57 protein-coding genes, 1 tRNA gene and 1 pseudogene (1 of these 59 running past the window's edge) are annotated in these 54,500 nt (G+C 67.2%); 10 read left to right on the forward strand and 49 right to left on the reverse strand.

What is annotated here, in order from left to right; genetic code table 11:
- Positions 1-1,068: 1,068 nt before the first annotated feature.
- Positions 1,069-1,530, forward strand: a complete 462-nt coding sequence (locus ABQJ56_RS11720; RefSeq protein ID WP_367845201.1) for a hypothetical protein — start codon at positions 1,069-1,071, stop codon at positions 1,528-1,530.
- Positions 1,508-1,969 carry a GNAT family N-acetyltransferase gene (locus ABQJ56_RS11725; RefSeq protein WP_367845202.1) on the forward strand — a complete coding sequence of 154 codons (462 nt, stop codon included), beginning with the start codon at positions 1,508-1,510 and terminating at the stop codon, positions 1,967-1,969. The genes ABQJ56_RS11720 and ABQJ56_RS11725 overlap by 23 nt, the downstream gene beginning before the upstream one ends.
- A 55-nt stretch (positions 1,970-2,024) precedes the next feature.
- Here ABQJ56_RS11725 and tldD read toward each other — a convergent pair whose 3' ends face one another.
- The 3 genes from tldD to rng form a co-directional block, all read right to left on the reverse strand.
- Entirely contained in the window at positions 2,025-3,464 is a 1,440-nt protein-coding gene (gene tldD / locus ABQJ56_RS11730) for a metalloprotease TldD (RefSeq protein ID WP_367845203.1), read from the reverse strand.
- Positions 3,465-3,663: 199 nt separating this feature from the next.
- Positions 3,664-7,620: a YhdP family protein gene (locus ABQJ56_RS11735; RefSeq protein ID WP_367845204.1), complete on the reverse strand. Its 3,957-nt coding sequence runs from the start codon at positions 7,618-7,620 to the stop codon at positions 3,664-3,666.
- A gap of 27 nt (positions 7,621-7,647) precedes the next feature.
- Positions 7,648-9,126, reverse strand: a complete 1,479-nt coding sequence (gene rng, locus ABQJ56_RS11740; RefSeq protein ID WP_367845205.1) for a ribonuclease G — start codon at positions 9,124-9,126, stop codon at positions 7,648-7,650.
- 145 nt (positions 9,127-9,271) lie between these two features.
- On the opposite strand from rng, the gene ABQJ56_RS11745 reads away from it, so the two are divergent.
- From ABQJ56_RS11745 to ABQJ56_RS11760, 4 genes are all read left to right on the forward strand, one after another.
- On the forward strand, positions 9,272-9,937 hold the full coding sequence (locus ABQJ56_RS11745) for a response regulator transcription factor (protein ID WP_367845206.1): 666 nt from the start codon (positions 9,272-9,274) through the stop codon (positions 9,935-9,937).
- Positions 9,938-10,730: 793 nt separating this feature from the next.
- A complete protein-coding gene (locus ABQJ56_RS11750) occupies positions 10,731-12,113 on the forward strand; it encodes a sensor histidine kinase (protein WP_367845207.1) in 1,383 nt (460 codons plus the stop codon).
- Complete coding sequence (locus ABQJ56_RS11755; RefSeq protein WP_367845208.1) at positions 12,110-12,808, forward strand: Dph6-related ATP pyrophosphatase; 699 nt, start codon at positions 12,110-12,112, stop codon at positions 12,806-12,808. Before ABQJ56_RS11750 ends, ABQJ56_RS11755 begins: the two co-directional genes overlap by 4 nt.
- The gene (locus ABQJ56_RS11760; protein ID WP_367845209.1) at positions 12,792-13,310 is read left to right on the forward strand and encodes a mismatch-specific DNA-glycosylase; all 519 of its coding nucleotides are present in this window, start codon (positions 12,792-12,794) and stop codon (positions 13,308-13,310) included. Before ABQJ56_RS11755 ends, ABQJ56_RS11760 begins: the two co-directional genes overlap by 17 nt.
- Positions 13,311-13,406: 96 nt before the next feature.
- Here the strand turns inward: ABQJ56_RS11760 and ABQJ56_RS11765 are convergent, their stop codons facing one another.
- Positions 13,407-14,003, reverse strand: coding sequence for a cupin domain-containing protein (locus ABQJ56_RS11765; RefSeq protein WP_367845210.1), 597 nt, complete (start codon positions 14,001-14,003; stop codon positions 13,407-13,409).
- 221 nt (positions 14,004-14,224) lie between these two features.
- Between ABQJ56_RS11765 and ABQJ56_RS11770 the strand changes: the two genes are divergently transcribed.
- Both ABQJ56_RS11770 and ABQJ56_RS11775 read left to right on the forward strand, forming a co-directional pair.
- The gene (locus ABQJ56_RS11770; protein ID WP_367845211.1) at positions 14,225-14,755 is read left to right on the forward strand and encodes an OsmC family protein; all 531 of its coding nucleotides are present in this window, start codon (positions 14,225-14,227) and stop codon (positions 14,753-14,755) included.
- A gap of 13 nt (positions 14,756-14,768) precedes the next feature.
- Positions 14,769-15,740, forward strand: a complete 972-nt coding sequence (locus ABQJ56_RS11775) for an AraC family transcriptional regulator (protein WP_367845212.1) — start codon at positions 14,769-14,771, stop codon at positions 15,738-15,740.
- Between the two features lie 267 nt (positions 15,741-16,007).
- Here ABQJ56_RS11775 and ABQJ56_RS11780 read toward each other — a convergent pair.
- Together ABQJ56_RS11780 and ABQJ56_RS11785 are read right to left on the reverse strand one after the other, a co-directional pair.
- Positions 16,008-16,631, reverse strand: a pseudogene (locus tag ABQJ56_RS11780) (class I SAM-dependent methyltransferase); the annotation flags it as partial.
- A 31-nt stretch (positions 16,632-16,662) separates the two neighbouring features.
- On the reverse strand, positions 16,663-17,313 hold the full coding sequence (locus ABQJ56_RS11785; protein ID WP_437343426.1) for a c-type cytochrome: 651 nt from the start codon (positions 17,311-17,313) through the stop codon (positions 16,663-16,665).
- A gap of 201 nt (positions 17,314-17,514) precedes the next feature.
- Between ABQJ56_RS11785 and ABQJ56_RS11790 the strand changes: the two genes are divergently transcribed.
- Positions 17,515-19,119 carry an amidase gene (locus ABQJ56_RS11790; RefSeq protein WP_367845214.1) on the forward strand — a complete coding sequence of 535 codons (1,605 nt, stop codon included), beginning with the start codon at positions 17,515-17,517 and terminating at the stop codon, positions 19,117-19,119.
- A gap of 12 nt (positions 19,120-19,131) precedes the next feature.
- Positions 19,132-19,410, forward strand: a complete 279-nt coding sequence (locus ABQJ56_RS11795) for a hypothetical protein (RefSeq protein WP_367845215.1) — start codon at positions 19,132-19,134, stop codon at positions 19,408-19,410.
- Between the two features lie 21 nt (positions 19,411-19,431).
- On the opposite strand, the gene ABQJ56_RS11800 is transcribed toward ABQJ56_RS11795, so the two are convergent.
- From ABQJ56_RS11800 to tuf (ABQJ56_RS12010), 43 genes are all read right to left on the reverse strand, one after another.
- A complete protein-coding gene (locus ABQJ56_RS11800; protein WP_367845216.1) occupies positions 19,432-20,802 on the reverse strand; it encodes a class II 3-deoxy-7-phosphoheptulonate synthase in 1,371 nt (456 codons plus the stop codon).
- Positions 20,799-21,320, reverse strand: coding sequence for a disulfide bond formation protein B (locus tag ABQJ56_RS11805; RefSeq protein ID WP_367845217.1), 522 nt, complete (start codon positions 21,318-21,320; stop codon positions 20,799-20,801). The genes ABQJ56_RS11800 and ABQJ56_RS11805 overlap by 4 nt, the downstream gene beginning before the upstream one ends.
- A 155-nt stretch (positions 21,321-21,475) precedes the next feature.
- Complete coding sequence (gene rplQ, locus ABQJ56_RS11810) at positions 21,476-21,859, reverse strand: 50S ribosomal protein L17 (RefSeq protein ID WP_367845218.1); 384 nt, start codon at positions 21,857-21,859, stop codon at positions 21,476-21,478.
- 233 nt (positions 21,860-22,092) lie between these two features.
- Complete coding sequence (locus ABQJ56_RS11815) at positions 22,093-23,091, reverse strand: DNA-directed RNA polymerase subunit alpha (RefSeq protein WP_192105751.1); 999 nt, start codon at positions 23,089-23,091, stop codon at positions 22,093-22,095.
- Positions 23,092-23,106: 15 nt separating this feature from the next.
- Positions 23,107-23,733 (reverse strand): 30S ribosomal protein S4, encoded by a 627-nt coding sequence (gene rpsD / locus ABQJ56_RS11820; protein WP_367845219.1) that lies wholly within the window; start codon positions 23,731-23,733, stop codon positions 23,107-23,109.
- 11 nt (positions 23,734-23,744) lie between these two features.
- The gene (gene rpsK, locus ABQJ56_RS11825; protein ID WP_007513384.1) at positions 23,745-24,131 is read right to left on the reverse strand and encodes a 30S ribosomal protein S11; all 387 of its coding nucleotides are present in this window, start codon (positions 24,129-24,131) and stop codon (positions 23,745-23,747) included.
- 12 nt (positions 24,132-24,143) lie between these two features.
- A complete protein-coding gene (gene rpsM / locus ABQJ56_RS11830; protein ID WP_192105753.1) occupies positions 24,144-24,500 on the reverse strand; it encodes a 30S ribosomal protein S13 in 357 nt (118 codons plus the stop codon).
- Between the two features lie 137 nt (positions 24,501-24,637).
- Positions 24,638-25,960: a preprotein translocase subunit SecY gene (gene secY, locus ABQJ56_RS11835; protein ID WP_367845220.1), complete on the reverse strand. Its 1,323-nt coding sequence runs from the start codon at positions 25,958-25,960 to the stop codon at positions 24,638-24,640.
- 5 nt (positions 25,961-25,965) lie between these two features.
- Complete coding sequence (rplO, locus tag ABQJ56_RS11840; protein WP_367845221.1) at positions 25,966-26,397, reverse strand: 50S ribosomal protein L15; 432 nt, start codon at positions 26,395-26,397, stop codon at positions 25,966-25,968.
- A 64-nt stretch (positions 26,398-26,461) separates the two neighbouring features.
- Positions 26,462-26,659 (reverse strand): 50S ribosomal protein L30, encoded by a 198-nt coding sequence (gene rpmD, locus ABQJ56_RS11845; RefSeq protein ID WP_192105756.1) that lies wholly within the window; start codon positions 26,657-26,659, stop codon positions 26,462-26,464.
- Positions 26,652-27,161 carry a 30S ribosomal protein S5 gene (gene rpsE, locus ABQJ56_RS11850; RefSeq protein WP_181301007.1) on the reverse strand — a complete coding sequence of 170 codons (510 nt, stop codon included), beginning with the start codon at positions 27,159-27,161 and terminating at the stop codon, positions 26,652-26,654. Before rpsE ends, rpmD begins: the two co-directional genes overlap by 8 nt.
- A 112-nt stretch (positions 27,162-27,273) precedes the next feature.
- Positions 27,274-27,633, reverse strand: a complete 360-nt coding sequence (gene rplR / locus ABQJ56_RS11855) for a 50S ribosomal protein L18 (RefSeq protein WP_367845222.1) — start codon at positions 27,631-27,633, stop codon at positions 27,274-27,276.
- 21 nt (positions 27,634-27,654) lie between these two features.
- Positions 27,655-28,182: a 50S ribosomal protein L6 gene (gene rplF / locus ABQJ56_RS11860; RefSeq protein WP_367845223.1), complete on the reverse strand. Its 528-nt coding sequence runs from the start codon at positions 28,180-28,182 to the stop codon at positions 27,655-27,657.
- Between the two features lie 10 nt (positions 28,183-28,192).
- Positions 28,193-28,588 carry a 30S ribosomal protein S8 gene (gene rpsH / locus ABQJ56_RS11865; RefSeq protein ID WP_367845224.1) on the reverse strand — a complete coding sequence of 132 codons (396 nt, stop codon included), beginning with the start codon at positions 28,586-28,588 and terminating at the stop codon, positions 28,193-28,195.
- Between the two features lie 208 nt (positions 28,589-28,796).
- Positions 28,797-29,102 carry a 30S ribosomal protein S14 gene (gene rpsN / locus ABQJ56_RS11870; RefSeq protein ID WP_367845225.1) on the reverse strand — a complete coding sequence of 102 codons (306 nt, stop codon included), beginning with the start codon at positions 29,100-29,102 and terminating at the stop codon, positions 28,797-28,799.
- Positions 29,103-29,170: 68 nt separating this feature from the next.
- Positions 29,171-29,710 carry a 50S ribosomal protein L5 gene (gene rplE, locus ABQJ56_RS11875; RefSeq protein WP_367845226.1) on the reverse strand — a complete coding sequence of 180 codons (540 nt, stop codon included), beginning with the start codon at positions 29,708-29,710 and terminating at the stop codon, positions 29,171-29,173.
- 11 nt (positions 29,711-29,721) lie between these two features.
- Entirely contained in the window at positions 29,722-30,036 is a 315-nt protein-coding gene (gene rplX / locus ABQJ56_RS11880) for a 50S ribosomal protein L24 (RefSeq protein WP_367845227.1), read from the reverse strand.
- 14 nt (positions 30,037-30,050) lie between these two features.
- A complete protein-coding gene (gene rplN, locus ABQJ56_RS11885; RefSeq protein ID WP_007513359.1) occupies positions 30,051-30,419 on the reverse strand; it encodes a 50S ribosomal protein L14 in 369 nt (122 codons plus the stop codon).
- A 15-nt stretch (positions 30,420-30,434) separates the two neighbouring features.
- Positions 30,435-30,695 (reverse strand): 30S ribosomal protein S17, encoded by a 261-nt coding sequence (rpsQ, locus tag ABQJ56_RS11890; RefSeq protein WP_181300988.1) that lies wholly within the window; start codon positions 30,693-30,695, stop codon positions 30,435-30,437.
- Positions 30,696-30,707: 12 nt separating this feature from the next.
- Complete coding sequence (rpmC, locus tag ABQJ56_RS11895) at positions 30,708-30,893, reverse strand: 50S ribosomal protein L29 (protein WP_367845228.1); 186 nt, start codon at positions 30,891-30,893, stop codon at positions 30,708-30,710.
- A gap of 1 nt (position 30,894) precedes the next feature.
- Entirely contained in the window at positions 30,895-31,308 is a 414-nt protein-coding gene (gene rplP, locus ABQJ56_RS11900; protein ID WP_367845229.1) for a 50S ribosomal protein L16, read from the reverse strand.
- Positions 31,309-31,319: 11 nt separating this feature from the next.
- Positions 31,320-32,081 carry a 30S ribosomal protein S3 gene (rpsC, locus tag ABQJ56_RS11905; protein ID WP_367845230.1) on the reverse strand — a complete coding sequence of 254 codons (762 nt, stop codon included), beginning with the start codon at positions 32,079-32,081 and terminating at the stop codon, positions 31,320-31,322.
- Positions 32,082-32,094: 13 nt separating this feature from the next.
- The gene (gene rplV, locus ABQJ56_RS11910) at positions 32,095-32,430 is read right to left on the reverse strand and encodes a 50S ribosomal protein L22 (protein WP_181300981.1); all 336 of its coding nucleotides are present in this window, start codon (positions 32,428-32,430) and stop codon (positions 32,095-32,097) included.
- Positions 32,430-32,702 carry a 30S ribosomal protein S19 gene (gene rpsS / locus ABQJ56_RS11915; RefSeq protein WP_077481308.1) on the reverse strand — a complete coding sequence of 91 codons (273 nt, stop codon included), beginning with the start codon at positions 32,700-32,702 and terminating at the stop codon, positions 32,430-32,432. The genes rplV and rpsS overlap by 1 nt, the downstream gene beginning before the upstream one ends.
- Positions 32,703-32,714: 12 nt before the next feature.
- A complete protein-coding gene (gene rplB, locus ABQJ56_RS11920; RefSeq protein WP_367845231.1) occupies positions 32,715-33,536 on the reverse strand; it encodes a 50S ribosomal protein L2 in 822 nt (273 codons plus the stop codon).
- 17 nt (positions 33,537-33,553) lie between these two features.
- Positions 33,554-33,847 (reverse strand): 50S ribosomal protein L23, encoded by a 294-nt coding sequence (gene rplW / locus ABQJ56_RS11925; RefSeq protein WP_367845232.1) that lies wholly within the window; start codon positions 33,845-33,847, stop codon positions 33,554-33,556.
- On the reverse strand, positions 33,844-34,461 hold the full coding sequence (gene rplD / locus ABQJ56_RS11930; protein ID WP_367845233.1) for a 50S ribosomal protein L4: 618 nt from the start codon (positions 34,459-34,461) through the stop codon (positions 33,844-33,846). The genes rplW and rplD overlap by 4 nt, the downstream gene beginning before the upstream one ends.
- 11 nt (positions 34,462-34,472) lie before the next feature.
- Positions 34,473-35,114, reverse strand: coding sequence for a 50S ribosomal protein L3 (rplC, locus tag ABQJ56_RS11935; protein WP_367845234.1), 642 nt, complete (start codon positions 35,112-35,114; stop codon positions 34,473-34,475).
- Positions 35,115-35,134: 20 nt separating this feature from the next.
- Positions 35,135-35,446 carry a 30S ribosomal protein S10 gene (gene rpsJ / locus ABQJ56_RS11940; RefSeq protein WP_014402136.1) on the reverse strand — a complete coding sequence of 104 codons (312 nt, stop codon included), beginning with the start codon at positions 35,444-35,446 and terminating at the stop codon, positions 35,135-35,137.
- A gap of 441 nt (positions 35,447-35,887) precedes the next feature.
- A complete protein-coding gene (gene tuf, locus ABQJ56_RS11945; protein WP_367845235.1) occupies positions 35,888-37,078 on the reverse strand; it encodes an elongation factor Tu in 1,191 nt (396 codons plus the stop codon).
- 222 nt (positions 37,079-37,300) lie between these two features.
- Complete coding sequence (fusA, locus tag ABQJ56_RS11950; RefSeq protein ID WP_367845236.1) at positions 37,301-39,430, reverse strand: elongation factor G; 2,130 nt, start codon at positions 39,428-39,430, stop codon at positions 37,301-37,303.
- 135 nt (positions 39,431-39,565) lie between these two features.
- Positions 39,566-40,033 carry a 30S ribosomal protein S7 gene (rpsG, locus tag ABQJ56_RS11955; protein WP_367845237.1) on the reverse strand — a complete coding sequence of 156 codons (468 nt, stop codon included), beginning with the start codon at positions 40,031-40,033 and terminating at the stop codon, positions 39,566-39,568.
- Between the two features lie 15 nt (positions 40,034-40,048).
- Positions 40,049-40,423: a 30S ribosomal protein S12 gene (gene rpsL, locus ABQJ56_RS11960; protein ID WP_077481292.1), complete on the reverse strand. Its 375-nt coding sequence runs from the start codon at positions 40,421-40,423 to the stop codon at positions 40,049-40,051.
- Positions 40,424-40,601: 178 nt separating this feature from the next.
- On the reverse strand, positions 40,602-44,816 hold the full coding sequence (gene rpoC / locus ABQJ56_RS11965; RefSeq protein ID WP_367845238.1) for a DNA-directed RNA polymerase subunit beta': 4,215 nt from the start codon (positions 44,814-44,816) through the stop codon (positions 40,602-40,604).
- A 125-nt stretch (positions 44,817-44,941) separates the two neighbouring features.
- Positions 44,942-49,102 (reverse strand): DNA-directed RNA polymerase subunit beta, encoded by a 4,161-nt coding sequence (gene rpoB, locus ABQJ56_RS11970; protein WP_367845239.1) that lies wholly within the window; start codon positions 49,100-49,102, stop codon positions 44,942-44,944.
- Positions 49,103-49,452: 350 nt separating this feature from the next.
- Positions 49,453-49,824, reverse strand: coding sequence for a 50S ribosomal protein L7/L12 (rplL, locus tag ABQJ56_RS11975; RefSeq protein ID WP_367845240.1), 372 nt, complete (start codon positions 49,822-49,824; stop codon positions 49,453-49,455).
- Between the two features lie 46 nt (positions 49,825-49,870).
- Positions 49,871-50,395: a 50S ribosomal protein L10 gene (gene rplJ, locus ABQJ56_RS11980; protein ID WP_367845241.1), complete on the reverse strand. Its 525-nt coding sequence runs from the start codon at positions 50,393-50,395 to the stop codon at positions 49,871-49,873.
- Positions 50,396-50,734: 339 nt separating this feature from the next.
- Positions 50,735-51,442 (reverse strand): 50S ribosomal protein L1, encoded by a 708-nt coding sequence (gene rplA / locus ABQJ56_RS11985; protein WP_367845242.1) that lies wholly within the window; start codon positions 51,440-51,442, stop codon positions 50,735-50,737.
- Between the two features lie 3 nt (positions 51,443-51,445).
- Entirely contained in the window at positions 51,446-51,874 is a 429-nt protein-coding gene (gene rplK, locus ABQJ56_RS11990; protein ID WP_192105778.1) for a 50S ribosomal protein L11, read from the reverse strand.
- A gap of 370 nt (positions 51,875-52,244) precedes the next feature.
- Positions 52,245-52,805 carry a transcription termination/antitermination protein NusG gene (gene nusG, locus ABQJ56_RS11995; protein ID WP_367845243.1) on the reverse strand — a complete coding sequence of 187 codons (561 nt, stop codon included), beginning with the start codon at positions 52,803-52,805 and terminating at the stop codon, positions 52,245-52,247.
- Between the two features lie 10 nt (positions 52,806-52,815).
- A complete protein-coding gene (secE, locus tag ABQJ56_RS12000) occupies positions 52,816-53,205 on the reverse strand; it encodes a preprotein translocase subunit SecE (RefSeq protein WP_367845244.1) in 390 nt (129 codons plus the stop codon).
- 80 nt (positions 53,206-53,285) lie between these two features.
- Positions 53,286-53,361, reverse strand: a tRNA-Trp gene (locus ABQJ56_RS12005).
- A gap of 130 nt (positions 53,362-53,491) precedes the next feature.
- A protein-coding gene (gene tuf / locus ABQJ56_RS12010; RefSeq protein ID WP_367845235.1) for an elongation factor Tu crosses the window boundary here: on the reverse strand, positions 53,492-54,500 show its 3' portion. 182 nt of this gene lie beyond the right edge of the window; only the last 1,009 of its 1,191 coding nucleotides appear in the window; the start codon falls outside the window, past its right edge; its stop codon occupies positions 53,492-53,494.

Below are 54,500 nucleotides of genomic sequence, written 5' to 3' on the forward strand. Positions count from 1 at the left end.
GCCCAACGGGTCGCGCACTCACCGCTCAACGGCCTCGTTTTACGAGTGATCCAACTATTTTTCCGTCCGAACGTGGATTCAAGAGCGAACGTATGGACGTCCGTTTCATGTTGAATAGATCAGAGCATCCCTAAAGACAGTGGCGTAATTTATGCGGAGTCAGCCAGATTCGACGATTCCATGGCCGATTGCGGCAAGCCAGGGCTTTTCCAAATAGTTGGCCGCAAAGCAAATTTCAACGTGTTTGTAAAGCATGCTGGAAACAGCACACAGGTTAGTGTCAATACTGATTTTTCAGAGACACGGCGTTTTGAAAATAATGTGACAACCGTTCAGTGCAATTCCTACGGCACACTGGAAAATCTAGTGCTCAATTCCGTGTCCTCTGTAGGCGGCGCCTAACCACTCGTCCAAGCGGACGGCCCGTTCGGGCCGCCGCTTAACTCCAGCGCTATACCGCTGAGGCACCATGCACATCGATCTGATGCGTAAAAAGGAGAGCGCTTTCCCTCCCGTGGAAGCCCCTCTCGCGGTGCACTCGGCCCGCATATGGCATTGCAAGTACAAGTCGCTTGCCTTGTTGAGCACATTCGCGAATCTCGAGACACTTGTCGTCGCGACTTGGCCGGATGCCTCGTTCGATGCTCTGGCAGGTCTCAATCACCTTCGATATCTAAGCATCCTTCACTTTCCACATGCGTCTGACCTATCTCCACTAGGCGAGCTTCGTGGTTTAGCAACCCTACGGCTTTCTTCGTTGCCGAGCCGGGATGCTTCGGGGAAAACGCTCAATGTTCTATCGCTCGCCCCTATCGCAAAACTACCCAATTTGCAGCATCTTGAGTTGTTCGGTGTTTGCCCGCCTGACCGGCGCTTGCCGGTTGAGGTAGCCTCCAAAAATCTTAGCTCCGCGCGATTCTCAAAATATCCTCAGTCGGAGGTTCAGCGATTCCATGAAAGCACTGGCGCAACAAATGCCTATGCTCCCGAGCCGCCTTACGAGGCGGCATAGCTATTCGTCCAAGCGGACGCGCGTTCCGCGCGCCGCATAACTCCAGCGTCAAGGTGATGGAAAAATCGGCACTCATCGCAGCTCTCAGACGAAGGAGATTGCTTCTCCTCAAGGCGTACATCGTCCATGTGGGCTGCTTCATGTCCACCTGCGCGTTCGCGGCGACGGATTCGGTCCATGCCACGGTCGCTACCAGCCTGTGGCTGGTGTTGGTCACGATCCCGCCGGTGTTGCTTTATACGGCGCTGGTCGACAGATCGTGCCGTCGCCTTGATCCGGCGGCGCCTACCGTGGGGTGGCTGAAAATCACGCTGTTCACGGTCTTCCTTACGCCGATCGAATCCAGCTTGGTCCTTCCTGCAAAGAACCTGTGGGTTTCCGGCCGCATTCTTCGATCTTGCGAGTCGCCCCCGGCATCTCGTTCCAATGGACGCGCTGCGCGCACTGCCAGATTCGGGCGCCAGGCGCCACGCGCCACGGTCAACGGCACACGTCATGCACATCGAAACCCGGATTGACGATCTGTCCTCGCCTGCGATACAGGCCCTGGTCGCGGAGCATCTCGCCGGCATGCACAGCCATTCGCCGCCGGGCCATGTCCATGCGCTCGCGCTCGACAGCCTGCGGCAGCCCGGCGTCGCGTTCTGGTCTGCCTGGTGCGGCCAGGACCTCTGCGGTTGCGGTGCGCTGAAAGAGCTCGACAGCCCAAGCGGCGAGATCAAGTCGATGCGGACGCGGCCTGCCTTTCTCCGCAAAGGCGTCGGCCAGGCGATCCTCGATGAAATCCTGCGCACGGCGCGCGACAGAAAGTACGGGCGCCTGTACCTTGAAACCGGAACAGGCCCGGCATTCACGGCCGCCCACTCGCTGTACCTGCGCAACGGGTTCGACTGGTGCGGCCCGTTCGGCAACTACGCGGCCACCGACTTCAACGTCTTCATGGAAAAGGTCCTGTAGGGGCGCCGCCGCCCCACTCTTTCCGGCAGGCGCCCGGCGCGCTGCTGAATCCGGGCTACGCCGCGGTCCCGCCCACCGTCATCGCGTCGATCTTCAGCGTGGGCTGGCCCACGCCCACCGGCACGCTCTGGCCGTCCTTGCCGCACACGCCCACGCCCTCGTCCAGCTTCATGTCGTTGCCGATCATGGAGACGCGGGTGAGCACGTCGGGGCCGCTGCCGATCAGGGTGGCGCCCTTCACCGGGGCGGTGATCCTGCCGTCCTCGATCAGGTAGGCCTCGCTGGCGGAGAACACGAACTTGCCGTTGGTGATGTCCACCTGGCCGCCGCCGAAGTTCGGCGCGTACAGGCCCTTCTTCACCGAGCGGATGATTTCGTCGGGATCGTGGCTGCCGCTGCGCATGTAGGTGTTGGTCATGCGCGGCATCGGCAGCGCGGTGAAGGATTCGCGGCGGCCGTTGCCGGTGGGCGCCATGCCCATCAGGCGCGCGTTGAGCTTGTCCTGCATGTAGCCCTTGAGGATGCCGTCCTCGATCAGCACGGTGCAGTTGGTCGGCGTGCCCTCGTCGTCCACGCTGAGCGAGCCGCGGCGGCCGGGCAGCGTGCCGTCGTCGACCACGGTGACGCCGGGCGCGGCCACGCGCTGGCCCAGCCGGCCGGCGAAGGCGGAGCTGCCCTTGCGGTTGAAGTCGCCTTCCAGGCCGTGGCCGATGGCCTCGTGCAGCAGCACGCCGGGCCAGCCGGGGCCGAGCACCACGGCCATCTGGCCGGCGGGCGCATCGACGGAATCGAGGTTCACCAGCGCCTGGCGCACCGCCTCGTCGGCGAAGGCCAGCGCGCGGCCGTTCTCGATCAGTTCGCGGTAGCCGTAGCGGCCGCCGCCGCCGGCGTAGCCCTGCTCGCGGCGGCCGTTGGCCTCGGCGATCACCTGCACGTTGAGGCGCACCAGCGGACGCACGTCGGCGGCCAGCGTGCCGTCGGAGGCGGCGATCAGCACGGTGTCGATGGTGGCGGCCATGCTGACGATGACCTGGGTGATGCGCGGGTCGCGCGCGCGCGCATAGGCGTCCACCTCGCGCAGCAGGGCGATCTTGTCGGGGTTGGGCAGGCTCTCCACCGGGTCGATCGCGGGATACAGCTGCCGCGCGTTGCCCAGCGCCAGCGGCTGGCCGGCGCCGCGGCCGTCCTGGGCGATCGCGCGCGCGGCCTTCGAGGCTTCCAGCAGCTGCGGCAGCACGATCTCGTCGGAGTAGGCGAAGCCGGTCTTCTCGCCGGAGATCGCGCGCACGCCCACGCCCTGCTCGATGGAATGGCTGCCGTCCTTGACGATGCCCTCCTCCAGCGTCCACGACTCGCTGCGCGAATGCTGGAAGTACAGGTCGGCGGCGTCGATGGACGGCCCCATCAGCTGCGTGAACACGCGCTCGAGGTCGCCGGTGGCGAGTCCGCCGGGGGTCAGCAGCCGGCTCTGGGCCTGGGCGATCAGGGAATCCATGGGTCTTCGGTCGATGGCGATGGGAAGGGAGAGAATGGGGGCGCGGCGCGGGAAATCAAAGCCGCGGCGCTTGCACTGCTCCCCGCGTCCACGTGTGGGACAGAGGGCGGACGAGAGGATTCGGGCTTGCCGAGATGCGGATTCGAGCAAAAGCGCCCTCTCCCCGCCCCCTCTCCCGCAAGCGGGCGCGGGGCTTTGATCACGGCGACGATGACGACGCGGCAGGCAGCGACAGCGCATTGTCGCGCAGCGGTATCGTGATGGCCGGGCTGGACGACGGCGCGGCGGGCAGCAGCGGCGGCCGGGTGGCGGCGGGAGCGACGGGCACTTCGTGCTTCTCCACCAGGGTCATCACCGGTTTGTCCCAGCTGCCGGTGACGTGGTAGCGCGCGCCGACGGTCCTGTTGAGGCCGTGGCCCAGCAGGCCCTGCACGGCGAGGCCGGCGGCGGCGCCGACCGGGCCACCCACCACGGCGCCGATCACCGGCAGGCTGTTGCCGATGTGCGGCACCACCTGCACGTACTGGTCGTAGTCCTTGGCGCGCAGGCCGGTGCGGCCGGTGATGCCGATCTGGGCGGCCGGGCCCTTGATGACGAGGTTGTTCGTGGTGGCGCTGCCGTCGGCGAGGCGGAAATCGCCGTTGATCGAATCGAAACCCAGGCCCTTGCCGAACACGTCGCCGAAATCCAGGGTCAGCCGGCGCGGCAGTTCGGCCAGCGAGACCAGGCCGAACAGCCGCCCCACGCCCGGCGTCATTTCGGGGATGCGGCCGTCGTTGACGTGGATGCCCAGCGTGCCGGTGGCATTGGCGAGGCTGAAGGCGGATGGCGCCCCGGGCCAGCTGGCATCGAGCTGGTCCTGCGTCTTGCCGCCGTTGACCAGGCCGGTGTAGCCGAACGCGGTGAGCATCTTGCCGAGGTCGTCGGCGGCGAAGTTGATGCGCATGTGGGTGTGGCTGTCGGCGGGCGTGCCGTTCCAGTCGCCGCTGCCGGTGACCTGCACGCTGGGCGACAGCGCGCGCAGCTGGTCGATGTGCATGCCCTGCGCGGTGGGCCAGGTCTCCAGCCGCGCCTCGCCCAGCTTCGCGTCGCCGAAGCTCAGCTCGCCCACCCACAGGTGGAACGGCGGCAGCGAAGCGGGGTTGATGCCGGTGTTGGCGGGGTTTTCCTCCGGCTGGCTGGCGGCGGCCTTGCCGCCGGGCGCAGGCGGATTGCCCGGCCAGTGCAGGTGGGTGAGGCGCACGGTGATGCCGCGCTTGTCCAGCTCCCCGGTGGGCACGCTGAAGCGCCCCGCCATCGCCGGGCCGTTCACGTCCACCTGCAGGTTGTCGACCGCGGGCGTGGCCTGCAGGGTCATCGCGCCCAGCGGGCGGCCGAACCACTCGGCGTGATCGGTGCCCACGTCCACGCTTTCCAGCGTGGGGCCGCCACTCGTGTTGCTTGCATCGCTTGCATCGCTTGCATTGCCCGCGGCGCCGTGGCTGCCCGCGGTGAGCGCGATCGCCTGCTGCACCCAGCCGGTGACGTCCAGCTTCGCCGCATGGCCGCGGATGCGCAGCCCCTGCGCGGGCAGCTCGGCGGGCATCTGCGTGCCGAACGCCAGCGTGCCGGCCAGCGGCTTGCTGCCGTCGGCCAGGCGCAGGTGGCCGCGCGCCTGCTCGCCCAGCGCGAGCTGGAGGTCGGCGCCCCGCAGCGGCAGGGTCAGCGCGAGGTGCAGCGGCAGCGCCTCGTCGGCGGACTTCTTCAGCGGCACCGGCACGTCCAGCGCCATGCCGGCCAGGGTGGAATCCACGGTCAGGGTCTGCACCAGGGCGCCGCCGTTCGCCGGCTCGGTGAGGCTGAAGCCGATGTCGAAGGGGCTGCGCCCGCTGCCCAGCGGAGCCAGCCAGTCCAGCGAGGGATAGCCCTCGGTGAGGTCGGCCAGGCTGTAGTTGCCGCTGAGCTTCGCCGCCAGCACGGTGTTCGGGTCGCCGGTGGCGCCGGCGATCGCCAGATCCAGGGTGGCGGGCTGGCCGTGGAAGCTGCCGCTCAAGGGGCCGGCGTGGAAGTCGTGGCCGTTGAACGTGGCCGGGCCGCTGAGCCTGGCGAGCTGCAGGCTCCAGTCCGCATTGCTCGCGTCCACGTCCTTGAGCTGCGCGTTGCCCGCCAGCAGGAAGTTTTGCGGTGCGCCCAGCGGCAGCGAGAGGTGAAAGCTGAAGTCGCTGCTGCCGCCCAGCTTCAGATGGGCGAGCAGGTCGGCCTGCCTGCTGGCGACGGGACTCTTGACCATGAAGCTGTTCAAGTCGGCGCCGTTGCCGTGGCCGTCCACATTGAGGTCCAGCGTGCCGTCCGCGAACTCGGGGATCAGCGCCACCGCCTGGTCGATCTTCACGCCCAGCGAAGATCCACCGTCGGCCTGCACCAGCATGCCGCTGTCGATGAAGCTGGCGATGGCGTGGATGCCGGTGGCCTCGGGCCAGTCCGGCGCGTAGCGGAAGCCGAGGTCGCTGATCTCGGCGCGCGCCTCGAAGCGCCCCTCGTTGTGGTGGAACGGCCAGTCCTTGAGGTCGCCGCGCACCACCACGTCGCCGTGGTCGATGCGGCCGCCGACCAGCGCCCGGTCCAGCCATTGCACGGTGGCCGGCGGCATCGCGCTGATCGGCCAGAACAGCCTGGCGGCGGTGACGTCGGCGTGGTCCACGCTGGCATACAGGTCCAGGAACGGCGGGCCGCCGGCATCGTGCAGGGCTATCTCGCCGCGCAGCTGGCCGCCGTAGCCCTGGCCCTCGAAGTCCAGCGCGTCGATGCCCAGGTGCCAGTCGTCGCCCGCGTGCCAGAACGCCAGCGTGCCGGCCAGCTTCGACATCACGAACGGCTGGCGGAAGGCGTGCGGCGCGCGCACCGTGGCGGCCTGCGCGGGCAGTTCCAGCGACACCGCCTCGCCATCGCCGCGCAGGGTGCCGGCGAGGCCGTCCACGCCGGGCAGCTTGCCGGCCGGGTCGATGCCCAGCCCGCTGAACGTGGCGGCCAGCCGCTGCACGCCGCCGGCCCGGGTCCAGGCCAGCGCCACGCTGTCCAGCTTGCCGTGCGGGTGTCCCGCGCCCAGCCAGGTCGCCAGCGCGGGCGGCAGCCTGGGCGCCAGGCCCAGCCACGGCAGCAGCGGCGCCACTTGCAGGTCGCGCGCCGCCGCCTGCACGGACAGCTGCGGCGTGCCGGGCTGGTGCAGCCACACCGCGAGCGCGCCCTGGTCGTCGCCGGCCCAGCGCAGCTCGTAACCGTCGGCGCTGCGGCTGAGTTCGGCTTCGCCATGCAGCGCGGGCACGTCGACCGTGCCGTTCGCGCCGGCGACGCGCAAGCCGTCGAGGTCGAAGCGGGCGAGGCTGCGCACCACCCGGCCCTGCTTCCAGTCCAGCCACGCGGCCACGTTGCCGCGGCCGCCCTGCACCGCGTAACCGCCCAGGTCCACCCCGGCCAGCAGCGCCGCCAGGTCGAGCTGCTGGCCGGACAGCCACAGCCGCCCGCTGCTGCCGTCGTCGCGGAAACGTCCCGCGCCGCGCAGCACGCCCGGCGCGTCCGCGCGGCGCAGCAGCGCGCCCACGCGGATATGGCTGCCCTGCCGGCTCAGCCGCAGCTGGTCGGCGATCAGGCTGTAATGCTTGCCGGTGGCCTCGTCGGCGATGTTCAGCCGCAGGTTGTCCAGCCACAGCGCCACCGACAGGTGGGCGAAGCCCGGCTGCTGCTCGGAGCCGCCGCCGGTGCCGAGGCCGTTGACGTGCCAGCGGCCGTCCGCGTCGCGGCCGAGGTCCAGTTGCAGGCCGCGCGTGCGCAGGTTCACCAGGTGCCGCGAAGGCAACCAGCCGCCGAAATCCAGCCGCAGTTCGGACTCGGGGATCTCGATCGGCGCGCCCTTGCCGCCCGGCGGCACGCCCACGGTGACGTCGTGCAGCACGAACAGCGGGCCGGCGCCGGTCCACCGGCCTTCGAGCGAGGCGAAGCTCACCGGGCGCTGCAGCTTCGCGGACAGCTCGCGCGCCACCCATTCGGGATGCCGCGCCAGCAGCGGCAGCAGCAGCTGCGCCAGCGCCATCAGCACCGCCAGCGCGATCACCGCGATGCCGGCGATCCACCCCAGCGCGCGGGCACCGAGATGCAGCCGTCGCTGCCACCAGGCGTTCATTGTCGTGTGGCCGCGGTGCGAGCCGACTTACAGCAGAACCACATCAAACTGTTCCTGCGAATAATGTTCCTCGGCCTGGAAGCGTATGCTCTTGGAGATGAACTCCTCCAGTTCGGCCACCGCGGTGGACTCTTCCTCGAGGATGCGGCCGACCACGGCGGGGCTGGCCATCACCAGCAGCTTCTCGGCGTTGAACTGGCGCACCGCGCGGGTGATCTCGCGGAAGATCTCGTAGGTCACCGTCTCGGCGGTCTTCAGCGCGCCGCGCCCGCTGCAGGCCGGGCAGGGTTCGCACAGCTGGCGCTCCAGGCTCTCGGTGGTGCGCTTGCGGGTCATCTCGACCAGGCCCAGCGAGGACATCGGGTACACCGTGGTCTTGGCGTGGTCGCGCGCCAGTCCCTTGGCCAGCATGCGCAGCACCTGGCGCTTGTGCTCCTCGTCGACCATGTCGATGAAGTCGATGATGATGATGCCGCCGAGGTTGCGCAGCCTGAGCTGGCGCGCCGCCGCCTGCGCCGCCTCCAGGTTGGTGCGGTAGACGGTTTCCTCCAGGTTGCGCGTGCCGAGGTAGGCGCCGGTGTTGACGTCGATCGTGGTCATCGCCTCGGTCTGGTCCACCACCAGGTAGCCGCCCGACTTCAGCGGCACTTCCTTCTTCAGCGCGTGCTGGATCTCGTCCTCCACGCTGTACAGGTCGAAGATCGGCCGCTCGCCGTCGTAGTGCTCCACCCGGTCGTCCAGGCTGGGCATGAACTTGTGCACGAACTTCACCACCTTCTCGAAGGTCTCGCGCGAGTCCACGCGCACCTTCTCGATGTCGTCGGTGAGCATGTCGCGCAGGCTGCGCAGCGGCAGCGAGAGCTCCTCGTACACGCGCTCGCCGACGCGGACCTTGGCGATGTTCTCCTGCACCACGCGCCAGACCTTGCCGAGGTAGGTCACGTCGAAGGCCAGCGATTCCGCGCTCTGCCCTTCCGCGTTGGTGCGCACGATGTAGCCCAGCGGGTTCTCGCCGACCAGGCTGACCATCACCTCGCGCAGGCGGGTGCGCTCGGCCTCGTCCTCGATGCGCGCGGAAATGCCCATGGTGTGCGCATACGGCAGCAGCACCAGGTAGCGCGAGGGAATCGACAGGTGCGCCGACAGGCGCGCGCCCTTGCTGCCGATGGGATCCTTCACCACCTGCACCACGATCTCCTGGCCCTCGTGCACCAGTTCGCTGATCGACGGCGTATGGCCGTTGCCGTGGCCGTTGCCCTCGGTGCCTTCCGGCAGCGCCGGGCGCACGATGTCCGAGGCGTGCAGGAAGGCCGCGCGATCCAGCCCGATCTCCACGAACGCGGCCTGCATGCCCGGCATCACCCGCTGCACCCGGCCCTTGTAGATGTTGCCCACGTAGCCGCGCTTCGACGCCCGCTCGACATGCACTTCCTGCAGCATGCCGTTCTCGACCACGCCCACCCGTGTCTCGCGCGGGGTCACGTTGATCAGGATTTCTTCACTCACGGCCAACTCCCCGAATAGGCAGTCTTTATAGCGGTTGCCCGCGCCGACTGTCGATGCGCGGCGCACGGTGCGAAAAACCGAATGTTTTGCTAAGCCTGAACGGCGACAATGGAACCCCTGCCCCGGCCTGGACCATGGACCCGGCATGAAATTGCTGCTGGTGGAAGATTCCGAACGCCTGCGCCAGACCCTGCGCCACGGCCTCATGGGCGCCGGCTTCACCGTGGATGCGGCCGGCGACGGCGTGGAAGCCTGCGGCTTCCTCGCCGGCTACGACTACGAGCTGGTGGTGCTGGACCTGATGCTGCCGCGGCTGGACGGCATCGGCGTGCTGCGCAGCCTGCCGGCCGGCGGGCGCCGGCCGCGCGTGCTGGTGCTGTCCGCCCGCGACCAGGTGCCCGACCGCATCGAGGCGCTGAACACCGGCGCCGACGACTACCTGGTCAAGCCCTTCTCCTTCGACGAACTGGTGGCCCGCCTGCACGCGCTGGCGCGGCGCCCGCAGCAGGCCCAGCCCACCGTGCTCAGCCATGGCGCGCTGTCCTGGGACCCGCGCTCGCACAGCGTGAGCGTCGGCGGCCAGCCGCTGGCGCTGACCCCGCGCGAGTTCGCCGTGCTGGGCCTGCTGCTGCGCCACCGCGGCCGCGCCTTCAGCCGCCAGGAAATCCTCGAACGCACCGCCGGCAGCGACAGCGAGGCCTCCGACCGCAGCGTCGAGGTGCTGGTGTTCGGGCTGCGCCGCAAGCTGGATGCCGCCGGCATGCCAAGCCTGATCGAGACGCGGCGCGGGGCGGGGTATCTGATCCCGTGAGGTCTTTTCCTCTCTCGCTGCCGCAAGTGACAGGGCGGTTTCGAGCCGCTGCCGCGGCCCGAGCTACTTTCTCTTTGCGTGCTCAAAGAGAAAGTAGCCAAAGAGAAAGAGCACCCCGATGGCGCGCCCTCCGGGCATCCTGCCCTGCGGGTGCGCGGGCGGGTTCCGGGGTTTTTCGACGGGACTCCTGTCCCGGCGAAAAACTGGCCCGCCTCCCTGCGGGCCATCCTGCGGATTTTCCTCCACCCCCCCGCCACGCCATAGGGGCCCCGGGTAAAGCAGCGCGCTCCTGCGCGCAGAGGCAACCGCCCCCCACCCCGACCCTCCCCTGCAGGCAAGGGAGGGGGACCGGCTTTGCTTTTGCTGCGGCTTCTGGCGCGCACTACGCGCGCCCGCTTTTCATAGGGCCCCTCGGCGACGGTGAGGCGTGGACGGAAAGGCCGCGCAGCGGGCGAGTCCACGGATGGACTCGCCTTTTCGACCGGACAGGAGTCCGGCCGAAAAGCCCGGCCACGACTCACGGACTTGCCGGGCAGGAGGCCCGGCAAGCATCGCCGCGGGGTGTCGTTTTCTCTTGGCCACCGGCCGGTGGCCGAAACCGCTTTGCCACTTGCGTAAACACACAAGCAAAAGCCCCTCTCCCTTCCCTCTCCTTGCTCCTCCCCGCGGGGAGAACACACGGATGTGTTCGGCGCTGGAGAGTAAGGAATGCCGGCGCCATCCATGGCACCCCCCTGCGTACCCGCAAGCGGGCGAAGGGAGATGGGCAAGCGCCCACAGAGCGAAGCCGAGCATGAGGCCCACCTCCCTCTCCGCCCGCGTCACCCTGCTGCTGGCCATCGTCTGCCTGCTGGTGCTGGGTGGCGGCGCGAAACTGATGGACTGGCGCATCGACCATGAGCTGGCCAGCCACTTCCACCGCGGCCTGCTCAGCCAGGCCCGCGCACTGGGCGACATGGCCGCACTGGAACAGGAAGTGCCCGCCGGCCACGCCATCAGCAGACTCCCGGGCGGCGACAGCTGGTACGAATTGCGCTGCGATGGCGCCGCGCCGCAACGCAGCGATCCGCCGCCACCCGCCGCGCCGCAGGGCTGGCCCGATGACCCGGGGCCGCAGCCGCGTTTCGCCCGGCTCGGCCACCACGAACGCCATCTGGACTCGGTGCGGCTGAGTTTCCCCCGCCCTGCCGGTGAAGACGGTGCCCGCACCACCGGCCTCTGCCGGCTGCTGTTCGTGCAGGACCGCCGTTCGCTCGACCAGCTGATGCTGGCGATCGACTGGATCCTCGCCCTGGGTCCCCTGCTGGCCGCCGCCATCGCGCTGATCGCGGTGCCGCTGGTGGTGCGGCGCGGGCTGCGCCCGATCGCCGCCCTGGTGGAGCGCATGCGTGGCATCGGCCCCAACGCACCGGGCCAGCGGCTGGCCGCGATCCGCCTGAAGGAGCTCGACCCGCTGGTGGCGCGCTTCAACGACGTGCTGGCCCGCATGGACGACGGCCTCGCACGCGAGCGCCAGTTCGCCAGCGGGCTTGCCCACGAAACACGCACCCGCCTCGCCGAACTGCGCGCGCTGGCCGAGGTGGAGGCACGCTACCCCAGCGGCCGCAGCACGCCCGAACTGCTCGCCGAGATCGGCAGCATCGGCGCCGAGCTGGAAGCCACCGTCACCGCCCTGCTGCTGCTCACCCGCCTGCAGTCCGGACTGGAACGACCGCAATGGCAGACACTGCCGCTGGCCTCGTGGCTGGAGCGCCAGCTGCAACGCCAGCACACCACGGCGGCGGCGCGTGGCCTCACGCTGGCGAGCGAGGGCACGCCGCCGGCAGGACTGCACACCGATCCCGCGCTGCTGGAGGTGATCGTGGGCAACCTGCTGGGCAACGCCTGCGCCTACGCGCCCGCGGGCGACACCGTGCGGCTGAGCGTCGATGCGCACGGCCTCGTCATCGACAATGCCGCGCCGGAACTCACCGAAGCCGATCTCGCCAGCTTCGGCCAGCGCTTCTGGCGCAAGCAACTGCCGCACGCCAGCCACGCCGGGCTGGGCCTGGCGCTCACCGCCGCCGCCGCGCAGGCGCTGGGCCTGGCGCTGGACTTCCGGCTCGATCCGCAGCAGCGTCTGCATGCCACGCTGGACTGGCACACCGTCATCGCCGAGGAATGCCGCACGCCATGAGCGACACGCCCACACCCATCCTGCTCGCCTGGAGCGGCGGCAAGGACTGCCTGATGGCGCTGCAGCGCCTGCGCGCCGATCCGCGCTGGCAGGTGGCGGGCCTGCTCACCACGATCAACCGCAACTACCAGCGCATCGCCATGCACGGCGTGCGGCAGGACGTGCTGGAAGCGCAGGTGGCCGCGCTCGGCCTGCCGCTGGTCGAGGTGCTGCTGGACTGGCCCGGCAGCAACGAAGCCTACGAGGCCGCGCACGCACGGGCGCTGGTCGAGGCACGCAGGCGCTGGCCCGGCATCCGCCATTGCGCGTTCGGCGACCTGTTCCTCGAAGACGTGCGCGACTACCGCGTGCGCCAGCTCGGCCGCGACAACTGGCGTGCGGTGTTCCCGCTGTGGGGCGAGGACACCGCGGCGCTGTCGCGCCGCTTCGTGGCCGAAGGCCATCGCGCCATGCTGTGCTGCGTGGACATCCAGCAGCTCGATGCGGGTTTCTGCGGTCGCGCCTACGATGCGGCCCTGCTCGACGCGCTGCCGGCCGGCGTCGACCCTTGCGGCGAGCGCGGCGAATTCCACACCCTGAGCTTCGGCGGCCCGCTGTTCAAGCAGGCGATCAGGCTCAAGCGCGGCGAATCGGTGCTGCGCGACGGCCGCTTCCAGTTCACCGATTTCCTGCTCGACGATGCCACGCAGGCCTGAGCCGCACATCCTGCCCGACGTGCTGCAACCGGGCCTGGCCCTGGTGTTCTGCGGCACCGCGGCGGGCAAGCGCTCCGCCGCCGAGCACGCCTACTACGCCCATCCCGGCAACCTGTTCTGGCGCGCGCTGTTCGAGGCCGGCTTCACGCCGCGCCTGCTCGCGCCGGCCGAGTTCCCGCTGCTGCCGCAATTCGGCATCGGCCTCACCGACCTCGCCAAGCGCCACAGCGGCAACGACGACGAACTGCCGCGCGACGCATTCGACGTACCCGCACTGCGCGCGAAAATCGCGCAGGTCTCGCCGCGCCTGCTCGCCTTCACCAGCAAGAACGCGGCACGCGCGGCGCTGGGGCGCGCCGCTGCCTACGGACTGCAGGACGAGTGCATCGGCAGCACGCGGGTATTCGTGCTGCCTTCGCCATCGGGGCAGGCGCGGGGGCATTGGGATGTGGGGCCGTGGCGCGAACTGGGCGCGCTCTTTTCCCTCTCCCCGCCGGGGTGAAGCCGGGAGGGTTGGGGCGTCGCGTCCTCCGCCAGTGGAAGCGCCTGCCGCCATCCGGCGCGCACGACCGAAGTCGCGCGCTTTCCATCTGGACGGCTATTTCTTCTGCTGCGGATCGTCCGCCGGATGGACGTAGGTGAGCTGGAACGGCCCCATCAGGCTCACCTGCACCACGGCCCCGCTCTTGGTCCAGGCGTAGTGGTGCATGCGGGCGAGCGCGACGGCGTAGCCGCCGGGCTTCAGCGTCTTCGACTTCGCGGGGTCGAGCTTGTCGCCCATGCCGATGGCGAAGCTGCCGGAGATCACCGTGACGTGCTCGTCGGTCGGATGCCAGTGCGGCGGTATCCGGTAACCGGCCGGCATCTGCAGGCGCAGGATCACCATGCCCGTGCCGGCGGGATCACCGGCGAGCACGGCCAGTCGCGCGCCGGCGGGCAGCACCGGCGGCACCGCGCCCCACTTGATTTCCCCTGGCTGCAACGGCCCAGGCATGTCGGCCGCGCGCAACGCCAGGGGTCCTGCCAGGGCCAGCAGCACGAACAGGGGCGCGACCGTCGCGCCGCGGCCTTTCATCCTGGCAACACGGGAGCGGAGGGCAACGAAAAGCCCCTTGCTCCGTTCCGGATGGCCGGCTCTCCCGCCTCCCTCCGGCGCACCCGACCGCGGGCTGGTTCTGGCATGGATGATCGACATGGCGGCTCTCCTTCGGCTCCGGTTTGCGGCAGGCGCCGACGGGCAGCGCTGCCCGCCTGGGCCTTCGCCTGCCAGCCCGCGCTAGTAGTACGCTGGGCCCCCGCTGGTGTCCTGTCCGCGCGTCGGCGTTTTCTGCCCGAGCGTCCGGCTGGCCGATGCCCGGCCACGGCAGCGCGCAGCGAGACACTCGCGTCCACGAGGCCGCCGGGGAGGATGCCTCCATGACCATGCAAGACATCGCAAGCGCCATGCAACGCATGGAGCAGGCCCTGCGGCGCCGCCCCGGGATGGGCTTGCACGATGACGCGCCCGCCGTGGCGCGCTGGGACGGCGGCACCCGCGTCGTGTCCAGCCACGCGAACGGCACCCGGGTCTCGACGGACATGCCCATCGAACTCGGCGGCGGCGGCGACGGTGTCACGCCGGGCTGGCTGTTCCGTGCCGGCGTCGCCGCATGCCTGACCACGCGCATCGCGATGGGCGCCGCCGCGGCAGGCATCGAGCTGGGCGCGCTGGAGGTGCGGGCCGGCAGCCGTTCGGACCTGCGCGGCCTGCTCGACCTGCCCGACGCCGAGGGCATGCCGGTGTTCGCCGGGCCGTGCGAGGTGCAGTTGCACGTGCGCATCGCCGCGGCCGGGGTTGCGCCGCGCCTGCGCGCCCTGGTCGAGGACAGCCACCGCTGCTCGCCGATACCGAATGCGCTGGAGCACGCCGTGGCGGTGGACCTGCACATCGACACCGACAGCCACTGATGCGCCGCGGATCATGGATGCCTTGTCGGAAATCCTGCGTGTCGTGCACCTGACCGGTGCCATCTTCATCCACGCCAGGTTCACCGCGCCGTGGTGCTACCAGTCCCCCTGCGCGGATTCGGTGGCGACCCTGCTGGAACCCGGCGCCGAGCGCGTGGTGATCTTCCACCTGATCACCGAGGGTCAATGCGTCGTCGAACTGGACGCCCAGCCGCCGATGCGCCTGGACGCCGGCGACGCCATCGTGTTTCCGCATGGCGACGCCCACCGGATGGGCTCCGAACCCGGCCTGACGCCGGCATCGGGCGCGCGGCTGGATGCCGTGCTGCTGCGTCGGCCGCGACAGCTGAACTACGGCGGCGGCGGCCCGGCGACGCGCATCGTCTGCGGCTACCTGGCCTGCGACGCCCGCCTCGCCCGCATGCTGCTGGCGGGACTGCCGCCGCTGCTGCGGGTCAACGTGCGCGGATCGAACGCCGGCGCCTGGCTGGAAACCTCGGTGCGCTACGCGCTGGCGGAGGCACGCTCGCCCCGCCCCGGCGGGGCCGGCGTGCTGGCCAAGCTCGCCGAACTGTTGTTCATCGAGGTGCTGCGCCTGTACATGAGCGAACAGAGCGCCGGCCGCACCGGCTGGCTGGCGGGCGCGAGCGACCGCATCGTCGGCCCCGCCCTGAGCGCGCTGCACAGCCGCCCGGCCCACGCCTGGACACTGGAAGCCCTGGCGCGCGAGGTGGGCACGTCGCGGTCGGTGCTCGCCGAGCGCTTCCATCACCTGGCCGGGAGCACGCCGATGCAGTACCTGACGCAATGGCGCATGCTGCTCGCGGCGAACCTCCTGTGCCGCAGCAGCGCCACGCTCGCGCGCATCGCCGAGGACGTGGGCTACCGCACCGACACGGCTTTCAGCCGGGCATTCCGCCGCGAATTCGGTTCGCCCCCCGCCGCCTGGCGCCGGAACCACGTCGCGCGCGAACTCGTGCGCTGAGCAAGCCCGCCGCCGGGTGCCTGCCCGATCCGCCGGCGCGTGGCGATGGCGGCTCACGTCCGGCGGGCTCGCCATGCCGGTGCGATTGCTCCGGGGGCGGCGGATGCAGTCGATGTCGCCGGGGCAGCGCCCGCGCCCCGATGCGGCGGCCTCGAAGATCACCGAGCACGGCACGCCCGTCGCCGGATGAGGGGGTTCGTGCGTCGCCCGCAGGCGGAACCCTTCTTCCTCCAGCAGCTCGCGCCAGCCGGCCAGCGTGCGGAAATACCACGGCGCGGCGCGGCCGAAGGCCTCGCCGCAACCCGCCCACGAACCGGGCCGCCAGCCTTCGCGCCCGGCATCGCCTGCCGCATGGCCGGGGTGCAGGGTCTGGATCAGCAACACGCCATCCGGCGGCAGCAGCGAACCGAGGCGGCGGATCACGCCACGCGTCGCCTCGTCGCCGAGCAGCGAGAAGTTGCACACGGCCAGCTCGACGGACGGCGCCGGCGCGCCGACGGCGAATGCCTCGTAGGACAGGCACTCGAACGATCCGCCGCCGGCCAGCCGCGCCGCCGCCACCAGCTCGGGCACCGCGTCGATGCCGTGCACGCGCATGCCCAGCGGCGCCAGCGCACGCGCGAGCCAACCCTCGCCGCAGCCGACGTCGAGCACCGTCGCCGGCTGCAGCCGGCGGATCGCCGCGACGATGGCGTGGTCGGTGACCAGGCGGCGACTCTCGATCGACCCGCTGCGCACGGCCGCGATCCACGGCGCGGCATTCTCGTGCCACGCGCCCAGAATGGCTTCGTCGCAGAACCCGTTCACCGGTGCATGGCCGGCGGTTCGCCTTGCGGATGACGGCGGCAGGTGAGTCCCCTTCGACCGTCGCCTGCCGATGCCCGGGCCCATCGCGCCGCGACACCACCGGATCGCCACGCGCTCATGTGCCGGCGTCGCTGCCCGCCAGCACGCCGCAGTGCAGTGGCGGCCGCACGCTGCCGGCCGCCTGCGCGTGCATGTCGGCCGGCGGTTCGCGACTGGCCAGCCACGCCGCCACCGCGGTGATGTCGGCCTCGGCCAACCGGCCGGCCACTTCCGCCATGCAATCCGGCGCCACCGTGGCGCGGGTATGCGTGCGCCAGGCGCCGAGCTGGGCGCTGATGTAGTCGTACGGCAGCCCGACCAGGCCGGGGATGTCGGGCTGCACGCCGGTGAGCTGGCCGCCGTGGCAGCTCTCGCAGGCGGGAATGCCGCGCGCGCGGTCGCCCGCGCTCACCAGCTGTGCGCCGCGCTGCAGCGTCGCGGCGGATACCGCCGGCAGTGGCGAGCGCGCATAGGGCACCTGCTGTGCCGAGAAGTATCCGGCGATCGCGCGCAGGTAGGCCGGATCGAGCCCGCGCACGGTGTATTCCATCGGCGCGTACTTGCGCAGGCCGTTCTGGAAATCCTGCAGCTGGCGCACCAGATAGCCGGCCGGTTTGCCGGCGAGGCGCGGAAAGAAGCCGCTGCCGGGCGAGCCCTCGCCGTGCTCGCCATGGCAGGCGGCGCAGGCGGCGATGCGCTGCTGCAAGGTGTCGGGCACCGGCGGCATGGCCGCCGTGGCGGCGGATGCCGGTGCCAGGAGCAGCGGAAAAAACAGCAGGGACAGATGGCAGGCGATACGACGGGCGGCGACACGCGGCCGGGCATGCTGGCGTGGGTTCATGTCCCGAGTATAGGCAGATTCGTACCGGCTTCGAGGCAGTTATGCTCGGCGCCTGCGGCCACCGCGTCGCGCCTGCCGGGGGATGCCATGACGTATCGACTGTTGGCCCGTTCGCTGCTCGCCGCCGCCCTGCTCGCCAGCGCACCGCTGGCCGCGCAGGAGCAGGACGCCGCCTATGCTTCCATCGCCCGGCTGCAGCAGCGCATGGATGCCGGCACGCTCACCAGCCACGCGCTCACGCAGCAATTCATCGAGCGCATCCGGCGCATCGACCAGGGCGGTCCCACGCTGCGCGCGGTGCTGCAGACCGATCCCGACGCGCTGCAGGCCGCCCGCGGACTCGATGCGGAACGCGGCAAGACGCACGGCCCGCTGTACGGCATCCCGGTATTGCTGAAGGACAACATCGACACCGGCGACCGCGAGCGGACCACGGCCGGCTCGCTGGCGCTGGCGGGCGCACCGGCGCCGCGCGACGCCACCGTGGCGGCGAAGCTGCGCGCGGCCGGCGCGGTGATCCTCGGCAAGACCAATCTCAGCGAATGGGCCAACTTCCGCTCCAACCATGCCAGCAGCGGCTGGAGCGGCGTGGGTGGGCAGACCCGGAATCCCTACGCGCTGGATCGCAACCCCTGCGGCTCCAGCGCGGGCTCCGCCGCCGCGGTGGCGGCCGGGCTCGCCACGGTGGCGATCGGCACCGAGACCGACGGCTCGATCATCTGTCCCGCCTCGATGAACGGCCTCGTCGGCATCAAGCCCACGCTGGGCCTGGTGAGCCGGGCCGGCATCGTGCCGATCAGCCACGACCAGGACACCGCCGGGCCGATGGCGCGCGACGTGGCCGACGCCGCCGCGCTGCTCTCGGTGATCGCCGGCAGCGATCCGCGCGACCCGGCCACCGCGGATGCCAACAGGCACGCCACCGACTACACGAAGTTCCTCGACCCGAACGGCCTGCGCGGCAAGCGCATCGGCGTGGTGCGCCAGCTCGCCGGCATCGAACCGAACGCCGACCGCGTGCTCGACGCCGCAATCGCCGCGATGAAGGCGCAGGGCGCGATCATCGTCGACCCGGTGCAACTGCCGCACATCAACGAACTCGGCGATGCCGAGAACACCGTGCTGCAATACGACTTCAAGCACGACATCAACGCCTACCTCGCCACCCGCACCGGGCTGAAGGTGCACACGCTGGCCGACCTGATCGCGTTCGACAAGGCGCACGCCGCCGAAGAGATGCCATGGTTCGGGCAGGAGCTGTTCGAGCAGGCCGAGGCGAAGGGAGCGCCCACCGATGCGGCCTACCGCGAGGCGCCGGCCAAGGCGAAACGGCTGGCCGGCCCGGAAGGCATCGATGCGGCGCTGCAATCGCAGCACCTCGATGCCTTGCTGGCGCCATCATGGGGACCGGCCTTCATGACCGACCCGGTGCTGGGCGACCACATCGTCAGCGGCGACCCCACCATCGGCGGTCCTTCGCAACCGGCCGCGGTGGCCGGCTACCCCTCGATCACCGTGCCCGCCGGCTGGGCGCACGGCCTGCCGGTGGGCATCGTGCTGTTCGGCGCGAAGTGGAGCGAGCCCACGCTGATCGCGATCGCCTACGGCTTCGAGCAGCACACCCATGCATGGCAGCCGCCGCGGTTCCTCGACACGGTGGGCGGCAAGGCGGTGGCCGCGTCGAAGCCGTAGACGGAGCATCGCATGGAGCGCCGGCCCCACATCCACTGCCCGCTGTGCGCATGGGAGCCGCGCCCCGACAGCCGGTGGCGCTGCACGCCGGGCGAGCCCGGCTCCGGCTGCGGCGCGGTGTGGAACACGTTCTGGACGGCGGGCTGCTGCCCCGGCTGCGGCCACCACTGGGCGATGACGCAGTGCCTGTCCTGCAGACGTGCTTCGCCGCACGAGGCGTGGTACCACTTCCCGCCCCCCGAGGGCGGCGAGGCGCGCGAAACGAAGGAAGCGCTGGAAACGGCGGGCTGAGCCCGCCACCCCGGGGCACGCTCAGTCCGCGTGCCCACCCGCCGACTTGCGCACGATCAGCATCGCCAGCTCCAGCGACTGCTCGTAGTTGAGGCGCGGATCGACCATCGACTTGTAGGCGCGCTCGAGGTCGACCTCGGACAGGCCGCGCGCGCCGCCGGTGCATTCGGTGACGTCTTCGCCGGTGAGTTCCAGGTGCACGCCGCCCAGGCGGGTGCCGGCGGCGGCGTGGATGTCGAACGCCTGGTCCAGCTCGCCGCGGATGTTGTCGAAGCGGCGCGTCTTGTAGCCGTTGGCGGTGCTCTCGGTGTTGCCGTGCATCGGGTCGGCCACCCACAGCACGCGCCGGCCCTCGCGCTTCACCGCCGCCAGCAGTGGCGGCAGCGCCGCACCGATCTTCGCGTTGCCCATGCGGTGCACCAGGGTGAGCCGGCCCGGCTCGTCCTGCGGATTCAGCGCGTCGACCAGCGGCAGCAACTGCTCCGGCGTCACCGAGGGGCCGATCTTCACCGCGATCGGGTTGCGGATGCCGCGGAAGTATTCCACGTGCGCGCCGTCCAGCGCCGCGGTGCGCATGCCGATCCACGGGAAATGCGTGGACAGGTTGAACCATCCCGGATGCCGCGGCACCTGGCGCGTCAGCGCCTGCTCGTAATGCAGCAGCAGCGCCTCGTGCGAGGTGAAGAAATCCACCTTGGTGAAGCCGGCGATCGGCCCAGCCAGGGTCTCCATGAAGCGCAGCGAATCGCCGATGCCGGCCACCATGCGACGGTACTCGGCGGCCAGCGGCGAATGCTCGACCCAGGCCAGGTCCCAGTATTCCGGGTGATGCAGGTCGGCGAAGCCGCCATCGATCAGCGCGCGCACGAAGTTCATCGTCAGCGCGGAATGCGCATGGGCGCGGATCAGCCGCTGCGGATCGGCGCGGCGCGCCGCGGCGGTGAACTCCGGGCCGTTGACCACGTCGCCGCGGAAACTGGGCAGCGTCACGCCGTCGCGCGTCTCGGTGTCGGCCGAACGCGGCTTGGCGTACTGGCCCGCGAAACGCCCCACGCGCAATACCGGCTGCTTCAGGCCGTGCACCAGCACCAGGCTCATCTGCAGCAGCACCTTGAGCCGGTTCGAGATGATCGGGCTGCTGCAGTCGGCGAAGCTCTCGGCGCAGTCGCCGCCCTGCAGCAGGAAACGCCTGCCTTCCTGCGCCTCGGCCAGCGCCTGCTTCAGCGCCAGCACCTCCCACGAAGTCACCAGCGGCGGCAGCTCGGCCAGTTGCGTGGTGGCCTGCGCCAACTCGGCGGCGTCCTCGTACTGCGGCTGCTGCAACGCCTCGTGCTGCTGCCACGAGGACGGCGCCCAGCCCGCGGCGAACACGGCTGGCGTGCTGCCGCTCATCGCCGCGTCCTCGCCGGGCGGCGCAGGCCGGCCAGCACCGACCAGATACCCAGCAGCGCGAACCAGATCAACGACCACCACGGCATCGACAGGCCCAGGATCGGCTGCACCGCGGCGCATTCGCCGGAACCGCTGAGCACCTTCAGCAACACGCGGACAAGGCCGCCGTTGCTGGCGCGGGTTTCCAGCAGATAACCCAGCGGCGCGCCGCAGCTCGGCACCTGGCCGGGCGGCAGCGACTGGATCCACAGGTGGCGCGCGGCGATGCCGATGCCGACCAGCGCGACCAGCACCAGCAGGCCCACGTACGCCCAGCGCGCGCCGCCACGCGGCGCGTGCAGGCCGCCGATCAGGAACACCACGCCCAGTGCGATGAACGCCACGCGCTGCAGGATGCACAGCGGGCACGGGTCCATCTGCAGCACGTACTGCGCATACAGCGCAAAGCCGATCAGGCCCGCGCAGACGAGGAAGCCAGCCAGCAGGCTGATGCGAAACGACCAACGCAAGGGATTCATGGGCGACATGGCGTGGAGCGGGAGCACGACATTACCCGCTTGCCGGCGGGCTGTCAGCATCGGTTCGGGCGGCCGCTTGCCGCACAAGCGAAAACCCCGGCAGGTCGCCCGGCCGGGGTTTCGTTTGGACGTCTGAATGTCCGGCGCGGCGGCGCTTACTCGGCGTCGACGGCCTCGCCCTGCGGGCGACCGACCAGCTCGACATACGCCATCGGAGCGTTGTCGCCGTCGCGGAAGCCGCACTTCAGGATGCGCAGGTAGCCGCCGGGACGCTCGCGGTAGCGCGGGCCCAGCTCGACGAACAGCTTGCCCACCGCTTCCTTGTCGCGCAGGCGCGCGAAGGCGAGGCGGCGGTTGGCGACGCCGTCGGTCTTGGCCAGCGTGATCAGCGGCTCGGCGACGCGGCGCAGTTCCTTGGCCTTCGGCAGGGTGGTGCGGATCAGCTCGTGCTTGAACAGCGACGAAGCCATGTTCTTGAACATCGCTTCGCGGTGGGCGCTGGTGCGGTTGAGCTTGCGACCGGATTTCATGTGGCGCATGGCGAATACTCTCTGTAGGTCTGTTGTTATGAAGCGCTGGCACCTGTGTCCAGCACCCCGCGGTTACCCGCTTTTATGGCCTCGGTGAACCGGAGGCTCTTTATTGAAGCCCTCATCGGAGCAAGAGCTCTTGTGAGGAGTGCGGCCATGGATGGCCGCTTTTGGCGCTTGGCCAGAGCGCTGAACACGCCCTGGCCAAGATTTAGCTACAACAGTGATCAGGGACGATCACATCAACCCAGCTGCATGCCGTGCGAGAGCCCGGCCGGCGGCCAGTTCTCCAGCTTCATGCCCAGAGCCAGACCGCGCGAGCCAAGGACGTCCTTGATCTCGGTCAGCGACTTCTTGCCCAGGTTCGGCGTCTTCAGCAGCTCGACCTCGGTCTTCTGCACCAGGTCGCCGATGTAGTAGATGCTCTCGGCCTTCAGGCAGTTCGCCGAACGCACGGTGAGCTCCAGATCGTCGATCGGGCGCAGCAGCAGCGGGTCGAAACCGCTCTTCTCGGCCTTGTCGGTGGCGCTCTCGCGACGCGAGAAGTCACCGAACACCGACAGCTGGTCGTTGATGATCTCGGCCGCCTTGCGCACCGCGTCCTCGGCACCGATGGTGCCGTTGGTCTCGATGTCAAGCACCAGCTTGTCGAGGTTGGTGCGCTGCTCAACGCGGGCGGCGTCCACTTCGTAAGCCACGCGCAGCACCGGCGCAAACGAGGCGTCGAGCTGCAGGCGACCGATCGGGCGCGCCTCGTCGTCCGGATGGACGCGGGCGCTGGCCGGCTGGTAACCCACGCCGCGACGCACCTTCAGGCGCATGTTGAGCGCGATGTCCTTGGTCAGGTGGCAGATCACGTGCTCGGGGTTGATGATCTCCACCGAGTGGTCGACGACGATGTCGCCGGCCGTGACCACGCCCTTGCCCTTCTTGGACAGGGTGAGGGTGACCTCGTCGCCGGTATGCTGGCGAATCGCCACGTCCTTGAGGTTCAGCAGGACTTCGATCACGTCCTCCTGCAGGCCCTCAAGCGTGGTGTATTCATGCAGCACGCCGTCGATCTCGACCTCGACGATGGCACTGCCGGGGATCGAGGAGAGCAGGACGCGACGGAGCGCGTTGCCCAGGGTATGACCGAAGCCACGCTCGAGCGGCTCGACCACCACCTTTGCGCGATTGGCTCCGAGCTGTTCGACGCTGAGGCCGCGTGGCCGCAGCACGCTAGTTGACGAAACTGCCATGCAGAGCTCCGGTGATTACTTCGAGTAAAGCTCGACGATCAACGCCTCGTTGATGTCGGACGGCAGGTCGCCGCGATCCGGCACCGCCTTGAACGTGCCTTCGAATTTCTTGCTGTCGACCTCGACCCAGCCCGGACGCAGGTCCATGGTGTCGAACACGGTCGCCGCTTCCTGCACGCGCAGCTGGCTGCGGGCGCGCTCGGTCAGCGCGATCGCGTCGCCCGGCTTCACCTGGTAGGACGGGATGTTGACCTTCTTGCCGTTGACCAGGATCGCCTTGTGCGCGACCAGCTGGCGGGCCTGCGCGCGGGTGACCGCGAAGCCCATGCGGTAGACGACGTTGTCCAGGCGGCTCTCGAGCAGGCGCAGCAGGTTCTCGCCGGTGTTGCCCTTGAGGGTCGAGGCCTTGGTGTAGTAGTTGCCGAACTGGCGCTCGAGCACACCGTAGATGCGCTTGACCTTCTGCTTCTCGCGCAGCTGGACGGCGTAGTCGGACATGCGCATGCGCTTGTTGGCGCCGTGCTGGCCGGGCTTGTTCTCCAGCTTGCACTTGGAGTCGATCGCGCGGGCCGGGCTCTTCAGACTGAGATCAGCGCCTTCGCGGCGGGCGAGCTTGCAGGTAGCTCCACGATAACGTGCCATGGTTGTGCTCCTTAGACTCGACGCTTCTTGGGGGGACGGCAGCCGTTGTGCGGAATCGGCGTGACGTCGATGATGTTGAGCACCTTGTAACCCAAGGCGTTCAGCGAACGCACGGCCGACTCGCGACCCGGGCCCGGGCCCTTGATGCGCACTTCCACGGTCTTCACGCCGTAGTCGCCGGCGGCACGGCCAGCCTTCTCGGCGGCCACCTGGGCGGCGAACGGGGTCGACTTGCGCGAGCCGCGGAAACCCGCGCCGCCGGCAGTCGCCCACGACAGGGCGTTGCCCTGGCGATCGGTGATGGTGACGATGGTGTTGTTGAAGGAGGCCTGCACGTGGGCCACGGCATCCGTGACAACGCGCTTGATCTTCTTCTTGGTCTTGACAGGCTTGGCCATATGCTCGATCCGTTACTTCTTGATGGCGCGACGCGGGCCCTTGCGGGTGCGTGCGTTGGTACGCGTGCGCTGGCCGCGCACCGGCAGGCCACGACGATGGCGCAGGCCGCGGTAGCAGCCCAGATCCATCAGGCGCTTGATGGCCATGCCCACTTCGCGGCGCAGATCGCCTTCCACGACGTACTTGGCGATTTCCGCGCGAAGCTTTTCCACTTCGCCTTCGCTGAGCGACTTGATCTGGGTGGTGGGAACCACGCCAGCGTCCACGCAGACCTTCTTGGCCCGGCTGCGGCCAATGCCGTAAATGCTCTGCAGACCAACCCAGACATGCTTCTGGACCGGCAAATTGACACCTGCGATGCGCGCCATGATGTGCTTTCTCCGAGTGCTTTCGTGCGCGGTAAACGCGCAATTCTATCTTGAATCAACTTGTCAGGAAAGCCCTGCGGTGCCCAACACCGCCCGGCCCTCCGGGGTTTCGACCTGTCCCGCGCGTCCAGCAGCCACTAGTTGCGGCGGAGATTGGCCTTCTTGAGCAAACTTTCGTACTGGTGGCTGACCAGGTGCGCCTGGATCTGCGCCGTGAAGTCCATCACCACCACCACCACGATCAGCAGCGAGGTGCCGCCGAAGTAGAACGGCACATGCCAGAACTTCTGCATGAACGACGGCACCAGGCAGACCAGCACCAGGTACAGCGCGCCCACGCCGGTCAGGCGCGTCATCACCGCATCGATGTAGCTGGCCGTGGCGCGACCCGGGCGGATGCCCGGAATCAGCGCGCCGGAGCGCTTCAGGTTGTCCGCCGTCTCGTCCGCGTTGAACACGATCGCGGTGTAGAAGAACGCGAAGCCGATCACCAGCACCGAATACACGATGTCGTACAGCGGCTCGCCCGGGTTCAGCGCCTGGGTCAGGTCCTGCAGCCAGCGCGCCTGGTGGCCGGTGCCGAACCAGCTCACCGCGGTGGCCGGGAACATCAGCAGGCTGGACGCGAAGATCGGCGGGATCACGCCCGACATGTTGATCTTCAACGGCAGGTTCGAGCTCTGGTTCTGGTAGGCCCGCTGGCCGCCGGAACGCCGTGCGTAGTTCACCGTGATCCGCCGCTGCGCGCGCTCCATGAACACGCAGAACGCGGTCACGCCCAGCACGATCGCGAACACCACCAGCAGCATCAGCACCGACAGCTCGCCGTTGCTGGACATGCCCAGGGTGTGCACCACCGCGCCCGGCAGGCCGGCCACGATGCCGGCGAAGATCAGCAGCGAAATGCCGTTGCCGATGCCGCGCTCGGTCATCTGCTCGCCCAGCCACATCAGGAACATGGTGCCGGCGGTCAGGCCCACCACCGAGGCCAGCACGAAGCCGAAGCCCGGGGTGTACACCACCGGCGCACCGCCGGCCGCGACCTGCTTCTGCAGCGCCACCGCGATGCCGAAGGACTGGAACAGCGCCAGGCCCACGGTGCCGATGCGGGTGTACATCGTCATCTTGCGCTTGCCGGACTCGCCTTCCTTGCGCAACGCCTGCAGGCTCGGCACCACCGAACCCATCATCTGGATCACGATGGACGCCGAGATGTACGGGATCACGCCCAGCGCGAACACCGAGAAGCGCGCCAGCGCACCGCCCGAGAACATGTTGAACATGTCCATCAGGCCGTTGCCGTTGACCAGGTTGGTCATCGCGTCGGGGTTCACACCCGGCACGGGAATGAACGAACCGAGACGGAACACCACCAGCGCGCCGATCACGAAAAAGATGCGCTGACGCAGTTCGGTCAGTTTGCCGAGCTTGCCGAGTGCGTTGCCCTTGGCTTGAGCCACCGTGATTACTCCACGCTGCCGCCGGCCGCCTCGATGGCTGCCTTGGCGCCAGCCGTGGCCAGCAGACCCGACAGCTTCACCGCACGACCGATTTCACCCTTCAGCACCACCTTGACCTTCTTGGCGCGACTGTCGATCAGGCCGGCCTTGTGCAGCTCGACCACGTCGATCACGTCGGCCTTGAGGCTGGCCAGCTGGTACAGGAACACCTGCTGGCTCTCGGCCTTCAGCTTGGAGCGGAAGCCGACCTTGGGCAGGCGGCGCTGCAGCGGCATCTGGCCGCCTTCGAAGCCGTACTTGTGGGTGCCGCCGGCGCGGGCGTGCTGACCCTTGTGGCCGCGACCAGCCGTCTTGCCGAGGCCCGAGCCGATGCCGCGACCCACGCGCAGGCGCGTCTTGCGCGAACCGGCGGCGGGCTTGATGTCGTTGAGACGCATGTTGGTCATCCTCTAATCAGGCATCCTGCCCGAGAACCCGGCCACCCATGGCCGGACTGTTCAATTAATCTTCGACCTGCACCAGGTAGTAGACCGTGTTGATCAGGCCACGCACCTGCGGGCTGTCCTTCAGCTCACGGACGTCGTTGGTCTTGTTCAGGCCCAGCGCCTTGACGCTGAGACGATGCCGCGCCTGCACGCCGCGCAGGCCCTTCACCAGGCGCACGCGCACGGTGCCGGCGGTTTCGTTCTTCTTAGCCATTGCCCAGCACCTCTTCCACGGTCTTGCCACGCTTGGCGGCGATCTGCTTCGGCGAAGCCACCGCCTGCAGGCCCTTGATGGTGGCGCGCACCAGGTTGATCGGGTTGCGCGAGCCGACGGCCTTGGCCAGCACGTTCTTCACGCCCACCACTTCCAGCACGGCACGCATGGCGCCGCCGGCGATCACGCCGGTACCTTCGGAGGCCGGCTGCATGTAGACGCGGGCCGCGCCGTGGTTGGCCTTGATGGCATACCACAGGGTGCCGTTGTTCAGGTCGATGTTCACCATGTTGCGGCGGGCACGCTCCATCGCCTTGGAGATGGCGACCGGCACTTCACGCGCCTTGCCATAGCCGAAGCCGACCTTGCCTTCGCCATCGCCGACCACGGTCAGCGCGGTGAAGCTCATCTGGCGGCCACCCTTGACGGTCTTGGCCACGCGGTTGACGGCAATCAGCTTCTCGAGCAGGCCGTCGGAATTTTCGCGATCGTTCGAAGACATTTCTCGATTCCGTGTGCCCGGACCATCCGGGACTTTTGCTTGCGGCTGGGCCGCTTGTTGTTGTGTGTCGCTGGTGCGCGGGGCGGAATTCAGGGAATCCCGACCCCAGTGTTCAGAACTTCAGGCCGGCTTCGCGGGCCGCGTCGGCCAGCGCCTTGATGCGGCCGTGGTAGCGGAAGCCGGAGCGATCGAACGCCACCGACTCCACGCCGGCGGCCAACGCGCGCTCGGCCACGGCCTTGCCCACCGCCGCCGCCGCGGCCAGGTTCTTGGTGCCCTTCAGGCCCTCGGCCACCGACTTCTGCACGGTGGAGGCAGCCGCCACCACCTTGTCGCCGGAGGCGTCGAACACCTGGGCGTAGAGATGCTGGCCGGTGCGGTGCACCGACAAGCGGGCCACGGCCAGCTTGCGGATGTGCGCGCGCGTGGACTTGGCACGGCGCAGGCGGGATTCGTTCTTGTTCATCGTCATGTTCCTTGAAAGCGGATCGGCTTACGCCTTCTTTGCTTCCTTCAGGGTGATCTTCTCGCCGGCATAGCGCACGCCCTTGCCCTTGTAGGGCTCCGGGGCACGGAAGGCGCGGATCTTGGCGGCCACCTGGCCAACCACCTGCTTGTCGGCACCCTTGATCAGGATTTCCGTCTGCGTGGGGGTTTCCAGGGTGATGCCGACCGGAGCCTCGAACACCACCGGGTGCGAGAAGCCCAGGCTGAGGTTCAGCGACTTGCCGGCCATGGACGCGCGGTAACCCACGCCGACCAGCTCCAGCTTGCGCTCGTAGCCCTCGGACACGCCCTTGACCATGTTCGCCAGCAGCGCACGCGCGGTGCCGCCGAACTTGTCGTCCGCGCCCTCGGCCAACTGGATGTTGACGGCATCGCCGTCCACCTTCAGCGACACGCCGGGCAACGCATGGATGGACAGCGTGCCCTTCGGGCCCTTCACGGAGACGCCGTCGGCAGCAGCCTTCAGCTCCACGCCCTTCGGCAGGTTGATCGTCTTCTTGGCAACACGTGACATCGTCGGCTCCTTAGGCGACCTGGCCGATGACTTCGCCGCCCAGGCCCTTGGAACGAGCCTGCGCGTCGGTCAGCAGACCGGCGGACGTCGAGATGATCGAGATGCCCAGACCGCCGAGCACCTTCGGCAACTCGTCCTTGCCGCGGTAGATGCGCAGGCCGGAGCGGCTGACGCGGGAAATGGACTCGATGGCCGGACGGCCCTCGAAATACTTCAGCTTGATCTCGAGCACCGGCTTGCCCTCCTCCTGGGAGGTCTGCGCGTCGAGAATGTAGCCTTCGTTCTTGAGAAGGCCGGCGATCGCCACCTTCAGCTTCGACGACGGCATGCGTACCGTCGGCTTGCCCATCAGCTGGGCGTTGCGGACACGCGTGAACATGTCGGCGATGGGATCAGTCATGCTCATGAAAACATCCTTCAGAGTGCACCGATATCCGATAAAACCGGAAATCTTCTAGATTGTGATGCTGACAAGGCGCCAGCCTGCGTTGCGCAGACCGACGACTATAGCAGCTTTGCCGGTGTTTGGCGAATATCGTTGCGAAATCGCAACAATGACGGCACGGAGTGCCGCCGGACGACCGGCCCGCTAACGGACCGGGTCGGTAGATCGGTTACCAGCTGGCCTTGCGCAGGCCGGGCACGTCGCCACGCATGGTGGCTTCGCGCAGCTTGTTGCGGCCGAGGTTGAACTTGGCGTACACGGCGCGCGGACGGCCGGTCAGCGCGCAGCGGGTGCGCTGGCGGCTCGGGCTGGCGTCGCGCGGCAGCTTCTGCAGCTTGCCCTGCGCTTCCATCTTCTCCTCGTAGGAGGCGGTGGCGCTCAGCACGATCGCCTTCAGTTCGGCGCGCTTGGCGGCGTACTTCTTGACGAGCTTGGTCCGCTTGATGTCGCGGTTGACCATCGAGGTCTTTGCCATGGATAAATGCTCTCTTTTGAAGAGTCCGGCCACGGATGGCCGGTTTTCTCTCGATCACGGACGATCGTTTAGTTCCTGAACGGGAAGCTGAAGGCTTCCAGCAGCGCCTTGGCCTCGGCATCGGTCTTCGCGGTCGTGGTGATCGCGATGTCCATGCCGCGCATCGCATCGACGGCGTCGAAGTCGATTTCCGGGAAGATGATCTGTTCCTTCACGCCGAAGTTGAAGTTGCCACGGCCGTCGAAGGCGCGGCCCGACACGCCGCGGAAGTCGCGGGTACGGGGCAGCGAAATGTTGATCAGGCGATCCAGGAACTCGAACATCTGGGCGCGGCGCAGGGTGACCTTGCAGCCGATCGGCCAGCCGTCGCGGATCTTGAACGAGGCCACGGAAACGCGCGCCTTGGTCGTGATCGGCTTCTGGCCCGAGATCTTCGCCATGTCGGCCACGGCGTTCTCGAGGATCTTCTTGTTGCCCGCGGCTTCGCCCACGCCCATGTTCAGCGTGATCTTGGTGATGCGGGGAACCTGCATCACGTTCTGGTAGCCGAACTGCTTGGTCAGCTTCGGCACTACCTGCTCTTTGTAAAACGTCTCAAGGCGCGTCATGTCAGTATTCCTTACGCGTCCACGACCTCGCCATTCGAACGGAACACGCGGACCTTGCGCCCATCAGCGAGCGTCTTGGTGCCAACGCGTTCACCCTTGTTCGTGGCGGGGTTGAACAGCTGCACATTGGAGAGATGGATCGAGGCCTCACGCTCGACGATGCCGCCGGCCTGGTTGGCCTGCGGGTTCGGCTTGGTGTGGCGCTTGACCAGGTTCACGTTGGAGACGAACACGCGTTCGCCATCCACGCGCAGCACTTCGCCGCGCTGGCCCTTGTTCTTGCCGGTGATCACGAGGACCTGATCACCCTTGCGGATACGGTTCATGTTCTGGACTCCGCTCAGAGCACTTCGGGCGCGAGCGAGACGATCTTCATGAACTTCTCGCTGCGCAGCTCGCGGGTGACCGGCCCGAAGATACGGGTGCCGATCGGCTCGAGCTTGTTGTTGAGGAGCACCGCTGCGTTGCCGTCGAAACGGATCAGCGAGCCATCGGGACGGCGCACGCCCTTGGCGGTGCGAACCACCACGGCGTTGTACACCTCGCCCTTCTTCACCTTGCCGCGGGGGATGGCATCCTTCACGGTGACCTTGATCACGTCACCGATCGCGGCGTACCGGCGCTTGGAGCCGCCGAGCACCTTGATGCACATCAGTTCCTTGGCACCGCTGTTGTCCGCTGCGGAGAGCGTGCTTTGCATCTGGATCATGTCTGCACCCTCCTCTTAGACGGCTGCGCGGGTGACGATTTCGACCACGCGGTGATGCTTGGTCTTGGACAGCGGACGGCACTCGGCGATGCGCACCAGGTCACCCTCGTTCGCGCCGAGGTCGTCCTGCGCGTGCAACTTGGTCGACCGGCGCACGATCTTGCCCAGCAGGCCGTGCTGCACCTGGCGCTCGATCAGGACGGTGACCGTCTTGTCCATCTTGTTGCTGATGACGCGGCCCTCGAGGGTGCGCGCCTGCTTCTGGTTGTCGCTCATCTCGGCGCTCCCTTACTTCTTCGCGCCGAGCACGAACTTCGTGCGGGCGATGTCACGCCGGACGCGGCGCAGCTGATGCGGCTGGCTGAGCTGGCCGGCACCCTTCTGCATGCGCAGGTTGAACTGTTCCTTGCGCAGGTCCAGCAGGTGCTGATTGAGCTCTTCGGCCGACTTGGTGGTCAGATCTTTGATGGCCATGTCACATCACCGCCCGGGTCACGAACTGGGTCTGCACCGAGAGCTTGGCGGCGGCCAGGCGGAACGCCTCGCGCGCCGAAGTCTCGTCGATGCCCTCGATTTCATAGAGCATGCGGCCGGGCTGGATCGGGGCGACCCAGAACTCCACGCCGCCCTTGCCGGCGCCCATACGCACTTCGATCGGCTTCTTGGTGATCGGCTTGTCCGGGAACACGCGGATCCACAGCTTGCCGCCACGCTTCACGAAGCGGGTGATGCAACGGCGACCGGCCTCGATCTGGCGCGCGGTGAGCGCACCGTGGGTGGTCGCCTTGAGGCCGAACTCGCCGAAACTGACGAGGTTGGCGCATTGTGCCAGACCGTCGTTGCGGCCCTTGAACTGCTTGCGGTATTTGGTTCGCTTGGGTTGCAGCATGGCAACTCTCCTTACTTCGCCGCGCGCTCGCGACGGCCTTCGCCGTCACGACGCGGTTCGCGGTCGCGGTCACGCCGGCCTTCGCCGCCCTCGCGGCGCGACGGCGCCGGGGACTCGTCCTTCGGCTCCTGGCCGATCTGGGTCACGTCGAAGATCTCGCCCTTGTAGACCCACACCTTGATGCCGATGATGCCGTAGGTGGTGTTCGCCTCGGCGAAGCCGTAGTCGATGTCGGCACGCAGGGTGTGCAGCGGCACGCGGCCTTCGCGGGCCCACTCGGAACGGGCGATCTCGGCGCCGTTCAGACGGCCGGACACGTTGATCTTGATGCCCAGCGCACCCAGGCGCATCGCATTGCCCACCGAGCGCTTCATCGCGCGGCGGAACATGATGCGGCGCTCCAGCTGCTGCGCGATCGACTCGGCCACCAGCTGGGCGTCCAGCTCGGGCTTGCGCACTTCATTGACGTTGATGTGCGTCGGGACGCCCATCAGGTCGCTGACTTCCTTGCGCAGCTTCTCGATGTCCTCGCCCTTCTTGCCGATCACCACGCCCGGACGGGCGGTGTGGATCGTCACGCGCGCGGTCTTGGCCGGGCGCTCGATCTGGATCTTCGAGATGCCGGCGGCAGCCAGCTTCTTCTTCAGCATCTCGCGGACCTTGATGTCCGCCACGAGATACTTCGCGTAGTCGCCCTTGTTGGCGTACCACTTGGCGTTCCAGTCCTTGGCGATGCCGAGGCGGATGCCGGTGGGATGAACTTTGTGACCCATCGTCTTCTTCCTCTTACTCGCCAACGACCACGGTGATGTGGCTGGTGCGCTTCAGGATGCGGGAACCGCGGCCTTTGGCTCGGGCATACATGCGCTTCATCGCCGGACCTTCGTCCACGAAGATGCGCGAGACCTTCAGCTCGTCGACGTCGGCGCCGAGATTGTTCTCGGCGTTGGCGACGGCCGACAGCAGCACCTTGCGGACAAGGTGCGCAGCCTTCTTGTTGGTGAACTGGAGCACGTCGCTGGCCCGGCCCACGGGCATGCCGCGGACCAGGTCTGCCACCAGGCGTGCCTTCTGCGCCGAGATGCGGGCGCTGCGCAGGATCGCTTTGGCTTCGGTGCTCATCACTTGCCCTTCTTGTCGCCGACGTGGCCCTTGAAGGTACGCGTCACCGCGAACTCACCGAGCTTGTGCCCGACCATGTTCTCGTTGACGAGCACCGGCACGTGCTGGCGGCCGTTGTGGATGGCGATGGTCAGGCCCACCATTTCGGGCAGGATCATCGAGCGGCGCGACCAGGTCTTGATCGGACGCTTGTTGTTGGCGGAAACCGCGGCTTCCACCTTCTTGGCGAGGTGAAGGTCGACGAACGGACCTTTCTTCAGAGAGCGTGGCATGTCGGGTTCCTGTTACTTGCGGCGACGCACGATGAACTGCTGCGTGCGCTTGTTGTTGCGGGTCTTGTAACCCTTGGTCGGCGTGCCCCACGGGCTGACCGGATGACGGCCGCCGGAGGTACGGCCTTCACCACCGCCGTGCGGATGGTCGACCGGGTTCATCACCACGCCGCGCACGGTCGGGCGGATGCCGAGCCAGCGCTTGGCGCCGGCCTTGCCCAGCTTCTTCAGGCTGTGCTCGCCGTTGCCGACCTCACCGATGGTGGCGCGGCACTCGACCGGCACGCGGCGCATTTCGCCGGAGCGCAGGCGCAGCGTGGCGTAACCGGACTCGCGGGCCACCAGCTGCACCGAGGCGCCGGCACTGCGGGCGATCTGCGCGCCCTTGCCGGGCTTCATCTCGATGCAGTGGATGGTGGAACCCACCGGGATGCTGCGCAGCTGCAGGCAGTTGCCGGCCTTGATCGGCGCGTCGTGGCCGGACAGCAGACGGTCGCCCACCTGCACGCCCTTCGGCGCGATGATGTAGCGGCGCTCGCCGTCGGCGTAGCACAGCAGCGCGATGTGCGCGGTGCGGTTCGGATCGTATTCGATGCGCTCGACCTTGGCGGCAATGCCTTCCTTGTCGCGCTTGAAATCGATGATGCGGTAAGCCTGCTTGTGACCGCCGCCGCGATGACGCGTGGTGATGCGACCGAAATGGTTGCGACCACCCGTCTTCGACTGGCTTTCGGTCAGCGGCGCGTAGGGCGCGCCCTTGTGCAGCCCCTCGGTGCGGACGCTGACGGCGTCACGACGACCCGGCGAGGTTGGCTTGTGATTGATTAGTGCCATCTCGAGGAACTCCTGGCTCAGGCCTTGGCTGAAACGTCGATGGTCTGGCCATCGGCGAGGCGCACGTAGGCCTTGCGCTTGCCCTGGCGGCTGCCAGCGCGGAAACGGAAGGACTTGGCCTTGCCCTTGCTGTTGACGAGGTTCACCTGCTCGACCTTGACGTCGAACATCTTCTCCACCGCCTCGCGGACATCGGCCTTGGTCGCCGCAGGGGCGACCACGAATACGTACTGGTTGTGCTCGCTGACGCGAGCCGACTTCTCGGAGATGTGCGGCGCGCGCAGCGTGTCGAGAATGCGTTCGTTGCTCATGCCAGCCACTCCTCGATCTTCTTCACGGCGTCGACCGTCATCACCACGTGGTCGGAACCGACCAGGCTGACCGGATTCAGCGCCATCACGTCCAGGACGTGCAGGTAGGGGATGTTGCGCGAAGCCAGGTACAGCGCCTCGTTGGCATCCTCGGAAACCAGCAGCACGCGGCCGGAAACCTCGAGCTCCTTGAGCTTGGCGACCATCGCCTTGGTCCTGGGCTGGTCGACGCCGAAGCCTTCGACCACCTTCAGGCGACCCTGGCGGGTCAGCTCGGCAAGGATCGAGCGGATCGCGACGCGGTAGGCCTTGCGGTTGACCTTCTGCTCGTAGCTGCGCGGCTTCGCGGCAAAGGTCACGCCGCCGCCCACGAAGATCGGGGCACGGTAGTCGCCGTGACGGGCGCCGCCGCCCTTCTGCTTCTTGAACTTCTTGGTGGTACCCGACAGCTCGCCACGCGACAGCTGCGCCTTGGTACCGGCGCGACCGCCGGCCTGGTACGCAACCACCACCTGGTGAACCAGGGCCTGCTTGAACTCGCCGCCGAACACCTCGTCCGACACGCTGAGCGCGGCATTGTTAGGCGATGTTGCGCCAATGACATTCAGTTCCATGCCGTCTCTCCTCAACCCTTGGTGGTCGGACGGATGACGACGTCGCCACCGGTCGCACCGGGGACAGCGCCCTTCACCGCGATCAGGTGACGCTCGGCGTCGACCTTGACCACTTCCAGACCCTGCTGCGTGCGGTTCACCGCACCCATGTGGCCCGACATCTTCTTGCCCGGGAACACGCGGCCCGGCGTCTGGCGCTGGCCGATCGAACCCGGCGCGCGGTGCGACAGCGAGTTGCCGTGCGTCGCATCGCCCATCTTGAAGTGGTGGCGCTTGATGGTGCCCTGGAAGCCCTTGCCCTTGGAGACACCGGCGACGTCGACGATCTGGCCGACCGTAAACAGCTCGTCAGCCTTGATCTCCGCGCCCACGCTGTACTTGCCGAGGTCGTCGGCGGACACGCGGAACTCCCACAGCCCACGACCCGGCTCAACCTTGGCCTTGGCGTAATGGCCCTTCAGCGGCGCCGTCAGCAGGCTGGCGCGCTTCACGCCCGCCGCGACCTGCACCGCGCTGTAGCCATCGTTGTCTTCCGTCTTCAGCTGGGTGACGCGGTTCGGGGTCGCTTCAATCAGCGTCACCGGAATCGAGCGCCCGTCTTCAGTGAAGAGCCGGCTCATGCCGCACTTGCGGCCTACCAGTCCGATACTCATGTTCGTATCCTGTCTGTCGCTCAACCGAGCTTGATCTGAACATCGACGCCAGCGGCGAGATCAAGCTTCATGAGCGCGTCCACGGTCTTGTCGTTGGGGTCGACGATGTCGAGCACGCGCTTGTGGGTACGGGTCTCGTACTGGTCGCGTGCATCCTTGTCGACGTGCGGCGACACCAGAATGGTGTAACGCTCGATCTTGGTCGGGAGCGGGATGGGGCCGAGCACCGTGGCGCCCGTGCGCTTGGCCGTCTCGACGATCTCGCTGGCCGAACGGTCGATCAGACGATGATCGAACGCCTTGAGCCGGATGCGAATCTTCTGGTTCGCCATAAACCGTGTCCTGTTATCAAAAGAACTTGAATGTGCAACGAGGCGGCTTCTCACCGCATCGCACTGCTCTCTGGAACCACCGGGGCCGTGCCAGGCACAACCCCGACCTGCAAAACGCCAAGCGAGCACGTGATGGCTCGCCTGGCGCAAATCCTGCTGCGCAGTTGGCGTGATGGCGGGATCAACCCGGAACCACACCGAACGCGATGACCGTCCACGGTCTGCGAACTCGAAGCACTTCCTGCGCCTCATTTCGCGGTGAGCCAGTCGAAATTCATCCGCCTGGCAAGTGAGCTGCGAAGTATAACGGCAAACTTGGATTTAGTGAAGGGGGTCGAGATCGACCCGACGCGCCCTTCTTTCCCCGGCGCAGGCCGACCCATCGGGCCGGATCAACGACGGAAGTCATCCCGGCAGCACAGGCTGCCGGGATGACGGTGCTTACTTGATGACCTTGGCGACGACGCCGGCGCCGACGGTGCGGCCACCCTCGCGGATCGCGAAGCGCAGGCCCTCGTCCATCGCGATCGGGTGGATCAGGCTCACCACCATCTTCACGTTGTCGCCCGGCATCACCATCTCCACGCCTTCCGGCAGCTGCACCGCGCCGGTCACGTCCGTGGTGCGGAAGTAGAACTGCGGGCGGTAGCCCTTGAAGAACGGGGTGTGACGGCCACCCTCTTCCTTCGACAGCACATACACCTCCGCCTCGAAGTCCGTGTGCGGCGTGATCGAGCCCGGCTTCGCCAGCACCTGGCCACGCTCCACGTCGTCGCGCTTCAGACCGCGCAGCAGCAGGCCCACGTTGTCGCCCGCCTGGCCCTGGTCCAGCAGCTTGCGGAACATTTCCACGCCCGTCACCGTGGTCTTCTGCGTCGGGCGGATGCCCACCACCTCGATTTCCTCGCCGACCTTGATGATCCCGCGCTCCACGCGACCGGTCACCACCGTGCCGCGGCCCGAGATCGAGAACACGTCCTCGACCGGCATCAGGAACGGACGGTCGATCTCGCGCACCGGCTCCGGAATGTAGCTGTCCAGCGCGTCCACCAGCTTGATGATCGCCGGCACGCCGATTTCGCTCTGGTCACCTTCCAGCGCCTTCAGCGCCGAACCGTGGATGATCGGCGTGTCGTCGCCCGGGAAGTCGTACTTCGACAGCAGCTCGCGCACTTCCATCTCGACCAGCTCCAGCAGCTCGGCGTCGTCCACCATGTCCGCCTTGTTCAGGAACACGATGATGTACGGCACGCCCACCTGCCGCGACAGCAGAATGTGCTCGCGCGTCTGCGGCATCGGGCCGTCCGCCGCCGAGCACACCAGGATCGCGCCGTCCATCTGCGCCGCACCCGTGATCATGTTCTTCACGTAGTCCGCATGGCCCGGGCAGTCCACGTGCGCGTAGTGGCGCTTCGGCGACTCGTATTCCACGTGCGCCGTCGAGATCGTGATCCCGCGCGCCTTCTCTTCCGGCGCCGCGTCGATCGCGTCGTAGGCCTTGAATTCGCCGCCGAAACGCTCCGCACCAACCTTCGTCAGCGCCGCCGTCAGCGTCGTCTTCCCGTGGTCCACGTGACCGATCGTACCCACGTTCACGTGGGGCTTGGTGCGCTCGAACTTGCCCTTTGCCATGACTTGAGACCTCTAGATAGAACTTTTCGTCAGTGCGGCGATTGCCGCGTCGTTTGATCTACGCGACCCATGGGCCGCACTGTTTGCTTCTGGAACACAAAAGCGAAAAACCGCTGTACTTGTTTGCTTGTGGCCGGGGCGGCCACAAGCCGCTCTTCTTGAAAAGTGCGGCCATGGATGGCCGCCCGTGTGATTTTCGCGGTCAAGGATGACCGCAAAAAATCAAGCCTTCTTGACCACCTGCTCGGCGATGTTGTTCGGCGCCTCGGCGTAGTGGTCGAACTCCATCGTGAAGGTGGCGCGACCCTGGGTCAGCGAGCGGATGGTCGTGGCGTAACCGAACATTTCGCCCAGCGGCACGAACGCGTCGATGGTCTTGCCCGACGGCGTGTCTTCCTGGCCGCGCAGGATGCCGCGGCGACGGCTCATGTCGCCCATCACGTCACCGACGTAATCCTCCGGCGTCACCACCTCGACCTTCATGATCGGCTCGAGCAGCACCGGCGAGGCCTTCGCGAAGCCCTGCTTGAACGCCATCGAGGCGGCCAGCTTGAACGCCATTTCGGACGAGTCGACGTCGTGGTAGGAGCCGAACACCAGCTTCACCTTGACGCCCACCACCGGGAAGCCCGCCAGCGGACCACTGGTGATGGTCTCGCGCAGGCCCTTCTCGACCGAGGGGATGAACTCCTTCGGAATCACGCCGCCGGTGATGTCGTTGATGAACAGGAAGTCATCCTTGATCGCCGCGGACAGCTTCTCGTCGGCGCGGTCGGCGTCGCTGATCGGCGACATCTCGATCACCACGTGGCCGTACTGGCCCTTGCCGCCGGACTGCTTGGCGTGCTTGTAATCGGACTTCACGTCGCTGGAACGGATCGTCTCGCGATACGCCACCTGCGGCTTGCCGACGTTGGCCTCGACGTTGAACTCGCGCTTCATGCGGTCGACGATGATGTCGAGATGCAGCTCGCCCATGCCCGAGATGATGGTCTGACCCGATTCCTCGTCGGTGCGCACGCGGAAGGACGGATCCTCGGCGGCCAGGCGGCCCAGCGCGATACCCATCTTCTCCTGGTCCGACTTGGTCTTCGGCTCCACCGCCATCGAGATCACCGGCTCCGGGAACGTCATGCGCTCCAGGGTGATCACGTGATCCTGCGCGCACAGCGTGTCGCCGGTCGTCACGTCCTTCAGGCCGACCGCGGCGGCGATGTCGCCAGCGCGGACTTCCTTCAGTTCGTGACGATCGTTCGCGTGCATCTGCAGGATGCGGCCGATGCGCTCCTTCTTCGACTTCACCGGGTTGTAGACGGCATCGCCGGCATTCAGCACGCCCGAGTAGACGCGGAAGAAGGTCAGCGAACCGACGAACGGATCGGTCATGATCTTGAATGCGAGCGCGGAGAACGGTGCGGCGTCGTCCGCCTTGCGGGTCGCCTCGTGCTCGTTCTCGTCCACGCCGGTCACCGGCGGGCGGTCGACCGGCGACGGCAGCAGGTGCACCACCGCGTCGAGCATCGCCTGCACGCCCTTGTTCTTGAAGGCGGTGCCGCAATAGACCGGGATGATTTCGCTGGCCAGCGTGCGCGAGCGCAGGCCGCCGATGATCTCGGCCTCGGAGAGGTCGCCCCCTTCCAGGTACTTGTTCATCAGCTCTTCGCTGGCTTCAGCCGCGGATTCGACCATGAAGCTGCGTGCCTCGGCGGCCTTGTCCGCGAGGTTCGCAGGGATGTCCTGGTACTCGAACTTCATGCCCTGGGACGCCATGTCCCAGATGATCGCCTTCATCTTGAGCAGGTCGACCACGCCCTCGAAGTCGTCCTCGGCGCCGATCGGCACCACCATCGGCACCGGGTGCGCGCCCAGGCGCGACTTCAGCTGGCCGACCACCTTGTCGAAGTTCGCACCGGTGCGGTCCATCTTGTTGACGAACGCAAGGCGCGGCACCTTGTACTTGTTGGCCTGGCGCCACACGGTCTCGGACTGCGGCTGCACGCCGCCGACCGCGCACAGCACGAACACCGCGCCGTCGAGCACGCGCAGCGAACGCTCCACCTCGATGGTGAAGTCGACGTGCCCGGGGGTGTCGATGATGTTGAAGCGGTGCTGCTCCATCGAACCGTCCATGCCCTTCCAGAACGCCGTAGTGGCGGCGGAAGTGATGGTGATGCCGCGCTCCTGCTCCTGCTCCATCCAGTCCATCGTGGCCGCACCGTCGTGCACCTCGCCGATCTTGTGCGAGACGCCGGTGTAGAACAGGATGCGCTCCGTGGTCGTGGTCTTGCCGGCATCGATGTGGGCCATGATGCCGAAGTTGCGGTAGCGCTCGATGGGAGTGGTGCGTGCCATAGTCGTATCCGACGGAGATCCATCCCCGAATGGGCAATGGCGGCCATCCGGGCCGCTCTGGTCATGAAAAAATCCGGCAAGAATGCCGGCTGGCTCGGTGCCGCCCATCATGGGCGGCACGACACTTGCCGCTGATTACCAGCGGTAGTGCGAGAAGGCCTTGTTGGCTTCCGCCATGCGATGGGTTTCCTCGCGCTTCTTGGCGGCACCACCACGACTTTCGGAAGCTTCCTGCAGCTCGGCAGCCAGCTTGCGCGGCATCGAGGTTTCGCCACGCTTGCGCGCAGCCTCGATCACCCAGCGCATCGCCAGCGCCATGCGGCGGCCCGGACGCACTTCCACCGGCACCTGGTAGGTGGCGCCACCAACGCGGCGGGACTTCACCTCGACGGCCGGCGCGACATTGCTCAGCGCCTTTTCGACCAGAGCCACCGGCTCGGCGTGCTTCTCGCCCAGATGATCCAGCGCACCATAGACGATGCTCTCGGCCACCGACTTCTTGCCGCTCTTCATCACCATGTTGATGAAGCGGGCAATCAGCTGGCTGCCGTGCTTCGGGTCGGGCAGCACCACACGGGCGGGATGGGAACCTTTACGCGACATAGTTAATTCCTAAGCTCAGGCCTTCGGGCGCTTGGCGCCGTACTTCGAACGCGACTGACGACGCTTGGTGACGCCGGCGCAGTCGAGGCTGCCGCGCACCGTGTGGTAACGCACGCCGGGGAGATCCTTGACGCGGCCGCCACGAATGAGCACCACCGAGTGCTCCTGCAGGTTGTGGCCTTCGCCACCGATGTAGCTGATCACCTCGTAGCCGTTGGTCAGGCGCACCTTGGCAACCTTGCGCAACGCCGAGTTCGGCTTCTTCGGGGTGGTCGTGTACACGCGCGTGCAGACGCCGCGACGCTGCGGGCTGTTCTGCAGGGCAGGCGAATCGCTCTTGTAGCTCTTCGGGCTGCGGGATTTGCGCACCAACTGGTTGATAGTCGCCATGCGTAGCCTATTCTGAAAACATAAAGGCAGCCCGAACAAGCTCGGTCTGCCAAGAAGCGGGAATATAACACGGACGGCCTGTCACAGACAAGCCAGCGTCCCGCCTTCCATGACCCGAACACGAGGTGCATCCGTGCACCTCATTTCGTATGTCTAGCGAGCAAGGCCCTGAACGGGCTTACTCGACACCACTTTCACTGCCGGCCGGCGCCTCGGCAAACGAGACGGCGGAAGCGGTACCGGAGAGCGTTTCCAGATCCGAGGCGGTCAAGCCGCCCTGGCTGCGGCGCGAGGCGTGGTACGCCAGGCCGGTACCCGCGGGAATCAGACGGCCGACGATAACATTTTCCTTCAGGCCCCGCAAGGTATCACGCGTGCCACGAACCGCAGCTTCCGTCAACACCCGGGTGGTTTCCTGGAAGGAAGCCGCCGAGATGAAGGACTCCGTGGCCAGCGAGGCCTTGGTGATGCCCAGCAGCACCGACTGGTACTCGGCCGGGCGCTCGCCCTTGGCTTCCGCGCGCTCGTTCTCCGCGTTGATGCGCACGCGCTCCACCTGCTCGCCGCGCAGATAGTGGCTGTCGCCCGGCTCGGTGATCTCGACCTTGCGCAGCATCTGGCGAATGATCGCCTCGATGTGCTTGTCGTTGATCTTCACGCCCTGCAGACGGTAGACGTCCTGGATCTCCTTGACCAGGTAGCCAGCCAGCGGCTCCACGCCCAGCAGGCGCAGGATGTCGTGCGGGCTGGGCTCGCCGTCCACCACGGTCTCGCCCTTCTCCACGTGCTCGCCCTCGAACACGATGACCTGGCGCCACTTGGGAATCAGTTCCTCGTGCTCGTTGCCGTCCACGTCCTTGATGATCAGGCGCTGCTTGCCCTTGGTGTCCTTGCCGAAGCTGACCACGCCCGAACGCTCGGCCAGCACCGCCGGCTCCTTCGGCTTGCGCGCCTCGAACAGGTCGGCCACGCGGGGCAGACCACCGGTGATGTCGCGGGTCTTGGAGGTTTCCTGCGGGATACGGGCCACCACGTCGCCCACGCCCACCTCGGCGCCATTCTGGATCGACACGATCGCGCCGGCCGGCAGGAAGTACTGCGCGGCGATGTCGGTGCCCGGCAGCTTGAGCTCGCGGCCCTTGCTGTCCTCCAGGCGCACGATCGGGCGCAGGTCCTTGGCCTGGGTGCCGCGACGCTTCGGATCGGTCACCACCGCCGACTCCAGGCCGGTCAGTTCGTCGGTCTGGCTCTGCACGGTGACGCCATCGATGAAGTCGATGAAACGCACCACGCCGGCCACCTCGGTGACGATCGGATGGGTGTGCGGGTCCCAGTTCGCCACGGTCTGGCCGGGCTTGACCGGGGCGCCGTCCTTGACCGCGATGGTGGCGCCGTACGGCACCTTGTAACGCTCGCGCTCGCGGCCACTGGAGTCGATCACGCTCAGTTCGCCCGAGCGCGACACGGCCACCAGGTGGCCCTGCTTGTGCTGCACCGACTTCAGGTTGTTGTACTTCAGCGAACCGGTGGTCTTCACCGTCACGTTGTCCACGGCGGCGGCACGCGAAGCCGCGCCACCGATGTGGAAGGTACGCATGGTCAGCTGGGTGCCGGGCTCGCCGATCGACTGCGCGGCAACCACGCCCACGGCCTCGCCCATGTTGACCAGGTGGCCACGCGCCAGGTCGCGGCCGTAGCACAGCTTGCACACGCCGTGGCTGGCCTCGCAGGTGATCGGCGAACGCACCTTGATGACCTGCACGCCGGCCTTGTCGAGCTTCTCGACCAGCGCTTCGTTCAGCAGGGTGTCGCGGGTGACGATCGGCTGGTCGTCGTCGCCGGGCGCGTAGACGTCCTCGACCACCACGCGGCCGAGCACGCGCTCGCGCAACGGCTCGACCACGTCGCCGCCTTCCACGATCGGCTGCATGATCAGGCCTTCCTCGGTGCCGCAGTCGTCCATGGTGACCACCACGTCCTGCGCCACGTCCACCAGGCGGCGGGTGAGGTAACCGGAGTTCGCCGTCTTCAGCGCCGTATCCGCCAGGCCCTTGCGGGCGCCGTGGGTGGAGTTGAAGTACTGCAGCACGTTCAGGCCTTCGCGGAAGTTGGCCTTGATCGGGGTCTCGATGATCGAGCCGTCCGGGCGCGCCATCAGGCCGCGCATGCCGGCCAGCTGGCGGATCTGCGCCACCGAACCACGCGCGCCGGAGTCGGCCATGATGTACAGCGAGTTCATCGACTTCTGGGCGACCTGCTTGCCCTCGCTGTCGGTCACCGTCTCGGTGCCGATGCCGTCGATCATCGCCTTGGCGACCTGCTCGTTGGTGCGCGACCAGATGTCGACCACCTTGTTGTAGCGCTCGCCGGCGGTGACCAGGCCCGACTGGTACTGCTGCTGGATCTCGACGACTTCCTTCTCGGCCTCTTCCAGGATCGCCTTCTTCTCGGCCGGGATCTTCATGTCGTCGATGCCGATGGAGATGCCGGCGCGCGTGGCGAAGCGGTAGCCGGTGTACATCAGCTGGTCGGCGAAGACCACCGTCTCCTTCAGGCCCAGGCGGCGGTAGCTGGCGTTGATCAGGCGCGAGATCGCCTTCTTGGTCAGCTCGGTGTTGGCCAACGCGAACGGCAGGCCCTCCGGCAGGATCTCGGCCAGCAGCGCGCGACCCACCGTGGTCTCGACCAGCGCCAGCTCGCTGCGGCGTTCGCCGTCTTCGCCCAGGTGCACCTGCTTCAGGCGCACCTTGACCTTGGCGTGCAGTTCGACCGCGCGGTTGTCATAGGCGCGACGCACTTCGCTGATGCCGGAGAACACCATGCCGGTGCCCTTCGCGTTCACCAGTTCGCGGGTCATGTAGTACAGGCCCAGCACCACGTCCTGGGTCGGCACGATGATCGGCTCGCCGTTGGCGGGCGACAGGATGTTGTTGGTGGACATCATCAGGGCGCGCGCCTCCAGCTGCGCCTCGATCGACAGCGGCACGTGCACCGCCATCTGGTCGCCGTCGAAGTCCGCGTTGAACGCGGTACAGACCAGCGGATGCAGCTGGATCGCCTTGCCCTCGATCAGCTTCGGCTCGAACGCCTGGATGCCGAGGCGGTGCAGGGTCGGCGCGCGGTTCAGCAGCACCGGATGCTCGCGGATCACCTCTTCCAGGATGTCCCAGACCTGGCCTTCCTCGCGCTCGACCAGCTTCTTGGCGGCCTTGATCGTGGTGGCCTCGCCGCGGGCCTGCAGCTTGGCGAAGATGAAGGGCTTGAACAGTTCCAGCGCCATCTTCTTCGGCAGGCCGCACTGGTGCAGGCGCAGGGTCGGGCCCACGGTGATCACCGAGCGGCCGGAGTAGTCCACGCGCTTGCCGAGCAGGTTCTGGCGGAAGCGGCCCTGCTTGCCCTTGATCATGTCGGCGAGCGACTTCAGCGCGCGCTTGTTGGTGCCGGTGATGGCGCGGCCGCGGCGGCCGTTGTCGAGCAGCGCGTCCACCGACTCCTGCAGCATGCGCTTCTCGTTGCGCACGATGATGTCGGGCGCGTTGAGTTCGAGCAGGCGCTTCAGGCGGTTGTTGCGGTTGATGACGCGGCGGTACAGGTCGTTGAGGTCGGAGGTCGCGAAGCGGCCACCGTCCAGCGGCACCAGCGGACGCAGGTCCGGCGGCAGCACCGGCAGCACGGTCAGCACCATCCACTCCGGCTTGTTGCCGGATTCCAGGAAGGCCTCGATCAGCTTCACGCGCTTGGTGAGGCGCTTCAGCTTGGTCTCGGAATTGGTGGAGGCGATTTCTTCCTTCAGGCGAATGACTTCGCCCGGAAGATCCAGCGACTTCAGCAGCTCGTAGACCGCCTCGGCGCCCATGCGCGCGTCGAATTCGTCGCCGTGCTCCTCGACGGCCTCCAGGTACTGGTCCTCGCTGAGCAGCTGGCCGCGCTCCAGCGCGGTCAGGCCCGGATCGATCACCACGAAGGCCTCGAAGTACAGGATGCGCTCGATGTCGCGCAGGGTCATGTCCAGCATCAGGCCGATGCGCGACGGCAGCGACTTGAGGAACCAGATGTGCGCGGTCGGCGAAGCCAGCTCGATGTGGCCCATGCGCTCGCGGCGCACCTTGGCCAGCGTCACTTCGGTGCCGCACTTCTCGCACACCACGCCGCGATGCTTCATGCGCTTGTACTTGCCGCACAGGCACTCGTAGTCCTTCACCGGGCCGAAGATGGCGGCGCAGAACAGGCCGTCACGCTCGGGCTTGAACGTGCGGTAGTTGATCGTCTCCGGCTTCTTCACTTCGCCGTACGACCACGAGCGGATCAGCTCCGGCGAGGCCAGCGCGATCTTGATCGCGTCGAAGTCGCGGGTTTCGCGCTGCTGGTTGAAGAGGTTGAGCAGGTCTTTCATTTGAGTCTCCGATCGGAGCAAATTCTTGGACGGGGCCAGAAGGTCAGGCGTGCAGGTTCAGGGATGCGGAAGCCGGGATCCAGTGGCAACGGCGGTTGCCCGTTGCGGATGCCGGCCTCCTTGCCTCACTTGACCTCTTCCAGATCGATGTCGATGCCGAGCGAGCGGATTTCCTTCACCAGCACGTTGAAGGATTCCGGCATGCCTGCCGCCATCTCGTGGTTGCCGTCGACGATGTTCTTGTACATCTGGTTGCGGCCCTGCACGTCGTCGGACTTCACCGTCAGCATTTCCTGCAGGGTGTAGGCCGCGCCGTAGGCTTCCAGCGCCCAGACTTCCATTTCGCCGAAGCGCTGGCCGCCGAACTGCGCCTTGCCGCCCAGCGGCTGCTGGGTGACCAGCGAGTACGGGCCGGTGGAACGCGCATGCATCTTGTCGTCGACCAGGTGGTTGAGCTTCAGGTAGTGCATGTAGCCCACGGTCACCGGGCGGTCGAATGCCTCGCCGGTGCGGCCGTCGAACAGCACGGTCTGGCCCGACTCGGGCAGATCCGCCAGCTTCAGCATCGCCTTGATCTCGGTCTCCTCGGCACCGTCGAACACCGGCGTGGCCATCGGCACGCCCTGTTGCAGGTTGCTCGCCAGGGCCAGGATTTCCTCGTCGGTCAGCGACTTGAGGTCGACGTGCTGCACCGCGCCGGAGACATGGTGGTTGTAGATCTGGTCGAGGAACTCGCGGATCTGCTTGACCTTGGCCTGCGCCTCCAGCATCTGCTGGATCTTCTTGCCCAGGCCCTTCGCGGCCCAGCCGAGGTGCACCTCGAGGATCTGGCCGATGTTCATACGCGAAGGCACGCCCAGCGGGTTCAGGCAGATGTCCATCGAGGTGCCGTCGGCCATGTGCGGCATGTCCTCCACCGGCACCACGTTCGACACCACGCCCTTGTTGCCGTGACGGCCGGCCATCTTGTCGCCCGGCTGGATGCGGCGCTTCACGGCCAGGAACACCTTGACCATCTTCAGCACGCCCGGCGCGAGGTCGTCGCCCTGGGTGATCTTGCCCTGCTTCTCCTTGAAGCGCTTGTCGAACTCCTCCTTGTGGCGCTTGACCTGCTCGGCCGCACGCTCGAGGAATTCGGTGACCGCCTCGTCCTTGACGTTGATCTTGAACCAGTCGTCCTTCTTCAGGCCGTCCAGGTAGGCGTCGGTGATCTCGGCGCCGCGCTTCAGGCCGCCCGGGCCGCTCATCGCGCTCTGCCCGACCAGCTGGATGCGCATGCGGTTGTAGATCGCGCCTTCGAGGATGCGGAACTGGTCGTCGAAGTCCTTGCGGATGCGCTTGATCTCGGTTTCCTCGATCTGCTTGGCGCGCTTGTCCTTCTCGATGCCGTCGCGGGTGAACACCTGCACGTCGATCACCGTGCCGTCCATGCCGGGCGGCACGCGCAGCGAGCTGTCCTTCACGTCGCTCGCCTTCTCGCCGAAGATCGCGCGCAGCAGCTTCTCTTCCGGCGTCAGCTGGCTCTCGCCCTTCGGCGTGACCTTGCCGACCAGGATGTCGCCGGCCTTCACCTCGGCACCGATGTAGACGATGCCGCTCTCGTCGAGGCGGGCCAGCGCCTGCTCGCCCACGTTCGGGATGTCGGCGGTGATTTCCTCGGCGCCCAGCTTGGTGTCGCGCGCGACGCAGGCCAGTTCCTCGATGTGGATCGAGGTGTAGCGGTCCTCCTGCACGACGCGCTCGGAGAGCAGGATCGAGTCCTCGAAGTTGTAGCCGTTCCACGGCATGAAGGCGATCAGCATGTTCTGGCCGAGCGCGAGCTCGCCCAGGTCGGTCGACGAACCGTCGGCCAGGGTGTCGCCCTTCGCCACCACGTCACCCACGTTCACCAGCGGGCGCTGGTTGAGGTTGGTGTTCTGGTTGGAGCGGGTGTACTTGGTCAGCGTGTAGATGTCGACGCCGGCGTCGTTCTCGCCAACCTCGGCCTCGTTCACGCGCACCACGATGCGGCCGGCGTCGACCTGGTCGATCACGCCGCCACGCCTGGCGCTGACGGTGACGCCGGAGTCGCGCGCCACGGCGCGCTCGATGCCGGTGCCCACCAGCGGGGTCTGCGAACGCAGGGTCGGCACGGCCTGGCGCTGCATGTTCGCGCCCATCAGCGCGCGGTTCGCGTCATCGTGCTCCAGGAACGGCACCAGCGCGGCCGCCACCGACACGGTCTGCATCGGCGAAACGTCCATGTAGTCGACTTCGGCCGCCGGACGCAGCTCGGACTCGCCGCGGAAACGGCAGGAGACGAACTCCTCGACGAAGGCGCCATGCTTGTCCAGCGGCGAGTTCGCCTGGGCGATCACGTGGTCGCCTTCCTCGATCGCCGACAGGTAGTCCACCGTATTGGTGACCTTGCCGTGCGCGACCTTGCGGTACGGCGTCTCCAGGAAGCCGTACTGGTTGGTGCGCGCGTACACGGCCAGCGAGTTGATCAGGCCGATGTTCGGGCCTTCCGGCGTCTCGATGGTGCAGACGCGGCCGTAGTGGGTCGGGTGCACGTCGCGCACCTCGAAGCCGGCGCGCTCGCGCGTCAGGCCGCCCGGGCCCAGCGCCGAGACGCGGCGCTTGTGCGTCACTTCCGACAGCGGGTTGTTCTGGTCCATGAACTGCGAAAGCTGCGAGGAGCCGAAGAACTCCTTCACCGCCGCCGCCACCGGCTTGGCGTTGATCAGGTCCTGCGGGGTGAGGCCGTCGGCCTCGGCCAGCGACAGGCGCTCGCGCACCGCGCGCTCCACGCGCACCAGGCCGATGCGGAAGGTGTTCTCGGTCATCTCGCCGACCGAGCGCACGCGACGGTTGCCGAGGTGGTCGATGTCGTCCACGGTGCCGTGGCCGTTCTTGATGTCGATCAGCACCTTCAGCACGTCGAGGATGTCGGAGCTCTCGCCCTGCGCCTTGACCAGGCGCTGGGACTCCTCTTCCTTGCGCTCGCTGAAATACTTGTGGTCGTACAGCACGCCCGGACCGAGGATGTCCTTGCGGCCCACGCGGCGGTTGAACTTCATGCGACCCACGGCCGAAAGGTCGTAGCGGTCGAAGGTGAAGAACAGGTTGAAGAACAGGTTCTGCGCGGCATCCTTCGTCGGCGGCTCGCCCGGACGCATCATGCGGTAGATCTCCACCAGCGCCTCCAGCGGGGTGCGGGTGTTGTCGATGCGCAGGGTATGCGAGATGTAGGCGCCGCGGTCGAGGTCGTTGACGTACAGCGTCGGCACGACGTCGATGCCGGCCTTGCGGAAGTTCTCCAGCTGCTCGGCGGTGATCTCGTCATTGGCCGAGGCCAGCAGCTCGCCGGTCTTCGGGTCGACGATGTCGATCGCCAGGATGCGGCCGACCGGGTAGTCGTCCGGCACTTCCAGCGCGGTGATGTTCTCGGCCGCGAGCTGGCGCACGTGGCGCGCGGTGATGCGCTTGCCGGCTTCCACCAGCACCTTGCCGCCGATCGCGAGGTCGAAGCTCAGGGTCTCGCCGCGCAGGCGCTCGGCGACCAGCTCCAGCGTGGTGCCGCCCTTGGCGCCCAGGTGGAACACGTTGTGCTCGAAGAAGATATTGAGCATCTCCTCGTTGCTGTAGCCCAGCGCGCGCAGCAGCACGGTCACCGGCAGCTTGCGGCGACGGTCGATGCGGGTGAACAGCGCGTCCTTCGGGTCGAACTCGAAGTCCAGCCAGGAGCCGCGGTAGGGGATCACGCGGGCGGAGAACAGCAGCTTGCCCGAGCTGTGCGTCTTGCCGCGGTCGTGGTCGAAGAACACGCCCGGCGAACGGTGCAGCTGCGAGACGATGACGCGCTCGGTGCCGTTGATGATGAAGGTGCCGGTGTCGGTCATGAGCGGGATCTCGCCCATGTAGACCTCCTGCTCCTTGACGTACTTCACCGCCTTCTTCGAGGCCGGGCTGTCCTTGTCGTAGATCACCAGGCGCACGGTGACGCGCAGCGGCGCGCCGAAGGTCATGCCGCGGTTGCGGCACTCGCGCTCGTCGAAGCCCGGCTCGCCGAGGCGATAGTCGACATATTCCAGCGCGGCGTTGCCCGAGTAGCTCACGATCGGGAACACCGACTTCAAGGCGGCATGCAGACCCTTGTCTTCGCGCTGCTTGGGCGCGACGTGCTCCTGCAGGAATTCCCGGTAGGAATCGGTCTGGATGGTCAGCAGGTTGGGCACGCCCAGCACGGGGGGCCGCTTGCCGAAATCCTTGCGGATGCGCTTCTTCTCGGTAAACGAGTAGGTCATGGGTTGACGCCTCGGTTCGCAGTGACGCCGGTGGTGCACGCACCGGCTGAATGGGGATGCTTGGATCTGGGGGATCGCGGTTGTCGACTCCTGGCGAATCGACAGCCGCGATGCCTCAGAGCAGGAGCATCCGTGCTCGATGGGCGATAAATGGGCTCCTGCCCATTTATTGCTCGCCCGCCAGGGGCGGGCTCCGCTGGATCAGGCGCTTGCGCGTGAACCACGGCGGGCCGTCCTGGCCCGCCGCGCGGCTCAGCGCCGCGCGGCTCTTGAAGCGGGCAAAGCCCGGGGGCTCTCGCCCCCAGGCTTGCTTGACGCTAAGCCAAACTGACGGCGCGCAAGGGCGCCGATTACTTCAGTTCGACCGTGGCGCCGGCAGCTTCCAGGTCCTTCTTGAACTTCTCGGCGTCTTCCTTCGACACGGCTTCCTTCAGGACGCCGCCGGCCTCGGTGAGGTCCTTGGCTTCCTTCAGGCCCAGGCCGGTGATGGCGCGGACGGCCTTGATCACGTCGACCTTCTTGTCGCCGGCGGACTTCAGGATCACGTCGAACTCGGTCTGCGCCTCGGCAGCCGGGGCGGCAGCGCCACCGGCGGCGGCCACGGCGACCGGGACGGCGGCGGACACGCCAAACTTCTCTTCGATGGCCTTCACCAGCTCCATCACTTCCATCAGCGACTTGGCGGCGACGGCTTCAACGATCTGTTCGTTGGTCAGGGACATTTTGATTTACCTCTGGAAATGGATTCGATACGGGTAAGCGTCGGGATCAGGCGGCCGCGGGGGCTTCGGCGGCGGCTTCGCCACCACCCTGCTTGTCGGCCACGGCCTTGACGGCGCGGGCGAACATCGCCGCCGGTTCCGCCAGCACGCGGGCCAGCATGGCCAGCGCCTCGTCGCGGGTCGGCAGCGAGGCCAGCACGTCGACGTGCGCGGCGGGCAGCAGCTTGCCTTCCACCGAGACGACCTTCGCCTTGAGCTTTTCGTTGCTCTTGGCGAATTCCTTGATCAGGCGACCGGCAGCGCCGGGCTCCTCGGTCGAGAACGCGTACAGCAGCGGACCGGTCAGGGCGTCCTTGACGACCTCGAACTCGGTACCTGCCACGGCGCGCGACGCCAGCGTGTTCTTGACAACCTTCAGGAACACGCCGGTCTCGCGGGCCTTCTTGCGCATCGCGGTCATCTGTTCGACCGTGGTGCCCGCGTACTCGGCAGCGACCAGGGAGTGGGCCTTCGCGGCGACTTCTGCCAGCTCGGCGACTACTTCTTGCTTCTGGGACAGATTGAGAGCCATTGCACTCCTCCAAATGAACTCCGCTCACGGCTCCTGCCGCTTGCGGTCCTGGGCGACGCCTTCCGTGACGTCGGGGACGCGGGGCGTCCCGGGTGGTGGCCTTTCCAGAACGACGAATCATTCCAGTGGGGGCGGCACCATCTGCGCAGGCCGGATGCGGGCATCCGATTAAGCGACCGGCTTGGCGGCGACGGCGATTCCCTGCCATGAGCGAGCTCCCTGCCCGTCGTCGTCGCGCACTGGTCGCGCCTGCGGTCTTTGACGGCTGCACGGCCATGTGGCCGCACTGCCCTCAAAAACGGCCCGCGCGACAAGCTGCCGCGCGGGAAAAACTCTTGCTTACTTGGTCGCGATGTTCAGCGACGAGGTGTCGACGGTAACGCCGACGCCCATCGTGGACGACAGCGCCACCTTCTGCAGGTACTGGCCCTTGGCCGTGGCCGGCTTGGCCTTCAGCAGGTCGTTGACCAGCGCGTTGAGGTTGTCCGCGAGCTGCGCGGCCTCGAACGTGGCCTTGCCGATGGTGGCGTGGATGATGCCCGCCTTGTCGTTGCGGAACTTCACCTGGCCGGCCTTGGCGTTCTTCACCGCGGTGGCGACGTCGGCCGTGACCGAGCCGTCCTTCGGGTTCGGCATCAGGCCGCGCGGGCCGAGCAGCTGACCCAGCTTGCCGACCACGCGCATCGCGTCCGGTGTGGCGATCACGCGACCGAAGTCGAGGTCGCCGGCCTGCATGCGCTCGGCCAGGTCGTCCATGCCGACGGCGTCGGCACCGGCGGCCTTGGCGGCCTCGGCCTTCTCGCCGGCCGGCACGAACACGGCGACCTTGACGGTCTTGCCGGTGCCGTGCGGCAGCAGCGAGGAGCCGCGCACGCCCTGGTCCGACTTCTTGGCGTCGATGCCGAGGCGCACGGCCACGTCGACGGATTCGGCGAACTTCGCCTTGGCGTTGTCCTTGACGATCTTCAGGGCCTCTTCGAGGCCATAGACCTTGCCCGGCTGCACAGCGGCCTGGGCGGCCTTCATACGCTTGGTGATCTTTGCCATGTCTTAACCCTCCACCACCAGGCCCATGCTGCGCGCGCTACCGGCAATGGTGCGCACCGCGGCATCCAGATCGGCAGCCGTCAGATCCGGCTCCTTCTGCTTCGCAACGTCTTCCAGCTGCTTGCGGGTGATCTTGCCGACCTTGTCGGTGTTCGGCTTGGACGAGCCCTTGGCGACGCCGGTGACCTTCTTGATCAGCACGGTGGCGGGCGGGGTCTTGGTGATGAAGGTGAAGCTGCGGTCGGAGTACGCGGTGATGATGGTCGGGATCGGCAGACCCGGCTCCATCTTCTGCGTGGCGGCGTTGAACGCCTTGCAGAACTCCATGATGTTCAGGCCGCGCTGACCCAGCGCCGGACCGACCGGCGGGCTGGGGTTGGCCTGACCGGCCTTGACCTGCAGCTTGATGTAGCCTACGACTTTCTTTGCCATTGGATTTTCCTCGCGAGTTCAGGCGCCTTGCGGCTCCTCGCCATGCAACTTCCCTGGTTGAGAGGGGAATCCGCGCTCCCGCGGTTTCCTGAAACACGGACACGCCGGGTCGTGAGACCCCGGCGGGAACCGTGCAGTATAAAGATTGACCAGCCGCCTAGCAAGCCCCGTGCCGAATTCCCTTCTCCCCTGCGGGAGAAGGTGGCCCGAAGGGCCGGATGAGGGGCCACACAGGCCTTGACGCCAGACCGGAGAGCGCTTCGAATCAATCCCTGCGCGAGCCCCGGCCCCTCACCTCAATCCTCTCCCCGGAGGGGAGAGGAGGCGAACGTGCGATGCAATGCCGCTTCGTTCAAAAATTTCCGCTGGATCAGGCTTTTTCGACCTGACCAAATTCGAGCTCCACGGGGGTGGAGCGGCCGAAGATCAGCACTGCCACGCGCAGGCGGCTCTTCTCGTAATTGACTTCCTCGACCACGCCGTTGAAGTCGTTGAACGGGCCCTCGGTGACGCGCACCATCTCGCCCGGCTCGAACAGCACCTTGGGCTTGGGTTTTTCCACGCCCTCGCGCACGCGGCTCAGGATGGTGTCGGCCTCGCTGTCGCGAATCGGCAACGGACGATCGGCGGTGCCGCCGATGAAACCCATCACCTTCGGGGTTTCCTTGACCAGGTGCCAGCACTCGTCGTCGATGCGCGGCGCCTTGCCCTCGGTGTTGGTCTCGATCTGCACCAGCACGTAGCCGGGGAAGAACTTGCGATCGCTGCGGCGCTTCTGGCCGCCGCGCATCTCGATCACTTCCTCGGTCGGCACCAGCACCTCGCCGAACCTCTCTTCCATGCCGGCGCGCTGGATGCGCTCGGAAAGCGCCCGCTTCACCTGGTTCTCGAAGCCCGAATAGGCGTGCACCACATACCAACGCTTGCTCACGGCTTTGCCCTCACAGCTTGAGCAGCCAGTCGAGAATGACCGACTTCAGGATCAGGTCGATCAGGCCCAGCAGCAGCGACAGGATGATGACCACGAGAATGATGATGCCCGTGGTCTTGATCGTCTCGTCGCGAGTCGGCCAGACCACCTTGCGCATTTCGAACTGCGACTCGGCAAGGAAGTGTCGCACGCGGCGACCCAGCGCGGTGAATGCGGCGATCGCCAACGCGATCACCAGCGCCGCCAGCACGCCCAGCAGGCGCACCACCGGCGGCACGCCGGCGTCGTTGCTGAACCACGAGTACGCCACGATGCCGGCCACCAGGATCACGGCGGCCAGCACCAGTTTGCCGATATCGGCGGCGGTCGTGCCCTTGGGCTGTTCTGCCTTGGTATTCATGCGCAGTCTGCGGATGTCATCGGCTACCGGATACGGAAAGCGTCCGGTACACCGCCATCCGTCGTCGATCCTCGGAATGATGGCACGCCAGGAGGGACTCGAACCCCCAACCTGCGGTTTTGGAGACCGCTGCTCTGCCAATTGAGCTACTGGCGTACACGGCTTGAACTTGAAACACGATGGCGAGCGGATGGAAGTCCGCTCGCCTCGCGAAGGTTGTTTCGGCCATCCTCCTTGATGGCAAGGATCAACCCGGCATCCATGCCGGACCATTCATAAGAGCTGCTTACTTGATGACCTTGGCGACGACGCCGGCGCCGACGGTGCGGCCACCCTCGCGGATCGCGAAGCGCAGGCCCTCGTCCATCGCGATCGGGTGGATCAGGCTCACCACCATCTTCACGTTGTCGCCCGGCATCACCATCTCCACGCCTTCCGGCAGCTGCACCGCGCCGGTCACGTCCGTGGTGCGGAAGTAGAACTGCGGGCGGTAGCCCTTGAAGAACGGGGTGTGACGGCCACCCTCTTCCTTCGACAGCACGTACACCTCCGCCTCGAAGTCCGTGTGCGGCGTGATCGAGCCCGGCTTCGCCAGCACCTGGCCACGCTCCACGTCGTCGCGCTTCAGACCGCGCAGCAGCAGGCCCACGTTGTCGCCCGCCTGGCCCTGGTCCAGCAGCTTGCGGAACATTTCCACGCCCGTCACCGTGGTCTTCTGCGTCGGGCGGATGCCCACCACCTCGATTTCCTCGCCGACCTTGATGATCCCGCGCTCCACGCGACCGGTCACCACTGTGCCGCGGCCCGAGATCGAGAACACGTCCTCGACCGGCATCAGGAACGGACGGTCGATCTCGCGCACCGGCTCCGGGATGTAGCTGTCCAGCGCGTCCACCAGCTTGATGATCGCCGGCACGCCGATTTCGCTCTGGTCACCTTCCAGCGCCTTCAGCGCCGAACCGTGGATGATCGGCGTGTCGTCGCCCGGGAAGTCGTACTTCGACAGCAGCTCGCGCACTTCCATCTCGACCAGCTCCAGCAGCTCGGCGTCGTCCACCATGTCCGCCTTGTTCAGGAACACGATGATGTACGGCACGCCCACCTGCCGCGACAGCAGAATGTGCTCGCGCGTCTGCGGCATCGGGCCGTCCGCCGCCGAGCACACCAGGATCGCGCCGTCCATCTGCGCCGCACCCGTGATCATGTTCTTCACGTAGTCCGCATGGCCCGGGCAGTCCACGTGCGCGTAATGGCGCTTCGGCGACTCGTATTCCACGTGCGCCGTCGAGATCGTG

The sequence above is a fragment of the Rhodanobacter geophilus genome (assembly GCF_040812275.1).
GTDB lineage: Bacteria > Pseudomonadota > Gammaproteobacteria > Xanthomonadales > Rhodanobacteraceae > Rhodanobacter_A > Rhodanobacter_A geophilus.

Bases quoted from the DNA above. Each gene is read 5' to 3' on its own strand.
- ABQJ56_RS11720 (WP_367845201.1), top strand. From the start codon at position 1,069: ATGGAAAAATCGGCACTCATCGCAGCTCTCAGACGAAGGAGATTGCTT.
- ABQJ56_RS11725 (WP_367845202.1), top strand. From the start codon at position 1,508: ATGCACATCGAAACCCGGATTGACGATCTGTCCTCGCCTGCGATACAG.
- tldD (WP_367845203.1), bottom strand. From the start codon at position 3,464: ATGGATTCCCTGATCGCCCAGGCCCAGAGCCGGCTGCTGACCCCCGGC.
- ABQJ56_RS11735 (WP_367845204.1), bottom strand. From the start codon at position 7,620: ATGAACGCCTGGTGGCAGCGACGGCTGCATCTCGGTGCCCGCGCGCTG.
- ABQJ56_RS11745 (WP_367845206.1), top strand. From the start codon at position 9,272: ATGAAATTGCTGCTGGTGGAAGATTCCGAACGCCTGCGCCAGACCCTG.
- ABQJ56_RS11750 (WP_367845207.1), top strand. From the start codon at position 10,731: ATGAGGCCCACCTCCCTCTCCGCCCGCGTCACCCTGCTGCTGGCCATC.
- ABQJ56_RS11755 (WP_367845208.1), top strand. From the start codon at position 12,110: ATGAGCGACACGCCCACACCCATCCTGCTCGCCTGGAGCGGCGGCAAG.
- ABQJ56_RS11760 (WP_367845209.1), top strand. From the start codon at position 12,792: ATGCCACGCAGGCCTGAGCCGCACATCCTGCCCGACGTGCTGCAACCG.
- ABQJ56_RS11765 (WP_367845210.1), bottom strand. From the start codon at position 14,003: ATGTCGATCATCCATGCCAGAACCAGCCCGCGGTCGGGTGCGCCGGAG.
- ABQJ56_RS11770 (WP_367845211.1), top strand. From the start codon at position 14,225: ATGACCATGCAAGACATCGCAAGCGCCATGCAACGCATGGAGCAGGCC.
- ABQJ56_RS11775 (WP_367845212.1), top strand. From the start codon at position 14,769: ATGGATGCCTTGTCGGAAATCCTGCGTGTCGTGCACCTGACCGGTGCC.
- ABQJ56_RS11785 (WP_437343426.1), bottom strand. From the start codon at position 17,313: ATGCCGCCGGTGCCCGACACCTTGCAGCAGCGCATCGCCGCCTGCGCC.
- ABQJ56_RS11790 (WP_367845214.1), top strand. From the start codon at position 17,515: ATGACGTATCGACTGTTGGCCCGTTCGCTGCTCGCCGCCGCCCTGCTC.
- ABQJ56_RS11795 (WP_367845215.1), top strand. From the start codon at position 19,132: ATGGAGCGCCGGCCCCACATCCACTGCCCGCTGTGCGCATGGGAGCCG.
- ABQJ56_RS11800 (WP_367845216.1), bottom strand. From the start codon at position 20,802: ATGAGCGGCAGCACGCCAGCCGTGTTCGCCGCGGGCTGGGCGCCGTCC.
- ABQJ56_RS11805 (WP_367845217.1), bottom strand. From the start codon at position 21,320: ATGAATCCCTTGCGTTGGTCGTTTCGCATCAGCCTGCTGGCTGGCTTC.
- rplQ (WP_367845218.1), bottom strand. From the start codon at position 21,859: ATGCGCCACATGAAATCCGGTCGCAAGCTCAACCGCACCAGCGCCCAC.
- ABQJ56_RS11815 (WP_192105751.1), bottom strand. From the start codon at position 23,091: ATGGCAGTTTCGTCAACTAGCGTGCTGCGGCCACGCGGCCTCAGCGTC.
- rpsD (WP_367845219.1), bottom strand. From the start codon at position 23,733: ATGGCACGTTATCGTGGAGCTACCTGCAAGCTCGCCCGCCGCGAAGGC.
- rpsK (WP_007513384.1), bottom strand. From the start codon at position 24,131: ATGGCCAAGCCTGTCAAGACCAAGAAGAAGATCAAGCGCGTTGTCACG.
- rpsM (WP_192105753.1), bottom strand. From the start codon at position 24,500: ATGGCGCGCATCGCAGGTGTCAATTTGCCGGTCCAGAAGCATGTCTGG.
- rplO (WP_367845221.1), bottom strand. From the start codon at position 26,397: ATGCGTCTCAACGACATCAAGCCCGCCGCCGGTTCGCGCAAGACGCGC.
- rpmD (WP_192105756.1), bottom strand. From the start codon at position 26,659: ATGGCTAAGAAGAACGAAACCGCCGGCACCGTGCGCGTGCGCCTGGTG.
- rpsE (WP_181301007.1), bottom strand. From the start codon at position 27,161: ATGTCTTCGAACGATCGCGAAAATTCCGACGGCCTGCTCGAGAAGCTG.
- rplR (WP_367845222.1), bottom strand. From the start codon at position 27,633: ATGACGATGAACAAGAACGAATCCCGCCTGCGCCGTGCCAAGTCCACG.
- rplF (WP_367845223.1), bottom strand. From the start codon at position 28,182: ATGTCACGTGTTGCCAAGAAGACGATCAACCTGCCGAAGGGCGTGGAG.
- rpsH (WP_367845224.1), bottom strand. From the start codon at position 28,588: ATGAGCATGACTGATCCCATCGCCGACATGTTCACGCGTGTCCGCAAC.
- rpsN (WP_367845225.1), bottom strand. From the start codon at position 29,102: ATGGCAAAGACCTCGATGGTCAACCGCGACATCAAGCGGACCAAGCTC.
- rplE (WP_367845226.1), bottom strand. From the start codon at position 29,710: ATGACGCGCCTTGAGACGTTTTACAAAGAGCAGGTAGTGCCGAAGCTG.
- rplX (WP_367845227.1), bottom strand. From the start codon at position 30,036: ATGAACCGTATCCGCAAGGGTGATCAGGTCCTCGTGATCACCGGCAAG.
- rplN (WP_007513359.1), bottom strand. From the start codon at position 30,419: ATGATCCAGATGCAAAGCACGCTCTCCGCAGCGGACAACAGCGGTGCC.
- rpsQ (WP_181300988.1), bottom strand. From the start codon at position 30,695: ATGAGCGACAACCAGAAGCAGGCGCGCACCCTCGAGGGCCGCGTCATC.
- rpmC (WP_367845228.1), bottom strand. From the start codon at position 30,893: ATGGCCATCAAAGATCTGACCACCAAGTCGGCCGAAGAGCTCAATCAG.
- rplP (WP_367845229.1), bottom strand. From the start codon at position 31,308: ATGCTGCAACCCAAGCGAACCAAATACCGCAAGCAGTTCAAGGGCCGC.
- rpsC (WP_367845230.1), bottom strand. From the start codon at position 32,081: ATGGGTCACAAAGTTCATCCCACCGGCATCCGCCTCGGCATCGCCAAG.
- rplV (WP_181300981.1), bottom strand. From the start codon at position 32,430: ATGAGCACCGAAGCCAAAGCGATCCTGCGCAGCGCCCGCATCTCGGCG.
- rpsS (WP_077481308.1), bottom strand. From the start codon at position 32,702: ATGCCACGCTCTCTGAAGAAAGGTCCGTTCGTCGACCTTCACCTCGCC.
- rplB (WP_367845231.1), bottom strand. From the start codon at position 33,536: ATGGCACTAATCAATCACAAGCCAACCTCGCCGGGTCGTCGTGACGCC.
- rplW (WP_367845232.1), bottom strand. From the start codon at position 33,847: ATGAGCAACGAACGCATTCTCGACACGCTGCGCGCGCCGCACATCTCC.
- rplD (WP_367845233.1), bottom strand. From the start codon at position 34,461: ATGGAACTGAATGTCATTGGCGCAACATCGCCTAACAATGCCGCGCTC.
- rplC (WP_367845234.1), bottom strand. From the start codon at position 35,114: ATGAGTATCGGACTGGTAGGCCGCAAGTGCGGCATGAGCCGGCTCTTC.
- rpsJ (WP_014402136.1), bottom strand. From the start codon at position 35,446: ATGGCGAACCAGAAGATTCGCATCCGGCTCAAGGCGTTCGATCATCGT.
- tuf (WP_367845235.1), bottom strand. From the start codon at position 37,078: ATGGCAAAGGGCAAGTTCGAGCGCACCAAGCCCCACGTGAACGTGGGT.
- fusA (WP_367845236.1), bottom strand. From the start codon at position 39,430: ATGGCACGCACCACTCCCATCGAGCGCTACCGCAACTTCGGCATCATG.
- rpsG (WP_367845237.1), bottom strand. From the start codon at position 40,033: ATGTCGCGTAAAGGTTCCCATCCCGCCCGTGTGGTGCTGCCCGACCCG.
- rpsL (WP_077481292.1), bottom strand. From the start codon at position 40,423: ATGGCGACTATCAACCAGTTGGTGCGCAAATCCCGCAGCCCGAAGAGC.
- rpoC (WP_367845238.1), bottom strand. From the start codon at position 44,816: ATGAAAGACCTGCTCAACCTCTTCAACCAGCAGCGCGAAACCCGCGAC.
- rpoB (WP_367845239.1), bottom strand. From the start codon at position 49,102: ATGACCTACTCGTTTACCGAGAAGAAGCGCATCCGCAAGGATTTCGGC.
- rplL (WP_367845240.1), bottom strand. From the start codon at position 49,824: ATGTCCCTGACCAACGAACAGATCGTTGAAGCCGTCGCCGCCAAGTCG.
- rplJ (WP_367845241.1), bottom strand. From the start codon at position 50,395: ATGGCTCTCAATCTGTCCCAGAAGCAAGAAGTAGTCGCCGAGCTGGCA.
- rplA (WP_367845242.1), bottom strand. From the start codon at position 51,442: ATGGCAAAGATCACCAAGCGTATGAAGGCCGCCCAGGCCGCTGTGCAG.
- rplK (WP_192105778.1), bottom strand. From the start codon at position 51,874: ATGGCAAAGAAAGTCGTAGGCTACATCAAGCTGCAGGTCAAGGCCGGT.
- secE (WP_367845244.1), bottom strand. From the start codon at position 53,205: ATGAATACCAAGGCAGAACAGCCCAAGGGCACGACCGCCGCCGATATC.